Annotated in this window: 53 protein-coding genes and 1 riboswitch (2 of these 54 running past the window's edge); of the genes, 33 read left to right on the plus strand and 20 right to left on the minus strand. The window is 72.0% G+C overall.

The window, feature by feature from the left end:
• Positions 1-359 carry the start of a FadR/GntR family transcriptional regulator gene (locus ACZ6YG_RS18685; RefSeq protein WP_466018689.1) on the minus strand. Its footprint begins 364 nt before the window's first position, so the window shows 359 of its 723 coding nt (coding positions 1-359); it begins with the start codon at positions 357-359; its stop codon lies off the left edge, out of view.
• 136 nt (positions 360-495) lie between these two features.
• Here ACZ6YG_RS18685 and ACZ6YG_RS18690 point away from each other — a divergent pair, with 136 nt between their 5' ends.
• The 10 genes from ACZ6YG_RS18690 (at position 496) to ACZ6YG_RS18735 (ending at position 10,323) form a co-directional block, all read left to right on the plus strand.
• Entirely contained in the window at positions 496-2,085 is a 1,590-nt protein-coding gene (locus tag ACZ6YG_RS18690; protein WP_466018690.1) for an ABC transporter substrate-binding protein, read from the plus strand.
• Positions 2,086-2,106: 21 nt separating this feature from the next.
• Positions 2,107-3,057 carry an ABC transporter permease gene (locus ACZ6YG_RS18695; RefSeq protein WP_148029732.1) on the plus strand — a complete coding sequence of 317 codons (951 nt, stop codon included), beginning with the start codon at positions 2,107-2,109 and terminating at the stop codon, positions 3,055-3,057.
• Position 3,058: 1 nt separating this feature from the next.
• Entirely contained in the window at positions 3,059-4,999 is a 1,941-nt protein-coding gene (locus ACZ6YG_RS18700; protein ID WP_364231410.1) for a dipeptide/oligopeptide/nickel ABC transporter permease/ATP-binding protein, read from the plus strand.
• Positions 4,996-5,976, plus strand: coding sequence for an oligopeptide/dipeptide ABC transporter ATP-binding protein (locus ACZ6YG_RS18705; protein WP_466018691.1), 981 nt, complete (start codon positions 4,996-4,998; stop codon positions 5,974-5,976). Before ACZ6YG_RS18700 ends, ACZ6YG_RS18705 begins: the two co-directional genes overlap by 4 nt.
• On the plus strand, positions 5,973-6,902 hold the full coding sequence (locus tag ACZ6YG_RS18710) for a dihydrodipicolinate synthase family protein (RefSeq protein WP_466018692.1): 930 nt from the start codon (positions 5,973-5,975) through the stop codon (positions 6,900-6,902). Before ACZ6YG_RS18705 ends, ACZ6YG_RS18710 begins: the two co-directional genes overlap by 4 nt.
• A complete protein-coding gene (locus ACZ6YG_RS18715; RefSeq protein WP_466018693.1) occupies positions 6,899-8,179 on the plus strand; it encodes an ROK family protein in 1,281 nt (426 codons plus the stop codon). Before ACZ6YG_RS18710 ends, ACZ6YG_RS18715 begins: the two co-directional genes overlap by 4 nt.
• Positions 8,176-8,475, plus strand: a complete 300-nt coding sequence (locus ACZ6YG_RS18720) for a hypothetical protein (protein ID WP_466018694.1) — start codon at positions 8,176-8,178, stop codon at positions 8,473-8,475. The genes ACZ6YG_RS18715 and ACZ6YG_RS18720 overlap by 4 nt, the downstream gene beginning before the upstream one ends.
• A complete protein-coding gene (locus ACZ6YG_RS18725) occupies positions 8,472-9,164 on the plus strand; it encodes an N-acetylmannosamine-6-phosphate 2-epimerase (RefSeq protein ID WP_397198687.1) in 693 nt (230 codons plus the stop codon). Before ACZ6YG_RS18720 ends, ACZ6YG_RS18725 begins: the two co-directional genes overlap by 4 nt.
• 175 nt (positions 9,165-9,339) lie before the next feature.
• Complete coding sequence (locus ACZ6YG_RS18730) at positions 9,340-10,044, plus strand: FadR/GntR family transcriptional regulator (RefSeq protein WP_466018695.1); 705 nt, start codon at positions 9,340-9,342, stop codon at positions 10,042-10,044.
• A gap of 132 nt (positions 10,045-10,176) precedes the next feature.
• Positions 10,177-10,323 carry a hypothetical protein gene (locus ACZ6YG_RS18735; RefSeq protein ID WP_271277741.1) on the plus strand — a complete coding sequence of 49 codons (147 nt, stop codon included), beginning with the start codon at positions 10,177-10,179 and terminating at the stop codon, positions 10,321-10,323.
• A 104-nt stretch (positions 10,324-10,427) separates the two neighbouring features.
• On the opposite strand, the gene ACZ6YG_RS18740 is transcribed toward ACZ6YG_RS18735, so the two are convergent.
• The 4 genes from ACZ6YG_RS18740 to ACZ6YG_RS18755 form a co-directional block, all read right to left on the minus strand.
• Entirely contained in the window at positions 10,428-11,459 is a 1,032-nt protein-coding gene (locus ACZ6YG_RS18740; RefSeq protein WP_466018696.1) for a hemolysin family protein, read from the minus strand.
• A complete protein-coding gene (locus ACZ6YG_RS18745; RefSeq protein WP_148029740.1) occupies positions 11,456-12,802 on the minus strand; it encodes a hemolysin family protein in 1,347 nt (448 codons plus the stop codon). Before ACZ6YG_RS18745 ends, ACZ6YG_RS18740 begins: the two co-directional genes overlap by 4 nt.
• Positions 12,803-13,030: 228 nt before the next feature.
• Positions 13,031-13,924 carry a D-alanyl-D-alanine carboxypeptidase family protein gene (locus tag ACZ6YG_RS18750; RefSeq protein ID WP_466018697.1) on the minus strand — a complete coding sequence of 298 codons (894 nt, stop codon included), beginning with the start codon at positions 13,922-13,924 and terminating at the stop codon, positions 13,031-13,033.
• An 11-nt stretch (positions 13,925-13,935) separates the two neighbouring features.
• Positions 13,936-14,078: riboswitch (cyclic di-AMP (ydaO/yuaA leader) on the minus strand.
• A 104-nt stretch (positions 14,079-14,182) separates the two neighbouring features.
• The gene (locus tag ACZ6YG_RS18755) at positions 14,183-14,857 is read right to left on the minus strand and encodes an SDR family NAD(P)-dependent oxidoreductase (protein ID WP_466018698.1); all 675 of its coding nucleotides are present in this window, start codon (positions 14,855-14,857) and stop codon (positions 14,183-14,185) included.
• Between the two features lie 134 nt (positions 14,858-14,991).
• On the opposite strand from ACZ6YG_RS18755, the gene ACZ6YG_RS18760 reads away from it, so the two are divergent.
• The 4 genes from ACZ6YG_RS18760 to ACZ6YG_RS18775 all read left to right on the plus strand — a co-directional run bounded on the left by ACZ6YG_RS18760 (position 14,992) and on the right by ACZ6YG_RS18775 (position 18,689).
• The gene (locus ACZ6YG_RS18760) at positions 14,992-15,768 is read left to right on the plus strand and encodes an IclR family transcriptional regulator (RefSeq protein WP_148029743.1); all 777 of its coding nucleotides are present in this window, start codon (positions 14,992-14,994) and stop codon (positions 15,766-15,768) included.
• Positions 15,769-15,780: 12 nt separating this feature from the next.
• Positions 15,781-16,629 carry a fumarylacetoacetate hydrolase family protein gene (locus ACZ6YG_RS18765; RefSeq protein ID WP_466018699.1) on the plus strand — a complete coding sequence of 283 codons (849 nt, stop codon included), beginning with the start codon at positions 15,781-15,783 and terminating at the stop codon, positions 16,627-16,629.
• A complete protein-coding gene (locus ACZ6YG_RS18770) occupies positions 16,626-17,636 on the plus strand; it encodes a zinc-dependent alcohol dehydrogenase (protein ID WP_466018700.1) in 1,011 nt (336 codons plus the stop codon). The genes ACZ6YG_RS18765 and ACZ6YG_RS18770 overlap by 4 nt, the downstream gene beginning before the upstream one ends.
• A 138-nt stretch (positions 17,637-17,774) precedes the next feature.
• Entirely contained in the window at positions 17,775-18,689 is a 915-nt protein-coding gene (locus ACZ6YG_RS18775) for a DUF1838 family protein (protein WP_271277748.1), read from the plus strand.
• Between the two features lie 47 nt (positions 18,690-18,736).
• Here ACZ6YG_RS18775 and ACZ6YG_RS18780 read toward each other — a convergent pair whose 3' ends face one another.
• From ACZ6YG_RS18780 to ACZ6YG_RS18800, 5 genes are all read right to left on the minus strand, one after another.
• Positions 18,737-19,336, minus strand: coding sequence for a GTP-binding protein (locus tag ACZ6YG_RS18780; RefSeq protein ID WP_148029747.1), 600 nt, complete (start codon positions 19,334-19,336; stop codon positions 18,737-18,739).
• Entirely contained in the window at positions 19,317-19,715 is a 399-nt protein-coding gene (locus tag ACZ6YG_RS18785) for a DUF742 domain-containing protein (RefSeq protein WP_148029748.1), read from the minus strand. Before ACZ6YG_RS18785 ends, ACZ6YG_RS18780 begins: the two co-directional genes overlap by 20 nt.
• Positions 19,712-20,137 (minus strand): roadblock/LC7 domain-containing protein, encoded by a 426-nt coding sequence (locus tag ACZ6YG_RS18790; protein ID WP_148034344.1) that lies wholly within the window; start codon positions 20,135-20,137, stop codon positions 19,712-19,714. Before ACZ6YG_RS18790 ends, ACZ6YG_RS18785 begins: the two co-directional genes overlap by 4 nt.
• Positions 20,137-22,488, minus strand: a complete 2,352-nt coding sequence (locus tag ACZ6YG_RS18795) for a sensor histidine kinase (protein WP_466018701.1) — start codon at positions 22,486-22,488, stop codon at positions 20,137-20,139. Before ACZ6YG_RS18795 ends, ACZ6YG_RS18790 begins: the two co-directional genes overlap by 1 nt.
• A gap of 217 nt (positions 22,489-22,705) precedes the next feature.
• Complete coding sequence (locus ACZ6YG_RS18800; RefSeq protein ID WP_271277750.1) at positions 22,706-24,100, minus strand: aminotransferase-like domain-containing protein; 1,395 nt, start codon at positions 24,098-24,100, stop codon at positions 22,706-22,708.
• On the opposite strand from ACZ6YG_RS18800, the gene ACZ6YG_RS18805 reads away from it, so the two are divergent.
• Entirely contained in the window at positions 24,099-25,337 is a 1,239-nt protein-coding gene (locus tag ACZ6YG_RS18805; RefSeq protein WP_466018702.1) for an aminotransferase class V-fold PLP-dependent enzyme, read from the plus strand. The genes ACZ6YG_RS18800 and ACZ6YG_RS18805 overlap by 2 nt on opposite strands.
• Positions 25,338-25,384: 47 nt before the next feature.
• On the opposite strand, the gene ACZ6YG_RS18810 is transcribed toward ACZ6YG_RS18805, so the two are convergent.
• Positions 25,385-26,989 carry a YncE family protein gene (locus tag ACZ6YG_RS18810; protein WP_466018703.1) on the minus strand — a complete coding sequence of 535 codons (1,605 nt, stop codon included), beginning with the start codon at positions 26,987-26,989 and terminating at the stop codon, positions 25,385-25,387.
• 198 nt (positions 26,990-27,187) lie between these two features.
• Positions 27,188-29,476, minus strand: a complete 2,289-nt coding sequence (locus ACZ6YG_RS18815) for a polysaccharide lyase 8 family protein (protein ID WP_466018704.1) — start codon at positions 29,474-29,476, stop codon at positions 27,188-27,190.
• 225 nt (positions 29,477-29,701) lie between these two features.
• Here ACZ6YG_RS18815 and ACZ6YG_RS18820 point away from each other — a divergent pair, with 225 nt between their 5' ends.
• A complete protein-coding gene (locus tag ACZ6YG_RS18820; protein WP_466018705.1) occupies positions 29,702-30,664 on the plus strand; it encodes a golvesin C-terminal-like domain-containing protein in 963 nt (320 codons plus the stop codon).
• 48 nt (positions 30,665-30,712) lie between these two features.
• Here ACZ6YG_RS18820 and ACZ6YG_RS18825 read toward each other — a convergent pair whose 3' ends face one another.
• Genes ACZ6YG_RS18825 through ACZ6YG_RS18840 form a run of 4 tightly spaced genes read right to left on the minus strand, consistent with a single transcriptional unit; the run spans position 30,713 to position 35,779 of the window.
• Positions 30,713-32,767 (minus strand): FAD-dependent monooxygenase, encoded by a 2,055-nt coding sequence (locus ACZ6YG_RS18825; RefSeq protein ID WP_466018706.1) that lies wholly within the window; start codon positions 32,765-32,767, stop codon positions 30,713-30,715.
• Positions 32,764-33,711: a polyprenyl synthetase family protein gene (locus ACZ6YG_RS18830; protein ID WP_466018707.1), complete on the minus strand. Its 948-nt coding sequence runs from the start codon at positions 33,709-33,711 to the stop codon at positions 32,764-32,766. The genes ACZ6YG_RS18825 and ACZ6YG_RS18830 overlap by 4 nt, the downstream gene beginning before the upstream one ends.
• A complete protein-coding gene (locus tag ACZ6YG_RS18835; protein WP_466018708.1) occupies positions 33,708-35,249 on the minus strand; it encodes a hypothetical protein in 1,542 nt (513 codons plus the stop codon). The genes ACZ6YG_RS18830 and ACZ6YG_RS18835 overlap by 4 nt, the downstream gene beginning before the upstream one ends.
• Entirely contained in the window at positions 35,246-35,779 is a 534-nt protein-coding gene (locus ACZ6YG_RS18840; protein WP_466018709.1) for a hypothetical protein, read from the minus strand. The genes ACZ6YG_RS18835 and ACZ6YG_RS18840 overlap by 4 nt, the downstream gene beginning before the upstream one ends.
• Before the next feature lie 312 nt (positions 35,780-36,091).
• Between ACZ6YG_RS18840 and ACZ6YG_RS18845 the strand changes: the two genes are divergently transcribed.
• Positions 36,092-36,865, plus strand: a complete 774-nt coding sequence (locus ACZ6YG_RS18845) for an enoyl-CoA hydratase-related protein (RefSeq protein WP_364237408.1) — start codon at positions 36,092-36,094, stop codon at positions 36,863-36,865.
• A gap of 48 nt (positions 36,866-36,913) precedes the next feature.
• Here the strand turns inward: ACZ6YG_RS18845 and ACZ6YG_RS18850 are convergent, their stop codons facing one another.
• The 4 genes from ACZ6YG_RS18850 to ACZ6YG_RS18865 form a co-directional block, all read right to left on the minus strand.
• On the minus strand, positions 36,914-37,828 hold the full coding sequence (locus tag ACZ6YG_RS18850; RefSeq protein WP_364237405.1) for a hydroxymethylglutaryl-CoA lyase: 915 nt from the start codon (positions 37,826-37,828) through the stop codon (positions 36,914-36,916).
• A 4-nt stretch (positions 37,829-37,832) separates the two neighbouring features.
• Entirely contained in the window at positions 37,833-38,498 is a 666-nt protein-coding gene (locus ACZ6YG_RS18855) for a GntR family transcriptional regulator (protein WP_219543913.1), read from the minus strand.
• Positions 38,499-38,575: 77 nt separating this feature from the next.
• On the minus strand, positions 38,576-38,983 hold the full coding sequence (locus ACZ6YG_RS18860) for a metal-sulfur cluster assembly factor (protein ID WP_148029757.1): 408 nt from the start codon (positions 38,981-38,983) through the stop codon (positions 38,576-38,578).
• A gap of 26 nt (positions 38,984-39,009) precedes the next feature.
• The gene (locus tag ACZ6YG_RS18865; RefSeq protein WP_148029758.1) at positions 39,010-40,107 is read right to left on the minus strand and encodes an amidohydrolase family protein; all 1,098 of its coding nucleotides are present in this window, start codon (positions 40,105-40,107) and stop codon (positions 39,010-39,012) included.
• 317 nt (positions 40,108-40,424) lie between these two features.
• On the opposite strand from ACZ6YG_RS18865, the gene ACZ6YG_RS18870 reads away from it, so the two are divergent.
• From ACZ6YG_RS18870 to ACZ6YG_RS18945, 16 genes are all read left to right on the plus strand, one after another.
• Complete coding sequence (locus ACZ6YG_RS18870; RefSeq protein ID WP_466018710.1) at positions 40,425-41,249, plus strand: ATP-binding cassette domain-containing protein; 825 nt, start codon at positions 40,425-40,427, stop codon at positions 41,247-41,249.
• 64 nt (positions 41,250-41,313) lie between these two features.
• The gene (locus ACZ6YG_RS18875) at positions 41,314-42,435 is read left to right on the plus strand and encodes a sugar ABC transporter substrate-binding protein (protein WP_148029760.1); all 1,122 of its coding nucleotides are present in this window, start codon (positions 41,314-41,316) and stop codon (positions 42,433-42,435) included.
• Positions 42,436-42,443: 8 nt separating this feature from the next.
• A complete protein-coding gene (locus ACZ6YG_RS18880; RefSeq protein WP_466018711.1) occupies positions 42,444-43,430 on the plus strand; it encodes an ABC transporter permease in 987 nt (328 codons plus the stop codon).
• A gap of 50 nt (positions 43,431-43,480) precedes the next feature.
• A complete protein-coding gene (locus ACZ6YG_RS18885; protein WP_466018712.1) occupies positions 43,481-44,422 on the plus strand; it encodes an ABC transporter permease in 942 nt (313 codons plus the stop codon).
• 26 nt (positions 44,423-44,448) lie between these two features.
• Positions 44,449-45,663 carry a CaiB/BaiF CoA transferase family protein gene (locus ACZ6YG_RS18890; protein ID WP_466018713.1) on the plus strand — a complete coding sequence of 405 codons (1,215 nt, stop codon included), beginning with the start codon at positions 44,449-44,451 and terminating at the stop codon, positions 45,661-45,663.
• A gap of 27 nt (positions 45,664-45,690) precedes the next feature.
• Positions 45,691-46,110, plus strand: a complete 420-nt coding sequence (locus ACZ6YG_RS18895; protein WP_148029763.1) for a GlcG/HbpS family heme-binding protein — start codon at positions 45,691-45,693, stop codon at positions 46,108-46,110.
• Between the two features lie 88 nt (positions 46,111-46,198).
• Entirely contained in the window at positions 46,199-47,362 is a 1,164-nt protein-coding gene (locus tag ACZ6YG_RS18900) for an acyl-CoA dehydrogenase family protein (protein WP_466018714.1), read from the plus strand.
• On the plus strand, positions 47,359-48,177 hold the full coding sequence (locus ACZ6YG_RS18905; protein WP_466018715.1) for a cyclase family protein: 819 nt from the start codon (positions 47,359-47,361) through the stop codon (positions 48,175-48,177). The genes ACZ6YG_RS18900 and ACZ6YG_RS18905 overlap by 4 nt, the downstream gene beginning before the upstream one ends.
• Before the next feature lie 14 nt (positions 48,178-48,191).
• Positions 48,192-48,836, plus strand: coding sequence for a TetR/AcrR family transcriptional regulator (locus tag ACZ6YG_RS18910; protein ID WP_187280994.1), 645 nt, complete (start codon positions 48,192-48,194; stop codon positions 48,834-48,836).
• 2 nt (positions 48,837-48,838) lie between these two features.
• Positions 48,839-50,164, plus strand: coding sequence for a phenylacetate--CoA ligase family protein (locus ACZ6YG_RS18915; protein ID WP_271279616.1), 1,326 nt, complete (start codon positions 48,839-48,841; stop codon positions 50,162-50,164).
• Positions 50,165-50,180: 16 nt separating this feature from the next.
• Positions 50,181-51,359, plus strand: coding sequence for a thiolase family protein (locus tag ACZ6YG_RS18920; protein ID WP_466018716.1), 1,179 nt, complete (start codon positions 50,181-50,183; stop codon positions 51,357-51,359).
• Positions 51,356-52,864, plus strand: a complete 1,509-nt coding sequence (locus tag ACZ6YG_RS18925; RefSeq protein WP_271279618.1) for a 3-hydroxyacyl-CoA dehydrogenase — start codon at positions 51,356-51,358, stop codon at positions 52,862-52,864. The genes ACZ6YG_RS18920 and ACZ6YG_RS18925 overlap by 4 nt, the downstream gene beginning before the upstream one ends.
• Positions 52,861-53,664, plus strand: a complete 804-nt coding sequence (locus ACZ6YG_RS18930; RefSeq protein WP_466018717.1) for an SDR family oxidoreductase — start codon at positions 52,861-52,863, stop codon at positions 53,662-53,664. Before ACZ6YG_RS18925 ends, ACZ6YG_RS18930 begins: the two co-directional genes overlap by 4 nt.
• A complete protein-coding gene (locus ACZ6YG_RS18935; protein WP_466018718.1) occupies positions 53,661-54,482 on the plus strand; it encodes a CoA-transferase in 822 nt (273 codons plus the stop codon). The genes ACZ6YG_RS18930 and ACZ6YG_RS18935 overlap by 4 nt, the downstream gene beginning before the upstream one ends.
• The gene (locus tag ACZ6YG_RS18940) at positions 54,475-55,227 is read left to right on the plus strand and encodes a hypothetical protein (protein WP_466018719.1); all 753 of its coding nucleotides are present in this window, start codon (positions 54,475-54,477) and stop codon (positions 55,225-55,227) included. The genes ACZ6YG_RS18935 and ACZ6YG_RS18940 overlap by 8 nt, the downstream gene beginning before the upstream one ends.
• A gap of 10 nt (positions 55,228-55,237) precedes the next feature.
• Positions 55,238-55,525, plus strand: the 5' end (the start) of a protein-coding gene (locus tag ACZ6YG_RS18945) for an acyl-CoA dehydrogenase family protein (RefSeq protein WP_466018720.1). Its footprint extends 1,857 nt past the window's final position; 288 of the gene's 2,145 nt are visible here — the first part of the coding sequence; it begins with the start codon at positions 55,238-55,240; its stop codon lies off the right edge, out of view.

Here is a 55,525-nt window from a genome sequence, read left to right on the forward strand (position 1 = left end):
GCGAGCCCCTGCTCCAGGGTCTGGCGCACCTGGACCAGCTCGGAGAGCACCTGGTAGTCGTCGGACCGGCTGAGCAGGCCCCGGAAGCTCAGGCTCTCGACCAGGGCGGCGAGTGACAGCTTGCCGACGTAGGTGCCGTATCCGTGGCGCACCTCGACGATGTCGAGGGCGGTGAGGGTCTTGATCGCCTCCCGCACGCTGGAGCGGCTCGCGCCGATGGCCGCGCACAGCTCCGCCTCGGTGGGGAGCGCGTCGCCGGGCCGCAGGCGGTGGTGCAGGATGTACTGCTTGATGCGCTCGGCCACCTCTCGCTGTCGCAGCTGCGTACCGCGGGACGGTCGCGAGATGGGCTCGATCACGGCCAACATCTTGCCCTTTCGTCCAAAGGTCGTCTACATTCCCCGCATCGGCATCAGACATCAGACGTCATGTGTCCTGTGCCGCACCCGTGACGATACCCCCCAAAACGGTCACCATTAAAGGAGAGGGGTAGCCATGCCCGATCCCGCCCCGTCCGTCAACCGCCGCGGCTTCCTGCGGCTCGTAGGGGCCATGAGCGCCGCCACCGCTTTCACCGGCTCGCTCGCCGCGTGCTCGGGCCCCGCCTCCACCGGCAGCGCGGCGCCCGCCGCCGCCGCCGACAGCATCGAGGCCGGCATCTCGTACGCCCTGTCGACCGGCTTCGACCCGATGACCTCGTCCGGCGCCACGCCCGTCGCGGCCAACATGCACACCCTGGAGGCGCTGTTCGACCTCGACCCGGTGACCCGCGAGCCGTACGCCGCGCTCGCCGCCGGAGAGCTGGAGAAGGTCGACGACACCACGTACAAGGTCGCCCTGCGCCAGGGCGCCACCTTCCACGACGGCTCCCCGGTGACGGCCGGAGATGTCGCCTTCAGCTTCGAGCGCGTCATGGACCCCGCCAACGCCTCGCTCATGGTGCAGTTCATCCCGTTCGTGGAGAGCGTCACCGCGGTCGGCGACACGGCGGCGGAGATCAAGCTCAAGCACGCCTTCCCCCTGCTCAAGGAGCGGCTCGCGGTCGTCAAGATCGTGCCGAGGGCGATCGTGGAGAAGGACAAGGCCGCCTTCGACGCCAAGCCCGTGGGCTCGGGCCCGTACCGCCTGATCGAGGCGACCAAGGAAGACAAGATCGTCTTCGAGCGGTGGGACGAGTACAACGGCCCGCGCCCCGCGAAGGTCAAGAACATGACCTGGCGGCTGCTGTCCGACCCGTCCGCCCGCGTGACCGCGCTGGAGTCCGGCCGCGTCGCGGCGATCGAGGACGTGCCGTACCTCGACGCCGAGAAGGTCGGCCAGAAGCACAAGCTGGAGGCGGTGCAGTCCTTCGGCCTGCTCTTCCTCATGTTCAACTGCGCCGAGAAGCCCTTCGACGACAAGCGGGTGCGCCAGGCGCTGCACTGGGCGATCGACAAGGACAAGGTCATCCGGACGGGCATGCTGGGCAACGCCGCCGCGGCGACCGGTTACGTCCAGGAGTCGCACCCGGCGTACGCCGAGGCGGCCACCGTCTACGGCTACGACCCGGACAAGGCCAAGGAGCTGCTCAAGGCGGCCGGGGTCGAGAACCTCCAGGTCACCATGGTCACCACCGACACCGGCTGGGTGAAGGACGTCGTCCCGATCATCAAGGAGTCCTGGGACGCCGTCGGCGTGACCACCACGCTCGACATCGGCCAGTCGGGCGGGCAGTACACCAACAAGATCGACCCCGGCGCGTTCCAGGTCCTGGTGGCGCCGGGCGACCCCTCGGTCTTCGGCAACGACATGGACCTGCTGCTGCGCTGGTTCTACGACGGCATCTGGCCGGAGAACCGCTACCGCTGGAGCGAGACCGCCGAGGCGAAGAAGATGCTGGAGCTGCTCGACGCCGCGGTGCGGACCGACGACGCCACGGAGCAGAAGAAGCTGTGGGGCCAGGCCGTCGACCTCGTCGCCGAGGAGGTGCCGCTCTACCCGATCCTGCACCGCAAGCTGCCCACCGCCTGGGACGAGAAGGCGCTCACCGGCTTCCAGCCCATCCCGACCACGGGCCTGTCCTTCCTCGACGTCGCCCGCGTCTGACCGCCCCGACGAGAAAGCGCCATGTTCGCACTCCTACGGCTGACCGTGAGACGGCTGGTGATCCTGCCGCCCATGCTGCTGGGCGTCACGCTGCTGGTCTTCGTGGTCCTCCAGTTCTCGCCCAACGATCCCGCGTACAACGCACTCGGCGACGGCGCGAGCCCGGAGGCGCGCGCCGCCTACAGGGCGGAGCACGGGCTGGACGACCCCCTCCCGCTGCGTTACGTCCGGTTCCTGGGGCAGCTGGCGCAGGGCGACCTGGGCTACACCGCCCCGCCGGCGACCCCGGTGATCGACCGGGTCGTCACGGCCTTCCCGCTCACGATCCAGCTCACCGTGCTGGGCCTGGTGCTCGCCGTGGCCGGCGCCCTGGCCTTCGGGGTCACCGGCGCGCTCCACCGCGACCGGTGGCCCGACCAGGTGACCCGCGTGCTGTCCATCGCGGGGGTGGCGATGCCCTCCTTCTGGCTGGGCATCCTGCTCATCCAGGAGTTCGCGCTCGGCGTTCCGATCTTCCCGACCGGCGGTTACGTCAACCCGGCCGACTCCGTCACCGGCTGGCTCCTGTCGCTGGCCCTGCCCTCGATCGCGATCGCCGTCCCGGCCGCGGCCTCGCTGTCGCGCCTGGTGCGCACCTCGATGGTGGAGGAACTGGACAAGGACTACGTCCGCACCGCCACCGGCAACGGCCTGCCCCGCGCGATCGTCGTACGCGGCGCGCTGCGCAACGCGCTCATCACCCCGCTCACCGTGCTCGGCCTGCGGGTCGGCTACCTGCTGAGCGGCGCCGTGGTCATCGAGACGATCTTCGACCTGCCCGGCATGGGCAAGCTCATCCTCGAAGGCGTCACGAACGGCGACGTGGCCCTGGTGCAGGGCGCGGTGCTGACGATCGCGGTGGCGTTCCTCCTCGTGAACCTCGTCGTCGATCTGCTCTACCTGCTCGTCAACCCGCGGATCAGGGCGGTGTGAGATGCTCAGATCAGGCCTGACCGCCCGGCTCTCCGACCCCGGCATCCGCTTCGCGCGCCTCTCCCCGGTCGCCGTCGTCTCCCTCGCCGTGCTCGTGGCGATCGCGCTCTTCGCCGTGCTGGCGCCGCTCTTCGCCGGAGATCCGCTCGCGACCGGCACGCCCGCCGTCCCGCCCGGCGCCGACCACTGGCTCGGCACCGACAGGGCCGGGCGTGACGTCTTCGCCAGGATCGCGCACGGCGCGCAGTCCTCCCTCCTCATCGGCCTGGGCGCCACCGCGCTCGCCGTCGCCGCCGGCGCGGTGCTGGGCAGCCTCGCGGCCACCTCGCGCAAGGCCGTCAGCGAGGGCATCATGCGCGTCCTCGACGTGGTCATGGCCTTCCCCGGCATCGCGCTCGCCGCGGTGCTGGTGGCGGTCTTCGGCCGCCACCTCCCGGTCCTGATCGGCACGATCGCCTTCCTGTACGTGCCGCAGCTGACGCGGGTGGTGCGGGCCAACGTCCTGGCGCAGTACGGCGAGGACTACGTCGCCGCCGAGAAGGTCATCGGCGCCACCAGGCCGCACATCCTGGTCAGGCACGTCGCCGTCAACTGCGCCGCGCCCATCATGGTGTTCGCCACCGTGCTGGTGGCCGACGCGATCATCTTCGAGGCCAGCCTGTCGTTCATCGGCGCGGGCATCCAGGACCCGGCGCCGAGCTGGGGCAACGTGCTGGCCTACGGCCGGCAGCTCGTCCTGGCCGGCGGCTGGTGGGCCACGTTCTTCCCCGGCCTGGCGATCCTGGTCACGGTGCTCGCGCTCAACCTGCTCGCCGAAGGGCTCACCGACGCGTGGGCCGCGCCCCGCTCCGCCCGGCGCGCCGCCGCACCGGCCGACGACGTCTCCTCGGCGGCCGTACCCGCCGAGGAGAGCACCGAGACCGGGGACGCGCTCGCCAGGCTCGCCGTCGTGGCGGGCGAGCGCCCGCCACGCGTCCCTCCGCTGCCGCCCGGGGCCGCGCCGCTGCTGTCGGTCGAGGACCTGACCATCCGCTTCCCGCAGCGATACGGGGACGTCCCGGTCGTCCAGTCGCTCTCCTTCGACGTACGGGTGGGCGAGACGCTCGGGCTGGTGGGCGAGTCCGGCTGCGGCAAGAGCCTGACCAGCCTGGCCATCATGGGTCTGCTGCCCCGCGCCGCGCAGGTGAGCGGCCGGATCGTCTACGACGGCCGCGACATCCTGCACCTGCCGCCAGGCGAACGGCGGGCGATCTCCGGCCCGGAGATCGCCATGGTCTACCAGGACGCCATGTCGTCGCTGAACCCGTCGGTCCTCGTGGGCACCCAGCTGCGCCAGCTCACCAAGAGAGGCGGCACCCGTACGCCGGAGCAGCTCCTCGAACTCGTGGGCCTGGACCCGGCGCGCACCCGGCGCAGCTACCCGCACGAGCTGTCCGGCGGCCAGCGCCAGCGCGTGCTGATCGCGATGGCCCTGTCCCGCGGCCCGCGGCTGCTGGTCGCCGACGAGCCCACCACGGCGCTCGACGTGACCGTGCAGGCGCAGGTGGTGGAGCTGCTGGTCGAGCTGCGGGACGAGCTCGGCTTCGCGATGCTGCTCGTCTCGCACGACCTCGGCCTGGTCGGTCAGCTCGTGCACCGGATCGCCGTGATGTACGCCGGCCAGCTCGCCGAGATCGGCACGACCGGCTCGCTCCTGTCCGGCGCCGAGCACCGCTACGCCCGGGGCCTGCTCGGCTCGGTGCTCTCCCTGGAGAGCGGGGCCAAACGGCTGCACCAGGTACCGGGCGTGGTGCCCGCGCCCCGGGACTTCGGGCCTGGCTGCCGCTTCGCGGGCCGGTGCGCGGCCGCGGACGCGACCTGCCGCACCGCTCCGCCGCCGCTGGCCGGCGACCCGCACGACCACGCGCGGGCCTGCTTCCATCCCGGAGGGGGACAACGGTGAACGAACCAGTCGTCAGCCTCGAACACGTGCACGTGGTGCACACCGCGCGCAGCGGCGGCCTGGTGCGCCGCGACAAGGTGCACGCACTCACCGACGCCACCGTCTCCGTCGGCCGGGGCGAGATCCTCGGCGTGGTCGGCGAGTCGGGATGCGGCAAGTCCACTCTCGCCAAGGTGGTGGTCGGCCTCCAGGTGCCCACCTCGGGCACGGTGCGCTTCCGCGGCGAGGACCTGTGGACGCTGCCGGTACGGCGCCGCCGGCGGGACTTCGGGGCCGCCGTGGCCATGGTGTTCCAGGACGCCTCCACCGCGCTGAACCCCCGCCTGTCCGTGCGCCGCATCCTGCGCGACCCCCTCGACGTGCACCGGCGCGGCACGCCGAAGCAGCGCGAGGAACGCGTGCGCGACCTGCTCGACCTGGTCGGGCTGCCCGGCCACGTCGCCGAGGCGCTGCCCGGCCAGCTCTCCGGCGGCCAGCGCCAGCGGGTCGCCGTGGCGCGCGCCCTGACCCTCGAACCCGACGTGATCGTCGCCGACGAGCCCACCAGCGCGCTGGACGTCTCCGTCCGCGCCCAGGTGCTCAACCTCCTGCTCGACCTGCGCACGAGCCTGGGGCTCGGCCTGGTGTTCATCTCCCACGACATCCAGACGGTCCGCTACCTCGCCGACCGGATCGCGGTCATGTACCTCGGCCGCGTGGTCGAGGAGGGGCCGGTCGCCGACGTGGCCGGCCGGGCGCGCCACCCGTACACGCGGGCCCTGTTCTCGGCCACGCCCAGCCTGCTCGACGACACCGAACGGATCGTGCTCACCGGCCCGGTCCCGTCCGCCACTCACCCGCCGTCCGGTTGCCCGTTCCGCACCCGCTGCTGGAAGGCCACCGAGGCGTGCGCGCAGGAGTTCCCGCCCGCCACTCAGGCGGAGGCGCACTTCTGGCACTGCGTCCACCCCGAATCGCCCGTAAGGAGCCTTCTTTGAGCCCCCGCAAGCCCCGCTTCAGCGGCGTCATCCCGCCGGTCGTCACCCCTCTGACGCCGGACGGCGAGATCGACGCCGCGTCACTGGAGCGGCTGGTCGAGTTCCTGATCGAGGCGGGCGTCAGCGGCCTGTTCGCCCTCGGCAGCTCCGGTGAGGCGGTCTTCCTCACCGACGCCCGCCGGGACAAGGCGCTGGAGGTCGTGGTGCGGGCGGCCGCCGGCCGGGTGCCCGTGCTCGCCGGCTGCATCGAGACGACGACCGGCCGCGTGATCGAGCGGGCGGAGATCGCCAGGAAGCTCGGCGCGGACGCCGTCGTGGTGACCGCGCCGTTCTACGCCCGCATCCATCCCGTCGAGGTCGACCGGCACTTCCGCGCCGTCAGGGCCGCCGTGGACCTGCCGCTCCTGGCCTACGACGTGCCGGTGTCGGTGCACACCAAGCTCACCGCCGACCTGGTGCTCTCCCTGGCCACGGACGGCGTCGTCGACGGGCTCAAGGACTCCAGCGGCGACGACGTGGGATTCCGCCAGGTGGTCCTGCGGGCCGCCGGGCTCGCCGGGTTCTCGGCGCTGACCGGGCACGAGGTCGTGGTCGACGCGATGATGCTCGCCGGGGCCGACGGCGCCGTGCCCGGCCTGGCCAACGTCGACCCGCACGGTTACGTACGGCTGCTGCGGGCCTGCGCCGACGGGCGCTGGGCCGACGCCAAGGCCGAGCAGGACCGCCTGACCCGGCTGTTCCGCATCGTCGAGGCGGCATCCCCTGCCACCGCCGGTGGCAGCACGCGGGGCGTCGGGGCGTTCAAGACCGCGCTGGCCCTGCGCGGGGTCATCGGCCACGCGGCCGTCGCCGCGCCGATGCGCGAGCTGACGGCCGACGAGGGCCGCGCCGTCGCCGCCCATCTGGAGGAGGCCGGGCTGCTGTGAGCCTCGTCGTCGGCGTGGACATCGGCGGCACGAAGATCGCCGCCGGCCTGGTCGACCACTCCGGCACCCTCCTGGCCACGGCCACCCGCCCCACCCCCGCCACCGAAGGCCCCGACGCCATCCTCACCACCGCCACCGCCCTCATCCACACCCTCACCGAGAGCCGGGGGGTTGTGATCGCGGCCGGTAGTGCGGAGTTCGGTCGGGATCTCCGTGAGGGGCGGGGGGCCGTGAGGGCGGCTGGTAGTGCGGAGTTCGGTCGTGACCTTCGCGATGGGCGGAGATCGGTGGGGCCGCCTGCGGAGGCCGGTCGTGACCTCCGTGAGGGGCGGGGGGCCGTGGAGTCGGGTAGTGCGGAGGTCGGTCGTGACCTCCATGACCGGCAGGGGGCCGTGGAAGCCGCCGGTGGTGCGGAGTTCGGTCGCGGCGTCCGTGACGGGCGGGGGTCCGTGGGGGCGGGTGGTAGTGCGGAGGTCGGGCGTGACCTCTGCGATGGGACCGTGGATCCGGCTGGTGTCGGGGGTCTCGGTGGCCGGGGGGTTGTGAGCGCGGTCGGTGTCGGTAGTGCTGGGGTGGTCGATCCGGGGCGTGGTGTGGTGGTCTCGGCGACCGGGGCACTGGCTGGATGGGCGGGGACCGATCTGCGTGGCGAGCTGTCGCGCAGGCTCGGGGTGCCGGTGGTGGTCGGCAACGACGTGCACGCGCACGCGCTCGGCGAGCAGTGGCGCGGTGCCGCCGCCGGCCGGGAGGACGTCCTGCTGGTCGCGGTCGGTACCGGCGTCGGCGCCTCGGTCATGCTCGGTGGGCGGGTCCGGCACGGGGCGCACGCTGTGGCCGGTCACGCGGGCCATGTGCCGGTGGCGGCGGCGGCCGGGAGGCCGTGCCCGTGCGGCGGGCAGGGGCATGTGGAGGCGGTCGCGTCCGGCCCCGCCCTGTTTGGTGAGTACCGTCGCCGGGGCGGTACGGACGCCGCGGACCTCGCCGGGGTGGCTCGGTTGGCTGCGGCCGGAGATCCGCTCGCCGCGGACGTCCTGGCCGAGGGCGGGGCCGCGCTCGGCTCGCTCATCGGCGGGCTGATGAACGTCATCGACCCTGAGATCGTGGTCATCGGGGGAGGCGTCGCCGGATGCGGCGAACCGTGGTGGCGACCGCTACGCGCCGCCATCGCCGCCGAGGTACTGCCCGCACTGCGAGACGTCCCGGTCGAACCCGCCGCCCTCGCCGGCGCCGCCGCCCTGCTCGGCGCCGCCCGCATGGCCCTGGAAGCGTCCCCATGACCGACACCATTTTCCGCCCCGCCTCGCGTGGCCCGTTTCGCGCGGGCCCGTTTCGCGCCGCCCCGTTTCGCGCGGGCCCGTTTCGCGTCGGGCCGCTTCGCGCGGGCCCGTTTCGCGTCGGGCCGCTTCGCGCGGGCCCGTTTCGCGTCGGGCCGCTTCGCGTGGGCCGTTTCGCGTGGGCCCGCCTCGCGCTGGCCCGCTGGGCGGTTGGAACCGTACTGGACGCGCGAGTGATCGGCCCCCTTCGCGCGATCACCATCGAGGATTCGCGCGAGCACCATCGAGGAGGATCATGACGTCGGCCGCTGAGCACCCTGCGCTGGCCGCTATTCGGGGCCGTCTGGTGGTGTCCTGTCAGGCGTACCCCGGCGAGCCGATGCGTGACCCGGACACGATGTGCCGGGTGGCGCGGGCGGTGGCCGCCGGCGGGGCGGCGGGGATCCGGGCGCAGGGGCTGGAGGACCTGCGGCGGATCCGCGCGGCGCTGGACCTGCCGCTCATCGGTCTGTGGAAGGACGGCGACGGGGACGTCTTCATCACGCCGACCCTCGACCACGCCCTCGCCGTCGCCGCGACCGGCGCGGACATCGTGGCCGTGGACGGCACCCGCAGACCGCGCCCCGACGGCCGCACGCTCGCCGAAACCGTCAAGGCCGTGCACGACCGTACCGGCCGGCTGGTGATGGCGGACGTCTCCACGTACGAGGAAGGGATCGCCGCCGCCGAGGCAGGCGCGGACGTGGTCGGGACGACCCTGTCCGGGTACACGGCGTACTCCCGCCCCGGACCCGGCCCTGACCTCGAACTGGTCGCCGGGCTCGCCCGCGACCTGCCCGTCCCGGTGATCGCCGAGGGGCGCGTCCACACGGCGGAGCAGGCCGCCGCAGCCGTCGAGGCGGGCGCGTACGCCGTGGTCGTCGGCACCGCCATCACCCACCCGACGACCATCACCCGCTGGTTCGCCGAAAGGATGACGAGGGCGTGACGGCCATGGTTCCGGCAGAATCGTCCCCGGGCACCCGGTGAAGCCGGGAGGCGTACGACGTCTGACGTCCTATGCTTAGGGTGCACGCCAGAGACCGGCATCGCGGGAAAGGCAGAAGATGGCGCTGGACTTCCCTGGACCCGCCACGGGGCGGCATCCGTTGCGGCGGCAGGAGGTGACGGAGCAGATCAAGGCGTTCATCCTGCGGAACCATCTGAAGCCCGGCGATCCGCTGCCCACCGAGTCCGTGCTCTGCGAGAGCTTGGGGGCGAGCCGCTCCAGCGTGCGTGAGGCGATCAAGACGCTGAGCGCCCTCGACATCGTGGAGGTGCGGCACGGCCACGGCATGTACGTCGGCCGCCTGTCCCTGGTGGCCCTGGTGGAGAGCCTCGCCTTCCGCGTCCAGCTCAGCAGCCGCGACGACTTCACCGTGCTCGGCGAGGTGATCGGCGTCCGTCAGCTGCTCGAACAGGGCCTGGCGGCCTCCCTCGTGGCGGCTCTGGAGGAGCCCCACTTCGACGCCCTGGCCGCGCTGGTGTCCGAGATGCGCGAGCTGGCCGACAAGGGGGAGACGTTCGTCGAGCAGGACCGCGCCTTCCACCTGCTGCTCATGGAGCCGCTGAAGATCGACCTCGTCCAGCAGCTCACCGGGGCGTTCTGGGACGTCCACAGCATGGTCGCCCCGTTGCTGGCCCCGTCCACCGCCGACGGACGGGAGACGGCCGACGCGCACGCGGAGATCGTGGCGGCCGCCCGGCGGCGCGACGTGGCCGCCTTCCAGGCGGCGATCGAGGCCCACTACGGCCCTGTGCGCAAACAGCTCGCCACCCACCTGCGGGATTCCGGGAACGCCGTGGACGGACGGTCCGACGGCCGATGAGCCCGCCGCCGCCGATGCTCACGCCCGGCGAGCGGAGTCTCGCCGTCAGACGTACGAGGGTCAGCAGGTAGATCAGGGTTCCCAGGGCGATCAGCGCGCCGCTGACGAGCACCGGCCAGGGTGCGCCCAGGCGTGCAGGGAACGTCCACGGCGTCGCCGAGCACGACCGCCATCGCGATGATCGCCCACGGGAGCAGGGCCGGTGAGCCGCCGACTGCCAGGCCCGCACAGGTCAGGGTGAGCGCGACGGGCGCCGTGGTCAGCAGCCACGCCGTCTGACGTGCCCGTACGTCGGCGCGCTCGGTGCCCGGGCGCATCACCGTGAGCCAGAGCGCCATTCCTCCCGCCATGGCCTCGGAATGGCCGGATCGCCACGTGACTCGTCAGCGCGCCGTCGGCTCCCCGTTCCCTGGCACCAGCAGGGTGGTCAGCAGGTCGTCGAGGCTGACGATGCCGATCGTGGCGTCGTCGTCGCGGACGAGCGCGAGCTGGCTGTGGCCGGCCCGGAGCGCCGACACCGCGTCCGACACCGAGGCGCCCGCGTGCAGGGCCGGGACGCGGTAGGCGAGCTGCTCGGCGGTGACGTCGCGGGAGCGGCGGCGCGCCAGGTAGGCGTCGCGGATGTGGACGACGCCCAGCGGGGCCGCGGCGGGGCCGACGATCAGGCGCGAGCGTCCGGCGTTCAGGCAGGCGTCGACCACGTCCTGGGCCGAGGCGGCGGCGGGCACGCCGACGATCCGGTCGATCGGGGTGATCAGCCCGGCGATGCCGGTGTTCGGGGCGTGCAGGGCCTGGGTGAGCACGGCGTGGTCGTCGGCCTCGATGAGCCCGAGCCTGCGTGACTCCTCCACCAGGTGCTGGAGCTGCTCGGGGGTGCGCGGGTTGGCGTCGCCCTCCCGGGGCCGGACCTTGAACAGGCGGAGCAGCGCGTCGCTGACGGCGTTCAGCACGCTGATCACGGGACGGACGACCAGCGTGAAGCCGCGGAACGGCAGCGCCAGGACGGTGGCCGAGCGCTCCGGATGGGCGATCGCCCAGGACTTGGGCGCCATCTCGCCGAGGACCATGTGCAGGAAGGTCACGATGGCCAGCGCGATGACGAAGGCGACCGCGTGCGCGGCGGCCTCGGGCAGCCCGGCGGCGTGGAACAGCGGGGTGAGCGTGCCGGCGATGAGCGGCTCGGAGACCACGCCGAGGCCGAGCGAGCAGAGCGTGATGCCGAGCTGGGCGCCGGCCAGCATGAGCGACAGCTCCTTGATCCCTGCCAGCGCCGCCGCGGCGGACCGGCTGCCCTGCGCGGCGGCCTTCTCCAGGCGGTGGCGCTTGGCGGCGACCAGGGCGAACTCGGCGGCGACGAAGAAGCCGTTGCCGGCGAGCAGGAACAGGGTGAGGGCCAGGCCCAGGGTCAGGTTCACGACTGCTGCTCGCCTTCGTGCCGGTACGGGGTGAGGCGGACGCGCTCGGGGACGTGGCGGTTCAGGGTCAGCACCTCGATGCGGGCGTGGGTGGGCGCGCCGGGGTCGAGGGTGGCGGGCAGGTCCGCGGTGATCACGTCGCCGGGCACGGCGAAGCGGCCCAGCCGGTGCAGGATGAGCCCGGCCAGCGTGTCGTAGTCGTCCTCGTCCGGCAGGCTCAGGTCCGTGGCCAGGGCGATCTCGTCTATCCGCAGGCCCGCGTCCAGCTCCCAGCCGTCGCCACGGCGCACCGCGGCGGGCGTGTCGGCGTCGTTCTCGTCGGCGATCTCCCCGACCAGCTCTTCGGCGACGTCCTCCCAGGTGACCAGGCCGGCCAGGCCGCCGTGCTCGTCGACCACGCAGGCCACCTCCTCGCCGCGCGCGTGGAGCTGGCCGGCCAGGTCCGGCAGCGGCTGCGAGAAGGGCACGACGAGCACCTCGCGGGCCAGGTCGCCGACCCGGGTGGTGGCCGCCGCGCCGGTCGGCACGGCGGCGACGTCCCGCAGGCTGACCAGCCCGGCGACGTCGTCCAGCGTGGCGCCGAGCACCGGATAGTGCGTGTGGCCGTGGGCGGCGATGAGCTCGTCCAGCTCGGCGACGGTCGCCGACGCGGCGACGGCCACCACGTCGGCCCTGGGCACCATGACCTCTTCGGCGGTGTGGTCGGAGAAGGCGAGCGCCCGCTCCAGCACGTCGGCCTGGCTGCCGGGCAGGTGGCCGTGCGCCTCGGACTCGCCGATGATGTGGCCGAGCTCCTCCAGGGTGGCGCCGTGGTGCAGCTCCTCGACCGGCTCGATCCCGACCGCGCGCAGCAGCCTGTTGGCGGTGGCGTCGAACAGCTTGATGATCGGCCCGGCCACGGCCAGGTAGATCAGGGTCGAGGAGGCCAGCGCGCGGGCCAGCGGCTCCGGCCTGGCCAGCGCCAGGTTCTTCGGGGCGAGCTCGCCGATCACCATCTGGATGATCGTGGCGAGCGCGAACCCGATTGCCAGCGCCACCGCGTCCACCAGCCCCGCGGGCATGCCGAGCGCGGTCAGCGCGGGTGAGATCAGCTCGGCCAGCGCCGGGCGGGCGATGAAGCCGACCACGAGCGCGGTGACGGTGATGCCGAGCTGCGCGCCGGACAGCATGAACGACAGCCGCTCCAGCACCTTGACGGCCTTGGCCGCCTTCTTGTCGCCCGCGGCCGCCTGCTGCGTCAGCGCGAGCCGGTCGGCGGTGACGTAGGCGAACTCCTGGGCGACGAAGTAGCCGGTGGCCAGGGTGAGGACGAAGATGGCCACCAGGCCCAGCGCGACGCTCATCGCGCGCACCCCCGTCCCGGCACCGCGCCTCGGCGCTCAATCGTGTTCAGGTCAGCCGGCACCGGCTCCACCATCTCTTTCCTTTCGAAGCCGGGGCCTGGACCTGCGACCGGCGAGTAGGCGCGTGCCGGACAAACCGTCCGCACGCGCCGTTTTCGACGCTAGCCGATCGTGCGGCCCCGGCTGCCACCAGGCCACATCTTCCCAGGCAACAAGCAGGAAAGGGACCTATCGGTGGCCCGCGTGCCCCCAGTCCAGCAGAGCCTGCGCGGTCTGGAAGCGGCGGCCGGAGTCGGTCTCGCCGAGGATCACGCCGACCAGGCGGTTGCCGTCGCGCTCGCCGGCGAAGGCGAGCGTGTAGCCCGCGTCCCTGGTGTAGCCGGTCTTCACGCCGAGGGCGCCCGGCGCGGCGAGGAGGCGGTTGGTGTTCTTCCACGCGTACGAGCCGTGCTCGGACGTCGACTCCACGGCGTGGTACCGGGTCGAGGTGATCTTCTTGAGGGTCGGGTCATCCAGCGTCGCCTTGGCGAGCGTCGCCTGGTCGCGGGCGGTGGAGTGGCCGCCGCCCCGGTAGGGCATGCCGTCGGCGTTCACGTACACGGTGTCGGTCATGCCGAGCTTGCGGGCGGTGTCGTTCATCTCGGCGACGAACCCGGGCACGCCGGGGCCGTAGGCACGGGCGAGCGCGTGCGCGGCGTCGGCGCCGGACGGGAGCATCAGCCCGTACAGCAGGTTCTCGACGGTGAGGGTGTCGCCGGCGCGCAGGTGGGCCACCGAAGCGCCGCCCTGGCTGCCGTACTCGACGTCCTCGGCGGTGATCGTGACCTTGTCCGTCGGCTTGGCCTGCTTGAGCACGGTGTAGGCGGTCATCGCCTTGGTGAGGCTGGCGACCGGCCTGCGCAGGTCGGCCTCCTTGCTGAAGTGCACCTCGCCGCTCTTCGCGTCCATCAGGTACGCGGCGCTGCCGGCCACGGAGGGGGCGTTGGCGAGGGGCCGCTCGACGGCCGCGGCCGGAGTGGCGGCCTGGGCGGCGCCGGCGGCGGTGGTCATGGCGCCCGTGGCTACGGCGAGGCCGAGCAGGGCACTGCTGATCCGATGGCTGATCCGATGGGTGAGACGCATGAAGGGATTGCTCCTAGCTTCCATGCCGCCTACCGGGTTAGCTGACGGGTTCGGGCGTGGAAGTGCCCTACGGCGCGAGATCGGGCGCCGATTCACCCCGGAATGAGAGTGGGTCCCCGGCTCCGCCGGATGGCGGATTAGGCGGCCGCGCGAAGGCGCGGTCCGGGCAGAACACAGCGGTCGCATGGCGGACCCCGCTGCTGCAAGCCTCAAACGTAGCAAAAAGGCATAAAACGGTCAAATGTTCGCCTATGAAGCTCAGTACGTGGCGCGTCCCCCGCTGATGTCGTACACGGCGCCGGTGGAGAAGCTGACCTTGTCGGAGGCCAGCCAGGCGATCAGCTCGGCGACCTCCTCGGGGCGGCCGACGCGGCGCATCGGGATGAGCCCGGTGATGTGCGCCAGCGCCTCCGGGCCGGTGTCGGCGTTCATCGGGGTCTCGATGACGGCCGGGGCGATCACGTTGGCCAGCACGCCGCTGGTGGCGAGTTCCTTGCCGAGCGACTTGGTCAGCGCGATGACGGCGGCCTTCGAGGCGGAGTACGGCGACATGTTGGGGTTGCCGTCCTTGCCGGCCATGCTGGCGATGTTGACGACGCGGCCCCACCCGCGCTCGCGCATGCCGGGCACGAAGGCGCGGCAGGTGTGGAAGGTGCCGTCGACGTTGACCTCGAAGGTGCGCCGCCAGCCGTCGAGCGGGAGCTGCCAGAGCGGGGCGTTGGGGCCGACGATCCCGGCGGAGTTGACCAGGATGTCGACCGGGCCGATCTCGTCGGCGGCGGCCTGGACGGCGGCGGCGTCGGTGACGTCCACGACCAGGTCCGCGCCGTCGGCGACGTCGAGGGTGACGACCCGGACGCCGTCGGCTTCCAGGCGGACGGCGGCGGCTCTGCCCAGGCCGCTGACCCCGCCGGTGATGAGAGCGGTGCGCATGTCTCTTTCCAATAGTTGGAATCGATAACACATGGGTGGAACTGTCTGCGAGGCTAACCGGCTCCCGCCGCCCGGGGGAAGGCTTCGCCGGGAGCAACTTCCGTTTCCTGGAACGACGGTCTAACGTACGGAATATGCCCGAATGGACGGAGGAGCAGCGGCTCGTAGGCTCCGATCGCGTGCTGGCGGTGCTCGCGGAGCTGGCCCGTCACCCCGACGGGGTGGGGCTGGAGGAGATGGCGCGGGCGGTGGACAGCTCGAAGCCGACGGTGCATCGGGCGCTGGCCTCGCTGCGCCGGGCCGGGTTCGCCAGCCGGCACGGACACGGCCGCTACGTGCTCGGCGACGAGTTCCTGCGCATGGCCTTCGCCCACCACGAGGCCCGCCCCGACCACGTCCGGGTGACCCCGATCCTTGAGGCGCTGTGCGACCGGTACGGCGAGACGGTGCACTACGCGGTGCTCGACGGCCCCTGGGTCGTCTACCGCTCCAAGCTCGACCCGCCGTCCGGGGCGGTGCGGCTGAGCTCCGTGGTGGGCGGCCGCAACCCGGCCCACTGCACCGGCGTGGGCAAGATGCTGCTGGCCGCCGCCCTGCCCGACGAGGACGCGGTGCGCGCCTGGGTGGGCGACAGGACGCTGGAGCGGCCCACCGGCCGCTCCATCGGCACGGCCGGGGAGTTGCACGCCGAGCTGGTACGGGTCCGCAGGCAGGGCTATGCCGTCGACGACCAGGAGAACGAGCCGGGCGTCAACTGCCTGGCGGTCCCGGCCTACCTGACCTCGCCCACCGTGCCCAGCGGCGCGATCAGCATCAGCGGCCTCGCCTACCGCACCCCCGTGCGGGCGCTCGTGGACGACCTGCCCGCCATCCTCGCCATCGTCTCCGGCGATCGGCCCCCTTCCAGCTAACGGAGAAGACACGTGCAGCTCATGCGCATCGGCGCGCCAGGCGCCGAGAAGCCCGTCGTCCGCGTGGACGAGACCCACTACATCGACGTCTCCGACGTCACCCCCGACTTCGACGAGCGGTTCTTCGCCCGGGGCGGCGCCGCCCTGCTCGCCGACCGGGTCGCCGCGGGCCGGCCCCGCGCGTTCGCCGGCGAGCGCGTCGGCGCCCCGATCGCCAGGCCGCACCAGATCCTCTGCATCGGCCTCAACTACAGCGACCACGCCGCCGAGACCGGCCAGGCCGTCCCCGACGAGCCGATCCTGTTCACCAAGTCACCCAACACCCTCGTCGGGCCGTACGACGACGTGCGGATCCCGCGCGGCTCCACCAAGACCGACTGGGAGGTCGAGCTCGGCATCGTCATCGGCAGGCGCACCTCCTATCTCGACTCGGTGGAGGAGGCCCGCGACGCCATCGCCGGCTACTGCGCGGTCAACGACGTCAGCGAGCGCGCCTTCCAGATGGAGCGCGGCGGCCAGTGGAGCAAGGGCAAGTCCGCCGAGACCTTCAACCCGGCCGGTCCCTGGCTCGTCACCCCTGACGAGATCGCCGACGTCACGAACCTCGGCATGTGGCTGACGGTCAACGGCGTGCGCCGCCAGACCGGCACCACCAAGACGATGATCTTCGACCCGTACGTCATCGTGCACCACCTGAGCCAGTTCATGGTGCTGGAGCCGGGGGACCTGATCAACACCGGCACCCCGCCCGGCGTCGGCATGGGCCAGAACCCGCCCGTCTGGCTCCGGCCCGGCGACGTGATGGAGCTCGGCATCGACGGCCTGGGCAGCCAGCGCCAGAAGGTGATCGGCCCCCGGTGACGCGGGCGCTGGTGCTGACCGGCCCGGGGGAGGCGGAGGTCCAGGAGGTCGAGCCGCCGGTCGCCGCGCCCGGGGAGGTGGTGGTGGACGTCGAACGGGCCGGCGTGTGCGGCACGGACGTCGAGCTGTTCACCGGCCACATGAGCTACCTGAGCACCGGCCGGTCCCGTTACCCGTTACGGCCTGGCCACGAGTGGTGCGGGCGCGTCACCGCCGCCGGCGAGGGCGTGGACCCCGCCTGGCTCGGCCGCCGCGTCACCGGCGACACCATGCTCGGCTGCGGCCACTGCGCCCGCTGCCGCGCCGGCCGCCACCACGTGTGCGCCGAACTGGCCGAGATCGGCATCAGCCGGGGCCGCCCCGGCGCGCTGGCCGAACAAGTCGCCGTGCCCGTCACCGCCCTGCACCGGCTGCCGGACACCGTGGACCCCGCGCTCGGCGCCCTCGTCGAACCCGGCGGCAACGCGCTGCGGGCCGTCCGCGGCGCCGCCCTGGATCCGGGCGATCGGCTGCTGGTCCTGGGGACTGGCACGATCGGCCTGCTCGCGGCGCTGTTCGCCCGTGCCCAAGGCATCGAGGTCCACCTGATGGGCCGCGACGACGGGGGCCTGCGCCTGGCCGCGGACCTCGGCTTCACCGGCGCCTGGACCAGGGCGTCGCTGCCCGCGCTGCCCTGGCACGCCGTCATCGACGCCTCCAACGCGCCCGGGCTGCCCGCACTCGCGCTCGACCTCGTCGAACCCGCCGGTCGCCTCGTCTACATCGGCCTGGCCCGGACCCCGTCCACCCTCGACACCCGCGACGTCGTACTCAAGGACGTCACCGCCGTCGGCATCCTGGGCGGCTCGGCCGGTCTGGCCGGCGCGATCGCCGCCTACGCCGACGGCTCGGTGGACGCCCGCCCGCTGGTCGCGGCCACGGTCGGCCTCGCCGAGACGGCCGGCGTCCTCGCCGGCCGCCGTCCCGGAGGCGCCGGTCCGAAGATCCACATCGACCCCCGGCGCTGACGCCGCCTGGACAACCCTTCGCTCGGCATGATCACATATGGCGCTGTTCGCTTGCGTCTCCAAGTGAAAGGCGTTCACGTGTTAAAACGAAGCGTTACGGGGCTCTTAGCCCTTGTCGTCCTGGTCCTCGGTACCGGCATGCCGGGCGCGGCGGCGGACGGCGGCGCCCCCACAGACCCCGGGCCCGTCTACAAGACGGTCACCGACAAGAGCGCGAAGCTCTCCCTCCAGACGTTCGGACGCCCGGACGGGAAGGACATGGTCTTCCGGATCTCCGGCTCGGTGTACGCGAACATCGAGGGCAACAGCCTGGACCCGGAGCTGCGCCACGGCCAGAAGCTCTTCAACATCGAGGGCTACAACATCCGGCGGCTGTACCGGGTCCCCGGGACGACCCAGCTCTACCAGCTCTCCCGCGAGATCGTCTTCTACACCGACCCGGCCGACCCGAAGCACGTCGTGCGCACGTGGAAGAACCCGGTCGACGGCAAGACGTATCCCGTCGTCCCCATCAACAACGACACGGTCAACTTCGGCCCGTTCCCGATCACTTCCTCCTACGTCGGCCCGCCGCTGCAGCGCCTGCACGACGAGACCGTGTGGACCAGCGACATCCCCGTGCGGACGGACTTCGGCGCCACCCTCGGCGAGCGGTTCGGCCTGGTCGGCGGCGTGTACGCGGCGCAGGAGATGTTCGACTTCTCCGTGGACGACCGCGAGGCGGCGGCCCGCACCAAGCCCGGCGTCCCGTCCGGCGCGATGAAGACGAAGATCAGCTGGTCGCGGACCAGCCCGTGGGCGCCGTTCATGTGCCTGGCGGAGACCGACGTGCGCGGCCAGCTCACCTACCACGCCCGCAGCTGGTCGCTGAGCTCGTACGCCGACATCGAGCCGTGGCTGCGGGCCGAGGTCGAGAAGAGCCATCCGCTGTACAAGGCCGCACCCGGCGCGCCTGGGCCGAGCGAGAACTCGTGGACGTCCTTCTACAACAAGCAGCTTGGCAAGGGCGCCACCACCTGGGCGAGCTGGTGCGCCGCCAACGGCCGCGCCTGAACCGCCCGCCAAGGCGGAGCCACGACGGCTCCGCCTGGTAGGACGCGTCAGGCCACGGGATGCGGCGCGGTGCGGGACCGGGTGGCCATCAGGTGGTCGATGAGCGCCAGCAGCACGTCGCGCCCCGCCGCCCGGTCGCGGGCGTCACCGAGCACCAGCGGCACCTGCGGGTCGAGGTCGAGCGCCTTGCGGATCTCCTCCCGCGTCCGGTCACGGACACCGTGGAAGCAGTTGACGCCGACGACGAAGGGGATGCCGCGGCTCTCGAAGAAGTCGATCGACGCGAAGCTCACCTCCAGCCGGCGGGTGTCCACCAGGACGACCGCGCCCATCGCCCCGTTGACGAGGTCGTTCCACATGAACCAGAAGCGCTCCTGGCCGGGCGTGCCGAACAGGTAGAGCACGAGCTGCCTGTTGATGGTGATGCGGCCGAAGTCCAGCGCGACCGTGGTGGTGGACTTGCCGCCCACGCCCTCCAGGTCGTCGACGCCGACACTGGCGTGGGTCAGGTACTCCTCCGTGCGCAGGGGGGCGACCTCGCTCACCGCGCCGACCAGGGTCGTCTTCCCGACGCCGAAACCGCCGGCGACCAGGATCTTCACTGCCAGGGGAGCGGCGTCCGCATGGTCAGAGTTCGCGTAGCCCATCCCTCACCGCCTCAAGGATTGCCATGTCGGGGAAACCGCCTGCCTGTGCGAAGGAGAGCGGCGGCCGGGCCAGCACCTGACCCGACTCGATCAGGTCGCCGATGAGGATCTTGGTCACCGACACCGGCAGGTTCAGCGCGGCGGCGACCTCGGCCACCGCCAGCGGCCGCTTGCAGAGCGTGAAGATGGTGCGGTGCTCCGGCTGCATCCTTCTCCGGCCGCGCGCGGCTTCCGGAAAGGCCTCGGAGACCGTCGTCACCAGGGTGATCAGCGCCAGGTCGTCCCGCTCGGGTGCGGTCCGTCCGCCGGTGATCGTGTAGGGACGGACGAGGGACTCGTCGGCGTCTTCGTCCTCGAAGCCCTCCGTCCAGTGCCTCATCCGTGTCTCCCCCCGTCATGCGGGGGGCGCGCCTCGGTGCCCAGCGCCTGGCCCACCTGCTGGATCAGGGTGTGCATCGCGACGCTCATCAGCTCGGCGTCGACCTCCTGGGACGCGACCACGGCCAGATGGGTCCCCCGGCCCGCGGCCGTGACGAACAGCCACAGGTCGGCCATCTCGATGATCACCTGGTGGACCGGGCCGCCGCTGAACAGCTGCCCCACGCCGCGGGCCAGGCTCTGCTGGCCGGTGGCGATCGCCGCCAGGCGTTCGGCGTCCGCGCGTTCGATGGTCCTGGACCGGCTGATCACCAGGCCGTCGTCGGACAGCACGATGGCGTGCCGGGTGCCCGCGACCCGGTCGACCAGGCCGTCCAGGAGCCAGTCCACATCTATGTTCGTGGCGGTGGTGCGCTGCGTCATCATCGATCTTCCGTCGTAGGGGAACTGGACTCGGCGGATCCGCCCTGCCCGGGCCGGGAGGCGTCGTCACCGGTCCGGCGCTTGCGGGACTGCCTCTGGAAGGCGCCGATCGCGGCGCTGGACCGGCCGGGCTGGTCGCGCACGGCGAACTCCTGGCCGGTCCGTTCGTCTCTGGCCGCCGGGACCTTGAGCTCCGCGGCGAGGCTGGCCTGGCGCACCCGCTGGGGGAGCGGCCGGAGGCCGGACGACGCCGGCGCGTCGTCCCGTTCCGGTGACGCCGAGGCGGTCACGTGCGCCATCGCGCGTCCTCTGGAACGGGCCGGCAGATCGCCGTCCTCGTGAGCCGGGCGGGCGTCTTCCCGGGGACTGGAGACCTCCTCGGGAACCGGCACCGCGCGGGGCCGGTCCACCACCAGCGACTCGGGGATCAGCACGATGACCCGGGTGCCGCCGAAGGCCGACGACCGCAGCTCCACCTTGAGTCCCAGGCCCGCGGAGAGCCGGGAGACCACGTACAGGCCGAGACGCACGTCGTCGGCGTGGGTCATCACGTCGAGCCGCGGCGGCGACCGCAGCAGGTCGTTGGCGGCGTCGTACTGCTCGGGCTCCATGCCCAGGCCCCGGTCCTCGATCTCCACGGCGACGCCCCGGCTGACCGGCGCGGCGCGCACCTCCACGGGGGTCAGCGGCCTGGAGAAGGCGGTGGCGTTCTCCATGAGCTCGGCCAGGACGTGGACCAGCGGTCCGACCGCGCGCTCCGCGATCCAGGACTCGCCCTCGACGTCGATCGCGATCCGGCGGTAGTCCTGGACCTCGCCCTGCGCGGCGCGCAGGACGTCGAGCAGGTGGACGGGCTTGCGCCAGCGGCGCTGCGGCTGCCCGCCGCCCAGGATCACCAGGTTCTCCTCGTAGCGGCGCAGCCGGGCGGTGAGGTGGTCCAGGTCGAACAGGCCCTCCAGCACCTCGGGGTCCTCGTGCCTGCGCTCCAGCTCGTCCAGCTTCTTCAGCTGCAGGCCGATGAGGATCTGGGTGCGGCGGGCGATGCGCTGGAGCATGCGCTGGAAGCCGCGGTGCTGCTCGGCCTGCCGCACGGCGGTGAGCACGGCGCTGCGGCTGGCCAGGTTGAGCGCCTGCCCGAGCTCGCCGAGCTCGTCGGGGGTGGGCTGGAGCGTGCGCACCTCCGCGTCCACGTCGACGTCCTCGCCGCGTTCGAGCCGGGCGACCACGTCGGGCAGCCGCTCCTGGAGCTCGTGGGCCTCGTGGCGCAGGTGCAGGATGCGGCGGCGGAGAATGGCGGTGAGCCGCCAGCTGGTGAAGATCACCAGAGCCAGGGCGAGCAGGCCGACGCTGGAGATGCTGACGAAGACGGTGAAGACCATGCGGGCGTGGTCGTAACCGATCTTGCTGACGTTCTCGAACCGGAGGTCGATCAGCTGCCGCAGCTGCCCGGTGACCGCCTCCACCGAGGAGCGCCAGGCGACGCTGTCGCCGCGGAGCGTCACCTGGTCACCCTCGGGGGCGCTGGTGATCAGCCGCTCCTCCATGGCGGTCATGGTCGCCCACGCCTTGCCGTCCGTCAGCTTCGCGTACGGGGTCTCGTCGCCCTTGAGAGCGGGGATCACCCGGGAGCGCATGAGGTGGTTCCTGGCGCCGATGGCGTCGGAGACGAGGACGTACTCGTTCCTCGTCAGGCGCCCCGTCCCCCAGCCGCGGGCCAGCACGGCGTCTTCGCGGCCGAGCAGGTTGACGACCCAGTAAAGGTCGCTCAGCGCCTGCGCCTCCCTGTTGACCTGGCCCTCGTCGGTCCTGCCGAGCGTGGTCAGCACGCCGAGGCCCGACTCCAGCACGCCGCTGTAGTAGTCGAACGCGCGCTGCGCGCCGGACCGGCCGGCGTCCACCGCCCGGCGCTGCTCGGCGAGGAGGCCGAGGCCGCGATCGGTCCTGGCGATGGCGTCGGCGAGCCCTTCCTGCGCGTCGGGGACGTCCAGGGCGGTCAGCGGACGGAACGCCGCCACGGCCTGGTCGGTCACCCGGCGCTGCTCGGTGAGCTCGGCGCGGGCGCTCGCCGAGCCGGCCAGCACCTCCGCGGTGAGCCGCCGCTCCCGGTCGAGGCCGAAGAACAGGGCGGACGCGGGTACGCCCACCGTGGTGGTGGCCAGGTCCATCTGGGCCTTCTCCGCCTGCCACTGCGTGAACAACTGGTTCATGCCCGAAGCGAGCAGCGGGGCGAAGGTCAGGCTCGGCACGAACACGACGATGAGCAGCACGGTGCGCAACGGCAGCCGCCGGACACCGCCCCGTCGCCGCGGGCCGTCGCCGGACGGCCCCGCTAACCCGTTCCCGTCGTCCATCGTCCCCGTCCGTTGTCGCCCGGTCCTGCCTGACTCAGCCACGTGCGGGACACTCTCCTCGGCGATCGGTGCGTTCTTGGAGAAGATCGCCACATCGGCGACCGATGCCCGATCGTAGCCATGAGGCAGTTGAGTCGAAAGCCCCCGATTTGCCAGTACGGGTCGGGCTTCCCGGAGTGCTCTGACCGGTGGGCGCCCTGAGATGTGGGATCGCGCGTCAGGGACCGGAGGACGCGAGCCGGCGTACGGCTTCGATCAGCTCGGCCCGGTCGGCGGCGCCGGCGAAACTGAGGCGCAGGTAGGCGGCGGGGAGCTCGGTGGCGAAGAAGCGGTCGCCGGCGCTGACGGCGACGCCGTGCTGACGGGCCGTGCCGGCGACCGCGGTCTCGTCGGCGCCGTGCGGCAGGCGGACCCAGAGGTGGAGCCCGCCCGCGGGGACGCGGTCGAGTGTCCAGCCGGGGAGCTCGCGCGTGACGGCGGCCGCCAGTGTCCCGCACCGCTCCCGCAGCGCCACCGCCAGGGCGCGGACATGCCGTTCCCAGGCCGGAGAGCTGAGGAGTTCGAGCGCGGTCTCCTGGAGCGGGCGGCTGATGAAGAAGTCGTCGACCAGCCGGACGGCGCGCAGGCGTGCCATCACGGGGCCCCGGGCCACCAGGGCGCCGATGCGCAGGCTTGGCGCCGCCGGCTTGGTGAGCGAGGTCAGGTAGATCACGGTGCCGTCGCGGTCGTCGGCCAGCAGGGGCGGCGGCACCGGCGTGCCGTGGCCGAGGTGCCGCGCGAAGTCGTCCTCGATCACGAACGCGCCCGCCGCCCTGGCCGCGTCGATGATCTCCCTGCGGCGTGGCGGCGCCAGCACGGCGCCGGTGGGGTTGTGATGGGTCGGCTGGCAGTAGAGCAGGCGGGCGCGGGTCATGCCGAAGGCGTCGGCCAGGAGGCCGGGCCGCAGGCCGTCGGCGTCCATGGGCACCGGGACCGGGCGCAGGCCGGCCGCTCTGGCCGCCGCGATCGCCCCCGGGTAGGTGGGCGACTCCACCAGGACGGGGTCGCCGGGCCCGGCGATGGCGCGGAACGCCATGGACAGGGCGCTCTGCCCGCCGGCGGTGACCAGGATGTCGTCCGCGTGCACGCCGTCGCCGGCCATGGTGGCGAACACGCTGCGCAGGGCCGCCAGGCCGCCGGCGGGGGCGCGGTCCCAGGCGTCGGGGCGGCGCGCCGCGCGGGCCAGCGCCGCGGTCAGGATCTTGCCGGGCTGGAGCGACCGATGCAGGTAGCCGCCGTCCAGCATGATCGTCCCCGCGGGCGGCGGGCCGCCGGCGTCGGTGAGGAGGCGGGTGTCCACGCTCCGGTCGGCGAGGGTGACGGTCTGCCAGGAGGTGTCGGCCACCTCGGCGCGCCGCCGGGCGCGGGCGGCGACGTAGGTGCCGCTGCCCGGACGGGTGACCACCACGCCCTCGGCGGCCAGCGTGGCGATCGCCTGCGACACGGTGGCGGGGCCCACCCGGTGGCGCCGGATCAGCTCCCGGCTGCTCGGCAGCCGGTCACCCGGCGCCAGCCGCTCGATCTCCGCGCGAAGCCTGGCCGCCAGCTCGACCGAACTGCTACCGTCTGACATGAGGATCGATAATAGCGCTTCCAGCATCTCCCCAGAACCGCTTCTGGACGTCGCCGCCCTGCGCGCCGACACTCCCGGGGCCGCGGGCGTCGTGCACTTCAACAATGCCGGTTGCGGCCTCATGGCCGCGCCCGTGCTGGCCGCGATGGTCGACCACCTGCGGCTGGAGGCGGACCTCGGCGGGTACGAGGCCGCGGCCGCCCGCGCCGAGCAGGTCCGCGGCTTCTACGCCGAGACCGCCGCGCTGATCAACTGCGCTCCCGAGAACATCGCCTTCGCCGGTAGCGCCACCCACGCGTTCTCCACCGCCCTGTCGGCGATCCCGTTCGAGGCCGGCGACGTCATCCTCACCACCCGCAACGACTTCATCTCCAACCAGATCGCCTTCCTGTCGCTGCGCAAGAGGTTCGGCGTACGGATCGTGCACGCGCCCGACGTGCCCGAGGGCGGGGTGGACGTGGCGGCGATGGCCGCGCTGATGCGCCTGCACCGCCCGCGCCTGGTGACCGTCACCCACATCCCCACCAACTCCGGCCTGGTCCAGCCGGTCGCCGAGATCGGCCGGCTCTGCCGCGAACTGGACCTGCTCTACCTGGTCGACGCCTGCCAGTCCGTCGGCCAGTACCCGATCGACGTCGAGGAGATCGGCTGCGACCTGCTCACCGCCACCTGCCGCAAGTTCCTGCGCGGCCCCCGCGGCTCCGGCTTCCTGTACGTGTCCGACCGGGTGCTGCGCGCGGGCTACGAACCGCTGTTCATCGACATGTACGGGGCGCGCTGGGTCGAGCCCGGCCGCTACGAGCCGGTCGAGACGGCGGCCAGGTTCGAGGACTGGGAGTTCCCGTACGCCCTCGTCCTCGGCTGCGCGGCCGCCGCGCGCTACGCCCGCGAGGTCGGCATGCACGCCATCGGCCGCCGCACCCCCGCCCTGGCCGCCCGCCTGCGCGACGCGCTCGCCGGCCTGCCCGGGATCCGCGTCCTCGACCACGGCCGGCGCCTGGGCGCCCTGGTCACCTTCGCCGTGGACGGCTGGGAGCCGGAGCCGTTCAAGGCGGCCATGGACGCCCGCCGGATCAACTCGGCGCTCAGCTTCCGCCACTTCGCGCAGTTCGACTTCGGCGACAAGGACGTCGACTGGTGCCTGCGCCTGTCGCCGCACTACTACAACACCGAACAGGAGGTGGACGAGGCCGTCGCGGCGGTCGCCGGCCTCACCGCCGCGGGCCACGGGCGGTAGCCGATCGCCGTCGCCGACGACCGGCTCACCCGCCTTCGAGACCGGCTTCAGCCGTTTCCGGGCCTCACCGTGACGTGCCGGGCGGCACCCGCGTGTTCGGTGGCATCGTCACCATCCCACCAGACCCCGTAGATGTACCTGCCCTCCTGATCGGGTCGGTCGTCGAAGCGGAACGACCCGTTCCTGGCGACCCGCACCGTGCCGAGGTCCTCGACGACGCCATCGGCGCTTTCACGCATCACCGTCAACGACGGGCGTGTGGTGGGCGCCTGGTCGCCGAACTTCAACTCGCCTTTGAAGCGGAGCCGCTTTCCGACGACTCCGTCCACGGGCCCGGTCAACGTCACGAACGCCGACTGCAGGGACACCATCACCGCCACCGATGCCGTGCTCCCTCGGACGCCGGCGGCACCGGGCCAGTTCACGTCATAGCCGACCGTCCCGGCGACCGGCGGGGTGACGGTGATGGTGAACGTACCGTCTGCCGCTGTCCGTGCACGGCGGAGGGCCGTGCTGGTCCCGTCGGGCAGCCGGTGGGACACCTCCAGCCGTTGCCTTCCCGGAGCCGCGCCGTCAGCCCGGGTGAGACGGCCGGTCAGGGTGAGCGGCTCCAGCGCCGTGGCCTCTTCCGGAGCCGTCAAGGTCATGGTCGTCTGCACCAGAGTGGCGTCTTCCAGCCGCCACAGGCGGAGCCTTTCGGAGCCGGGGACCCACAGCACGGCGAAGACGTCATCACCGGCGACGGTCACCCCTCCGCTGATGATCACGGGGTTGGGCCACCCGGTAGGACTCTTCTGCGAGTAGGTCGTGGCCCCCGTCGCCACGTCGTACAGTTCGACGCCTCGAGTGGTCCACCCGCCCACGATATGACTGCCATCCGGGCTGACCGCCACGGCTGCCGCATAGCCCTGGGCCGACATGTCCTCGCCGTAGACCCGGACCCTGGTCAGACTCGTGGTGTCCCAGGTCTCGTACCGGTCCGAGAAGGTCAGCACGGCCTTCGAGCCATCCGGTGTGACGGCGAGATCTCTCAGGTTGGTCATGGCATGGGCGCCCTCGTCGATCTCGCCGCGCAACTCGACGGAACCTGCGCTCACGTCGTACACCTGGAGATCGACTGGTTCGACGCGGGAGTCACCGAGCACCAGCGTGTTCCCCGCGGCGGCGATCAAAGGTGGCGTGTACCTCCCCGTCACGACCGCGACAGGTTGCGGCGCCGGGGCCGACACATCGAGACCGGCGACACCACCGACGCCACGGTCGCACCCGTACGCGGTCCACAGCACATCGCCGGACAGCGACAGACTGACCGGGCACGGGTGCGCCGCGAAGTCGATCCGCCGCGTGACTGCGAGGGTCGCGGTGTCGATCTCGATGACCTCGTGCGACTCATACAGCGCCGCATACACGCGGGTGCCGTCAGGTGCCGCCGCGAGTCCTGCCGGCCCTGCCAGATCGGTGATCGCGCCGACCAGTTCCCCACTGGTGTCCGCGACCACGATCCGGTCATTTCCGGAAACGAAGACCTTGCCTCCTCCAGCGGCCACGTCGCTGTTGCCCCGCCGGTTGTTGATGAAGCCGAGCTCTGTCATCGAGTCGGCGGCCGAGGCCACGGGTGCCACGGCGGTGACGAGGCCGGTCGTCATGGTCATGGCACACAGGAGAGCGACCAGCCGACGTACGGTCCGGGCGATGCCTGACCGTTCCGATGGGGAGAAGCGCACGTGGGTACTCCGTTCCTGGCAAGGACGCGAACGAAAACGATCAAGCCAGAAAACTGATGCCGGGTCAAGATCGACTACGCGTCGCCATCCGACGACGTCGATCAGTCGAACAGTCCAGGCGAGGGATCAGACCCGCAGCACCGCGGTGCGGGTGCGCCCGCGGGTGCCGTCCAGTTCGATCTTGATCGCCCGTTTGGCTCTGCGGACGCCGCGGTCGCGTTCCCCGAGCGACTTCACCGCCCAGGGCAGCGTGATCCTCACCTCGCCGGCGGTCCTGGACGGGTCGGAGACCGCGAGCCTGGCCCGCCCGCCGTCGCGGTGGACCAGCAGCGCGCACGGGCCGTCGGCGGCGAGCGGCCCGTCCGGCGTCTTCACGGTCCCCGCGCGCCAGAAGACGGCGGCGAGCAGGCCGTCGCGGGAGATCGCCTGCGCCGTTCCGTTGTTGGCGAGGATCTCGACCTCCTCGCGGTAGGTCGAGGTCCGGGCGAAGGAGGCGCCGGGCAGCACGGCGTAGGCGTAGCGCGCCTTGCGCGGGTCGATGCCGTGGTCGACGAGGATCGTCGTGTAGTGCCTGGTGACGCGGGTGGTGTCGCCTCCGGTGGTGGCGCCCTTGTCGATGTCGCGCCAGCGGCCGGTGCGCTTCTCGCGGACCAGCTTCGGGGCGGTGCCGTCGAGCAGCGCGTAGCCGCCCACGCCGGACAGATGGATCCAGTCGTCGCCCCGGGTCAGCGCGGGGTGGCAGTCGTGGGTGTTGCGGTTCTCCACCACGGTCTCGACGCGGCGGCCGTCGGAGGCCGTGATGCCGGCGCCGAGCGCGATCACCGCGTCGTCGAGCAGGAACCACGCCTTCTTGGCCCGCAGCGAGGAGCCGCCGGCGACCAGCCTCATGGCCGCCGCGCCGTACCCGCCGTCGAGCGCCACGCCACCGGCCCACGGGGTGGGCGGCAGGCGGCGCTCGCCGTGCCGGAGGTCGGCGCGCCTGCGGCGGTCGACCGTGGTGCCCGGCAGCCGGTACGGGTCGATCGTGGGCCACAGGTCGTCGTTCCAGTGGGTGAGGTCGTCGGTGTAGAGGTACGTCATGCCGTCGCCGGTGTACCAGCCGCGCAGGTTCTCCCGGTTCATGGCCTCGGCCGCGCCGATCCGCTCCGAGCTCATCGCGATCGCGAAGGCCCAGGTGGGGCGGCGGTGCACGACCCGGTCCATGTCGGGGAAGACGTACGTGCCCGTCGTGCGCGGGCCGACCGGCACGGACGGGTCCTCCAGCAGGGCCCTGGCCTTCGCGATGCTCGCCGGCGGCGCGAGCGTCTCGTACGGGACGGCCTGGTTGCGGGTGAGCCAGCCCTTCACCATGGGCCGCCAGCGCCTGGCATGGCGCTCGGGCGCCGCCTCCAGCAGGGTGAGGATGGCCTCGACCGTCCTCTGCCCCGCGTGGTAGTCGCGGTGGCCCTGGCGTGAGATGGCCCGGCCGCGTACGCAGTCCATCATCAGCCCGTCGAAGACGAACGGGACGAAGGAGCGGTCCACGATGTCGTGGACCTTCTCGCTGTCGGGGATCGCCCAGGGCGAGCCGGCGAGCATGGCGATCAGTTTGGCCACGCTCTCCAGGTAGTCGACGCCGTAGCTGCCGGTGTAGGGGTACACGTCGTGCTGGATGAACGAGCCGTCGCGGTGGAAGCCGTCGCCCGGGCCCCTGGTCGTCCGCAGCAGGTCGGAGACCGCGTCCTTGGCCCGCTTGACGAGGCGGGCGTCGTGGGTCAGCAGTCCCCGCATCGCCACGGCCATGGCCTTGCTCGCCCGGTTGGCGCCGGTCTCGACCACCCCGGGGTGACTGACGCGCCGCTCCGGGTCGGGGCACCAGCGGCGTAACGGGCGCAGCCAGCGTCTGAGGCGATCCTGGGGCAGGCCGTCGTACATCAGCGCGCAGGTGTCGGTCAGCGAGCGGGGCACGCCGATCTCCCACCAGTACCAGTTGCTGCCCCTCGGGTCGAGCTTCTCGTGGTAGGCGTGCTCGTACAGGAAGTCCAGCGCCCTGGCCGCCGTCTCGGCGACCTGCTCGTCCCGGTGCATGGCGGTGCCCGGCGTGGCCCAGCCCAGCGCCAGGGTGCGCATCCGGTTGTAGGCGCGGTTGAAGTCGCCCGTCCGGGGGTCGTCCAGCGGCAGGTCCGGCCACAGGCTCGGCCGATCGTGGTCGGGCCTCAGCTTGCGCAGCACCGCGTGGGCCGAGCCCTCGACCGCCCGCGTCTTGTCGGCGTGGGCGGCGTGGTACGTCCCGCCGGCCAGCAGGTCCACCCAGCGCTCACGCGCGGCGTCGAACGCGGCCCTCCCGACCGCCTCGGCCGGTCTGTCCCCGAGGGCGAGACCGGTCACGGCCGCGGCGCCCAGCAGGGCGGACCGCCGGCTGAGGGGGTGAATCATGAAGGCCTTTCCGACAATCTGGCGGATATCACATGAAAAGATCATAGGTTGACGGGCGAGTGGCTATCTCGACTCTGCCACGGTGAGCCGCGCCCGAACCTCCCGTAACTCCGGCCGCTGACCTCGGGCTGAGCAACCGGTTGATGGAGATATCTTTCATTGACGATTCCATGTTGGTTGAATACTTTCACCTGTCATTCCCTCTACCCCCCAAGGGAACAGCCCATGAGAATCATCACCCGCTGGTTATCCACCGTCGTGGCGGCCTCTCTGGTCCTGCTCGGCCCGGCGGACCCCGCGGCGGCCGCGACCACCACGGTCGACAACGCCACCGCCGGACGGTTCACCGCAGGCCCCGACTGGGGCACGTCGGCATGGTCCGCCCAGCGGCACGGCGCGGACTACCGGTTCGCGGCACCGAACACCGTCACGAGCGACGCCGCCTGGTTCAAGGCGTCGATCGCCGAGGCCGGGGCCCACCTGGTCGAGGTCTGGTATCCGGCGGACGCCGGCTACAACAGCGCCACCCCGTTCATGGTGGCGACCACAGGCGGCACCCGCAGCGTGGTCGTCGACCAGCGCGCCAACGGCGGCCGCTGGGTCAGCCTCGGCATCTTCACCCTGGCCGCCGGCGACTACAACGTGGTCGGCGTCAGCCGCTGGACCAGCCAGCCCGGCTACGTCGTCGCCGACGCTGTCCGGATCACCTCCTCGACCGGAGCGGTCGCGTTCTCGCTGCCCGTCCCCCGGAGCGCGCTGCCCCGCGGCGAGTACGACGACCCGCACCACGACTATCCCGCGATCGACCTCCCGGTCTGGACCGGCACCCCGGCGTACGCGGTGCGCGCGGGCACGGTGACGGTCATCGACGACAGCTCGTGCGGGCGCGGCATCAACCTGACCGGAACCGACGGGGCCGTCTACACGTACTGCCACTTCTCGTCGTGGTCGGTCTCCAACGGCGCGGCCGTCGCCCCCGGGCAGCAGATCGGGCTGACCGGCAACACCGGCAACTCGACCGGTCCGCACCTGCACTTCGGCATCCGTACCGGCAGCACCAGGCGGTGCCCGCAGAACTTCCTGCTGGCCGTCTACGACGGCGCCACGCCGCCGGCGGTTAGCAGCCTGCCCACCACGGGCTGCTTCTACGCCACCCGTTCGACCGAACCGGTCATCCCGCTCGGCTGACCGACGGTGAGCCCGCCGGCAGCCGGCCGGCGGGCTCCACACGACCCGTCAGCTCACCGGCGCGGACGGGTCGTGCCGGTCCGCCGGAGCCGTTCCTGCTGGGCCGGCGGCTGATAGTGGTGCGCAGGGGGCGCACAAGGTCGCGACGAAGCTCCGCAGGATGCGCGCGGACACCGGATGGGTGACGTTCCGCAGCGCGGCCAGGGCCGCGCGGTGGGCGTCCTCGCAGCCGGTCGCGGCCAGGTCCATGGCCTCGGACCGGGCGCCGGGGTCGCCCGCGAGCAGGCCGCCGGTGATCCCCGGCAGGTCGTCGGGGATGGCGGAGAGCCGTCCCGCGAGCATGGCGGGCAGGGTGACGTCGAGCCGGGTGCGCTCGCCGCGGAGCGCGAGGACCTCCTCGGCGTGCAGGAAGGCGTGCCCGCTGTGGCCGCCGAAGCTCCGCAGCGCGCCGACGGTCTCGGGGGACGCCCCGCCGAGCTGCGCCCCGATGCGGGAGGGGAACTCCAGCAGCGCGGCGAACACCTCTCCCGCCCGCGACCGGCCCGCCGGGTCGATCCTGGCGGCGCGCAGGGCGGCGAGCTCGCCCAGCCAGTCCGCGAACGACCACGACACCTCCGGCGCCGAGGCCGCCACCAGCCGTGACGCCTGGGCCAGCAGGAAGTCGCCCGCGAGCACGGTGCTGGCGACGGCCCAGTCCACCCTCCTGCCCGGGGCCGCACGCGGGGGCATCGGGCCGAGGAAGGCCAGCGCCCCGAGGGTGGCGAGCTCGATCGCGGCGGCGAGGGTGGCCATCGTCGCGTCGGGCGGGTTCCCGCCGGCCAGCAACGCGGCGAAGAACGGCACGGCGGGGCGCAGACGCTGGTGGGGAGCCTGTTCCCCGGCGATCAGCAGGCGGGCGATGAACGGCCATTCCGCACGGACGGCACGCACCGCGACCTCGTCGCAGGCGAGCAGGAACGGCCCGAGAAGCGCCACGTCGGCGGCGGGCAGCGGCATGAGGTCGGCGGCCGTCAGCCCGGAGAATCCTTCCGGGGTCAGCACGGCCCGCCGGACCTTGGCCGAGACGGGCCGCTCGTCGCCGGCCGTGGCCACCAGGACCCGCCAGGCGAGGTGGTAACGCCGGGCGGCGTGTGTCGCCGTCTCGAAGTAGCCGACGAACGTCGCCGACAGCCGCCGCGTGTAGGCCCGCCCGGCCGCGGCCGCGTCGCCGGGATGGCCGGTGATGGCACGGGCCGCCAGAACGGCGCTCTGCACGGCGTAGCTCAGCCCTTCGCCGGTGAACGGGTTGACCAGCCCGGCCGCGTCGCCGACCAGGAGCCGCCCGTCCTGGACGCTGCGCTCGGGGGAGAAGCCGCTGTTGAGCGCCCCGGTGACCGCCGGGCCCGTGGGGACGGCCGCGGCGAAGCGCGGGTCCCCGCCGGCCAGGACGGTCAGGGCGGTCTGAAGGAGTTCGTCCGGGTCGGCGGGGCCGAGCCTGGAGGCGCCGATCGTGCAGGTGCCGGCCGTCCCGCCCGGCACCGCCCACACGCAGGTGGGCCGTTCGCCCGGGTCGATGGTCCGCGGCGCGGGCAGGGCCAGCACGATCGACGTGGTCAGGTCCACTCCGCTGTACGGGCGCGCGCACAGCAGACCTGTGGCGTGCGACGTGCCGGTGGGGGGAGCCCCGGTCGCGAGCACGAGATGGCGTGCCGACACGGTGGTGCCGCCGGTGGAGGCGTGCCAGACGCTTTCCTCCCGTACGGGGTCGGAGACCGTACCGGGGAGCCAGGTGGCGCCCGCGGTGACGGCTGTCCGGCGCAGCCCGTCGAGGAGGCGGCGCCGGCCGCACATGGCGCTCACGGCCTCGGGCAGCACGTGGCCGTCGCCCGGGCCCAGCCGCAGTTCGACGGCGTCGACGACGCGGGCGCCGACCTCCTCCAGCGCGCCGACCGACGCCAGGCCGCGCAGGGCCGCCCCGCTCAGCACGAGGTCGTGGTCCGCCCGCTCGTCGTCCTGACCGGCCAGCACGGCACGCAGGCCGTGCCGGGCCAGCTCGGCGGCGGCGATCGCCCCGGCCGGCCCGGCGCCGACGACGAGCACGTCGGCCGCGAGATGAACGGTCATGAAGGGACGTCCAGGAGGGAGGTGGTGAGCGCGGCCAGGCGGTCGCGGGGGTCGCCCGCGGGCAGCTCGCGCAGGGCGTCGAGCGCCTGACCATGCCAGTCGGCGGCCAGCCGGGCCGCGGCCTCCAGCCCGCCGCGGTCCTTGATGAGAGCGTGCGCCTCGGGCAGGTCCCGGACGCCGAACGACGGCGACAGCAGCAGCCTGGCGAGCTCCCCGCCCCGGTCGGCGCGTAGCGCGTACAGGGTCGGGGCGCCGAACAGGCCCAGCGCGTGGTCGGTGCCGATCGGCTTGCCCGAGCCGGACGGGCTCAGGTCCAGGCAGTCGTCGAGGATCTGGAAGGTGACGCCGAGCGCCGCGCCGAACCGTACCAGCGCGTCCGTCTCACCCGGCCCGCACCGGCCCTCCGCGGCGCCGAGCAGGCAGCACAGCCGGAACAGCTCGGCGGTCTTGCACCGCACGACCTCCAGGTAGGCGGGCAGGGGGAAGGCGGTGTCGAAGGCGCGCTCGACGTCGAGCAGCTCGCCGTAGGCGAGCGTGGCGACGGCCGTGCTGACCGCCCCGGCGACGCCTTCCCCGAGGTCGGCGGCCTCCGTGCCCACCAGCGCGAAGCAGGCCAGCCCGGCGAGCATGGCCTGTTCGGTGCCGACCGCCGTGTGCGCGGCCGGCGCTCCCCGGCGGGTCCGGGCCTCGTCGATGACGTCGTCGTGCAGGAGCGAGGCCAGGTGGGCCAGCTCCACGACGGCGCCGAGGCGTACCAGCCGGCCGGGGTCGGGCGTGCCGAAAGCCGCGCTGGCGGCCAGCAGCCGCGGCCGGGCGAACTTGCCCGGCCCGGCGATCAGCGTCCGCACCGGGCCCCGGACCGGGTCCGGCAGGTCATCGGCCAGGCGAGAGAGCCGGTCGTGCACCCCGGCGACGAAGGATCCAGGCGGTGCGGTGGTCGTCATCGCGGCATTTCCATGGGCCCGTTCGTCTCGATGGTCGGCACCGCGGCGATGGCGTCGTAGACGAGTTTGTACAGGTCCGGCTGGTTCATGTAGGCGAGCACCTGCCGCCGGTTCATGCCGAGGGTGGGCGTCAGCGCCTCCTGGAAGAGCTTGAAGGCGAGCCGGCCCTCCTCCGCGGTCAGCACCGTCTGGTTCAGGCCGTAGATGACCAGGGCGACGTCTTCGAGATGCTCTTCCGTGACGACGGCGGTCGAGCCGGGGTCGGCCAGCACCGTGGCCATGAAGTCGTGATATTTCGTGTAGTACTGCGAGGCGTAGGAGAGCTCCGACCCGGTCGCCTGCTTGCCCGCCAGCCGGTCGACCACCGCCTGCTGGTTGAGGTAGGCGAGGCGGGTAAGGAGCCTGCCGACCAGGCTCTGGGCCAGGAAGTCGTCCCGCAGGTCGTCGGCGAGGTCGTTGTCCTGGGTCAGCGGCAGGCGGTAGTAGTCGCCGACGGTCGACAGGAGCGGGCACGGACGCTGGTTCTCGGGCTCGACGAACGTGGAGCCGTCGCCTCCCGCGAACACCGCCGAGCCGGAGTCCCCGGGTGAGCCGAAGCTCTCGGTGAGGATGAGATCGGTGAACCGGATCGAGTCGAGGTACGACTCGACGCCGATGGCGGTGATGGTGCTGGAGCTGTAGCCCGAGGTTCTGCCGACCTTCTCGATCTTCATGTACGGCTCGGGGGCCACCACCGCATCGGGGGCGGCCACCACCTTGCCGCTCGCGTCCCTGACGGCCACTGACACGTCGAGGGCGGCGAGGGCCTTGTCCATCCTGACGAGCGCGTTGGTGCCGTACCCGTCGCCCGCGGTGTGGATGCCGACGACGGGGTGATCGGCCGACGGGCCGGGCATGCGGTCGAGCGCGGGCTCCAGGACGAAGCCCTTCTGGTCGGTCAGCTCGGCGATGGCGGCGTCGACGCTGGTGCCGTCGTCGATGGGCGCCCAGCGTTTCACGTAGGCGATGATGTCGTCCGGCCGCGTGCCGCCGTCGTGGGCGCCCGGCTGGATGATGTCCTCCGCCGGGGTGGCCCGTCCCATGCGGGCGATTACGTGGTTGTTGGAGAGCAGGCACACCTTGCCGTCCTTGTTGTCCAGCACGAACAGCCCGAGCGTGCCCGCGGTGTCGCCGTCCATGGTGTTGGAGATGCTGCAGCCCGGCCGCGGCGGGCGCATGCGCCCGGTGACCTTGCCAGCGGCCGCGGTCGCCGTCACCGTCACCGTGCCCATGGTGAACGGTCCGGCCTGGATCACGTCCACTTCGCAGGTGACCCCGTCCACCTCGACGGTCGCGGGCAGCAGCCGGCGGTTGGACACGAGCGCCGCGGGGCGCTTCTTGGCGACCAGGACGACGACGGCGGGCTCCTCGGTCCACTGCCCGCCGCGGCGGCGGAACCCGATGCCGGCGCCGGTGACGTTGGGGTCGGCGCCGAAGTAGTCCAGGATCTTCCGCTTGCCCCGGTGCAGCCGGTCCTCTGTCTCCCGGCTGAGCTTCATCGCGTCTCCAGGTGTCGCAGGGCGTCGGGCCGCATGCCCTGCTCGTGCAGGTGAGCCAGGCCGCCGATCCACACGGTCGCGAGGCTGTCGGAGGCGGGGTCGAAGTGGCGGGAGACGGTGGCCGCGCCGAGCGCGGCGAGCGCGATCAGGCCCTGCCGCTCGGCGGGCGCCGCGGTGGCGGCGGCCCGGCCGATGCCCGCGAGCAGCGCCGGCCGTGGCGCGGCCAGCAGGCCTTGGGAGATCAGGAGGTCGGCCCCGGTACGGACCGCCGCCAGCCGACCCGGCCGCAGCCTGGCCTCGGTGGCACGCAGCCGGGAGGCGGTGGCCCGGCTGCTCGCCGTGCCCCCTTCGCCGAAGCCGGGGACCTCGATGGGGTAGATCGCTCCGGCCTTGGCCACCCGCAGCGCCATCGTGCGCTGCTCGGGCGACAACGCCTCGGCGGTGGCCGAGGCGGGGGTGGCCGCGGCGGCGCCGACGAGCAGGGTGGATCCTGCCACGCCGGACACGCGCAGCATGGTCCTGCGGGTCACGAAGGCCGATCGAGGTGGGTGGTCGCGCATCAGCCGATGTCTCTTTTCCTGCGGTACGTGAAGATGACGATCTGTCATGTTCGGCGGAAAAGTATCGCGATCATGAACCTGTGATCAAGAGCTCCGGCGAAACCGGGCCGTGCCGGCGGCGCCCCGTGACCGCCTGGCGGAGGGGCGCGACTCGCGCGGTACGACCCGACCGGCCGCGACGGCACGCGCCTCCCGGGAAATCGGCGTGAAATGCCGCGAAGCCGCTCGGACAATGGGCAACCTACTGGGTAGTATGTCTAAAGCCTAGTCCTGGAGGAATTCATGGCGGACGAGCCCATTCTGATCGAACAGCGGAAACACGTGGCGATTGTCACGCTGAACCGCCCACGGCAACGCAACGCGCTGAGTTCGGAAATGCTGAAAGGCGTGGTGGAGGCGCTCGACTGGGCGGAGGGCGAGTCCTCGGTCCGCGCCGTCGTGCTGACCGGCGGCACCAAGCTGTTCGCCTCCGGGGCGGACCTGCGTGAGCTCCGGGACACCACCCCCGCCGACTACCTGCGTGCGGAGCGGCAGAAGGCCTGGCCCAGGATCGCCGCCTTCAAGAAGCCGCTGGTCGCCGCCGTCGCCGGATACGTCCTCGGCGGCGGCTGTGAGGTGGCCTTGAGCTGCGACTTCGTCGTGGCCGCCGACTCGGCCGTGTTCGGCCAGCCCGAGATCCGCCTGGGGCTCATCCCGGGCGCCGGGGGGACGCAGCGGTGGGCCCGGGTGGCCGGCCGGTTCGAGGCCGCCGAGCTCGTGCTTCTCGGTAAGACCGTCGACGCGTGGACCGCCAAGCGGATGGGCCTGGTCAACAGGGTCGTGCCGGCGGAGTGCGTGGTGGAGGCCGGTGTGGCGATGGCGGAGGAGGCCGCCCGGCACAGCCCCGTGGCCGGTCTGCTCGCCAAGTCGGCGCTGCGCGCCTCCGAGGAGATCGGCGTCTCCGCCGGGCTGGATCTCGAGCGGTCCCAGCTCATGGTGGCCCTGTCGTCGGCCGACCGGACGGAGGGCATCGACGCGTTCCTGGAGAAGCGGCCCCCTCAGTTCCAGGGACGCTGATCCGGGGCGCCGGCTCGTTCTCCGCGAGGAGAGCGGGCCGGCGCGGTGCTAACGCGCCCCGGCCGGGAAGTCGCCGGCTCGCCCCAGCATCGCGGGCGGCTGCGTCTTCCCCAGCCGCTCGCAGATCCAGGTGCCCGTCGCGGCGGTCGCTTCGAGGTCGAGGCCGGTCCGCATGCCGCTGCGGTGCAGCGTGTACAGCAGGTCCTCGGTGGCGATGTTGCCGGTGGCGGCGGGGGCGAAGGGGCAGCCGCCGATCCCGCCCGCACTCGCGTCGAGGGTGCGCACCCCGCTCTCCACCGCTGCCAGGGCGTTGGCGTACCCGGTGTTGCGGGTGTTGTGGAAATGCATGCGCAGCGGCACGCCGGGAGCGGCCTCCGCGACCCGGGCCGCCAGGTCCCGGACCTGGTGCGGCACCCCGACGCCGATCGTGTCCGCGACCGCGATCTCGTCGGCGGGCGTGGCGAGCGCCGACCGGACGATCTCCAGGACCCGGTCGGCGGGGACCTCGCCCTCGAAGGGGCAGCCGAAGGCGGCCGACACCGTGAGGCTGACCCGGATCCCGGCGGCCCTGGCGGCCGCGGCGATGTCGTGCCAGGCGTCGAGCGACGCCTCGACGCCCATGCCCTGGTTGCGCAGGCTGAACGTCTCGGTGGCGATGACGACGTAGTTGACCTCGTCGACCCCGGCGGCGAAGGCCCTGTCCAGGCCACGCCGGTTGAGCACCAGTCCGATGTAGGAGACGCCGGCCGGCCTGGGCACGGCGGCCATCACCGCCTCGGCGTCGGCCATCTGGGGCACGCGCTTCGGATGGACGAAACTCACCGCCTCGATCCGGCGCGCGCCGGCGCGGATCAGGCGGTCGATGTATTCGACCTTCGTGCTCGTGTCGAGCAATTCCGGCTCGTTCTGCAGGCCGTCCCTCGGGCCGACCTCGACGATGTCGACAGAATGGGTGTTCCCCAAGAGTTCAATCGCTTTCCGTGTCGGGATTCTTCGCGCGGCCCATGTTCGTCAATGTCGAACGGGCGCTGTAGATATGCGACTGCATAATGGATTGGGCCCATTCCCCGTCGCGGTTGGCGAAGGCCACCAGGACTTCCCGATGGTGCGCCATGCTGCGCGACAGCGCGTCCCTGTCGTACTGCCGGAAGGTCCGATAGACGAGGGGGACCTGCACCAGGGCCGAGAGCAGGCTGCTCAACCGCTGGTTGCGGCTGGCGTTCATGACGATCTGATGGAACCGGCCGTTCAGCTCGGCGATCTGGTCGAGGTGTCCGGGCTCGGCCTGCTCCGCCATCGCCTCCATGCGCCTGCTGAGATCCCGGAGCTGTTCGAGCTCCTCGGCGGTGATGCGGTGCGCGGCCCGCTGGGCGACGGCTCCTTCCAGCTGGGCCCGCACCGTGAACAGGTCCCACAGATCCTCCGGGCTCCACTCGGGGATCCGGGCTCCTATGTTGTGCTCCCACTCGATGAAGCCCTCGGTGTGCAGCCGGCGCAGCGCTTCGCGGACCGGGGTGCGGCTCGCCCCCACCGCTCTGGCCAGGCTCGCCTCCGTGAGCTTGTCCCCGGGCTTGTAGGCGGAGCCCAGCAGGAGATCGCGGATGAGTTCGTAGGTACGTTCAGCCTTGGCCACGCCGGCACCTCAACCTTCACGTTCGGACAGTGGAAGCGGGGGACAGGCGACCGCCACGGGGGCCAAGACCGGACGGCTCATCGGACGGCGGCGTGCCGTGTTCGTACGACTTCGACCGGCAACAGGACGGATTTCCGGTTGGCCACCAGCCTTTCTCTGCCGGCCGGTGTCATACGGCTCTCGTCCCACTCCGTGCTGTCGCCCCAGGTGATGGCGACATCCTCCAGCTGGGGCAGCTCGCTGGCCAGCTCGCGGCGGACACTCTGTTCGAAATAAGGACTGTACATGCACATCGGAGCGGTCGTGATGAGCTTCAGGGCGACCCCCACGGCACGGCCGTCGGCCGCGTTCCGCACCTCCACGGACTCGACCAGGCCCATGTCGACGATCCCCATCGGCTGCCCGACCCCGAGGCTGCACGGGTCCTGGACCGCGTTGCACGCGTCGAGGACCCGGGCCACCAGATCCTGCTGTTCGGCTTCCATCTCCACCTCCTTGAGAGAACCGGGCGTCAGGCGGCCAGCCGTTCCCGGTGCAGCTTCCACGGGCGCTCGCCTTCGGCGAGGTAGGCGGCGCGCCGCTCGGCGATCCCGTCCGTGCTGATCCTCCGCTTGACCTCCGCCGGGTCCAGGCCGTGCAGGCGGGCGGCGTTGCCGCCGAGGAGCTTGGCCTTGATCTCGTCGGTGAGTTCGGGGAAGCCCCAGCCCTCGACCAGGTCCTCCGGCATGGTGAAGTCGCGCAGCGCCTCGACGATGGGCTGCGGGTGCGCCGACGGGACCCCGGTGGCGAACAGGATCCGGTCGGTTCCGCCGTGCGCCATGAGGGTGCCGATGATCTCGGCGAACTTCCGGGGCTTGCGCACGATCATGTTGGAGACCGACTCGATGGTCGCGTAGATGTTGCCGTGCGAGCGCAGCTGCAGGGCGCAGTCCTCCAGGAAGGCCCAGCCGCTGTGCACGACCTCGAAGGTCATGTCGGGGAACGCGATGGCCGCCGTGGTCACGTCGTCCACGTGGTTGAGCACCCGCGGACCCGCCCCGGCCGGCACGGCCTTGTGGATCGCGATGCGCCGCATGCCGAGTTCGCGCGCCTTCTCCAGGTACGGGAACACCAGCTCGCGGTCGTTGAGCAGGGTGAGCTTCGAGGAGCTGATCTCCGGATCGATGACGCCGTTCGTCGGATAGAACTTCAGTCCGTCGATGTCGTCCTCGCGGATGCGCTGCTCCATCAGCTCCAGCTCCGCCGGCCCGCGCAGCGGGTCCACGGGGGCGTAGAGCTGGACCCGGCCGGGGTAGGCGCGCTTGAGCGCCTTGCCCAGCTCGTAGGGCGAGGCGCCGCCGGAGAAGAATCCGTCGATCTCGACGCCGTGGTAGTACAGGACGTCCACGTCGCTCTCCACGAAGACGATCTCGGCGAGCTCCTCGGCCGTCCATCCGGCGGTGAACTCGTCCCGGGACATCAGGTAGCCGGGCTTGCCCGACTCCACGGACGTGTGCCCGACGCGGTAGAGGAAGTCGACCATGCCGTCGTACGAAGCCTGCGGGCAGTTCGGGTTCCGGTTCTCCGGCCGGAAGTCGTATCCGTGGACAACGGCATCGATGACGAGCATGTCGCCGATCATGGAACCTCCAGCGTTGGCTACGGGTGTGGCGCCTGTAACGGTCCACCTCGTGAAGTGTGTGCAATCTAGGCTCGACCCTCCGGAGGCGTCAAGACGTCCCGACGGCCGGGTCCGACCCTGACAACCCTTCTTGTTGCCGTCATCAAGGGCGGCCAACGCCTGTGACCTGGAATGATGTCTCGGATCAATGATCAGAGATTGACGTCCGAAGCCATGGACTAGACCTTTCCGTATCTTGCTCCAGGGAGTAATGTTCCGGTTGCCCCTTGACAGATTGCATACGATTCGGCCGATACTCAGGCCCTATGAACGGCGACACAGCAGCATCCCCCGCAACGCTGCAGGACGATGCCCGGTCCGGCGGCAGGCCCGACAGCACGTCCGTGCTCGTCGCGACGGATCTCAGGAAGAACTTCGGGGCCGTGGCGGCGCTGGCGGGAGCGTCCCTGCACCTGCGTCGTGGTGAGGTGATGGCCCTGATGGGCGACAACGGGGCCGGCAAGTCGACCCTGGTGAAGTCCATCGCCGGCGTGGTCGTCCCCGACTCCGGGGAGATCCTGATCAACGGCGAGCCCAGACGCTTCGCGGGCCCCGGCGACGCGCTCAGGGCCGGCATCGAGACCGTCTACCAGGATCTCGCCCTCGTCGACTCCATGTCGGCCAGCGAGAACGTCTTCCTGGGACGGGAGCCCGTCAAGGCCGGGCCGCTCGGCCGGCTCTTCAAGCTCGTGGACCGCCGCCGCATGGCGGACGACGCCGGTCAGGCGCTGGCCGGGATCGGCGCGAAGATCCCGTCGCTCGCGGACTCCGTGTCCGCGATGTCGGGAGGTCAGCGCCAGGCGCTCGCCGTGGCGCGCGCGATGCTCTGGGGCAAGAACATCGTCATGCTCGACGAGCCCACCGCGGCCCTGGGGGTCCAGGAGTCGGAGGGCGTCCTGGAGATCATCACGGCCCTGAAGTCACAGGACGTGTCCGTGCTCATGATCTCCCACAACCTGGAGCACGTGTTCAAGGTGGCGGATCGGGTGACCGTGATGCGCCAGGGCCGGACGGTGGGCGAACGGCACATCCGCGATGTCGTGGCCAACGACATCGTCGGACTCATCACCGGGGGATCAGAGGTGTCCTGAGCGGCACCGAGATCGGGGAAACCTCGTCGAATCCCACCTGGTGTGGGCGAGATCGGAGTACGAAATGTCAACGTCCAGACTACGACGCTGGCCGCTGAAGGCCGTGGCCATCATGTCGCTCACCGCCGCGGTCGCGGCCTGTGGCGGCTCCACGGACACCGCCGAGCCGGCCGCGGGGGAGTCCGCCGCGGACAAGAAGGTGTTCATCGGCTTCGCCAACTTCGCCGAGCCGGAGAGCCCGGTGCTGAAGGCGCTCGACACCGGCATGCGCAAGGAAGCCGAGAAGCGGAGCTGGGACCTGGTGGTCCTCAACAACGACCGGGACGGGCCCACCGCCGTCTCCAACGCGGAGACGATGGTCGCCCAGGGCGTGACGCACGCGGTGGAGTTCCAGGGTGACGGCAAGGTCGCCCCCCAGCTCATGGACACGTTCAACGCCGCGAACATCCCGGTCATCGCGATCGACATCGCCCACCCCGGCGCGCACTTCTTCGGCATCAACAACGTCGAGGCCGGGCGGCTCAGCGGGCTCGCGGGCGGCAACCACGCCAAGGAGAACTGGGACTGCAAGCCCGACCTGGTGACCCTGCTGGAGAACGAAGCCTCCGGTGACGTGGCGCTGCTGCGAACCGAGGGCATTCTCAAGGGCCTCAAGGAGGCGTGCCCCGACCTTCCCGACGACGTGATCCAGCGGCGCAACTCGCCGACCACGCCGGACGGCGCCCAGGGCGTCGCCCGCGACATCCTGGTCTCCAAGCCGGACGCCAAGAACATCCTCGCCCTGGGCGGCAACGACAACATGGTGATCGGCACCATCAACGCCGCCGAGCAGCTGGGCCGGGCCGGCAACGTGTTCGGCTACGGGCTGGGCGCCGACCTCATGCTGTTCGGGGTGGACACTCCCGGCCTGGGTGGTTCGACCGCCTTCTGGTACGAGGGATACGCGAAGGAGATCTTCAAGCTCCTCGACAAGATCGTCGCAGGTGAGGCTCCCGCGGTCGTCGACTCCCCGACCGACCCGAAGGCGCACTTCAACCCGGCGTGCCAGTTCCCCAACGACCAGGTGAAGAGCATTCCCAGCCTGGACCAGAGGATCGAGGAGCTGTACGCGGGCGACGCCGGCTCGGCCTCGGCCGCCGAGAAGTACTGCCCCGAGGGCGTGGAGACGTACGGGCTCAAGGGTTAGCCGGACCAATGTCGACTTCAGGCATCGCACTGACGAACCGGTGGGCGAGGGTCTCGGCCCTCGCCCCCCGGGGGCATGGCGCCACCACGCTGGTGCTGCTGCTCACCTGGCTGGCGCTCGTCGTGGCGACCGGCCTGCGGGCCCCCGGCTTCCTGTCCGGCCAGACGGTCGTGGCCGTGGCGTTCAACATGGCCTTTGTCGGGATCATGGTGACCGGCGTCGGCATCGTCATGATGTCCGGTGCCGAGTTCGACCTCTCCGTCGGGGTCACCGCCGTCACCTCCGCGCTGATCGTGGCGCAGCTTCTCGTCGAGGGCTGGTCGTTCTTGCCCGCGATGCTGGTCGCGGTGCTGTTCGGGGTGCTGATCGGAGCCGCCAACGCCTGGCTCGTGCTGTGGCTGGGCATCCATCCGATCGTGGCGACCCTGGGCATGATGTTCCTGGTCAGCGGGGTCACCCGGATCTTCGTGGACTTCGTCGCCATCCCGCGCGACTCCTTCCTGCGCCAGCAGGCCGCCGGAGCGTGGCTCGGCGTCCCCAGGGTCTTCTGGGTGATGCTGGTGGTCTTCACGATCGTCGGCCTGGTGATCAGGAGCACGCGTCCCGGCCGGCATCTCGTCGCGGTGGGCGGCAACGCCCAGGCCGCGCGGGCCCGTGGCATCAGCCCGCGGCGCGTCCAGGGCGTCGCGTTCGTCCTGTGCGGGCTCTGCGCGGGCATCGCCGGGCTGGTGCTCGCCTCCCAGGGCGACATCGTGCAATCCAGCCTCACCGCTGGCACCGAGTTCAGGGTCATCTCGATCCTGCTGCTCGGCGGCATGGCCCTGACCGGCGGGCGCGGGCGGTTCAGCGGCGTGTTCGCGTCGCTGCTCCTGCTGAGCACGCTGCCGACGGCCATCGTCACCTGGGGCGTGTCGTCGAGCTGGCAGCCCGTCATCGAAGGCCTCGTCCTGGCCGTCGCCCTGGCCGTCAACTCATTGCGCGAGAAGAAGAGGTGAGAACCTTGACCAGCCGCCCGAAACCTTCGGCGACCGCGTTGCTGAGCCCCATGGCCACGAGTCTCGCCTTCCTCGTGATCGTGATCGTGTGCGGGATCGTGTTCGCCCCCAGCTTCCTGTCGGTCGCCAACCTGGCCAGCGTGTCGAGCGGGATCATGGCTCCGGCCATCATCCTTCTCGCGGCCTGCCTGGCCATGACGGGAGGGGTCGCGGACCTGAGTCTCGGGTCCGTGCTCGGGCTGGGGGGCGTCGTGTACGCCACGGTGCTCCAGCTCTCGGAGTCACCGCTCGCCGGGGTCGCCGCCGCCGCGGCGGCGGGGGTCGCCGTCGGCCTCTTCAACAGCGTGCTCTCGGTGCGGTTCCACATCTGGCCCCTGATCGCGACCCTCGGCATGCTGGTGGCGGCCCGCGGCCTGGTCAGCGTGATCAGCGGCGGCAGCTCGGTGGCCGCCTACACGCCGGAGCTGAGCGCGGCGCTGAAGACCGCCATCGGCCCCGTCCCCGTCGTCCTGGTCGGCGTGGTCGTCCTGGCCGTGCTCGTCGGCTGGATCATCAGGTACACCCGCTGGGGCAACCACCTGCGGGCGGTCGGCGGCGACGACGTCGCGGCCCGGCGTGCCGGGATCCCGGCCGACCGCGTGCGGATGTGGCTGTTCGTGGTCGTCGCCCTGGTGGCCGCGCTGGCCGGTTCGCTCCAGGTCATGCGGACCGGCGCGTCCGCGGTCAACCTCGGGGAGGGCGTCGAGCTGCTCGTGTACGGCGCCCTGCTCATCTCGGGTTACCGGCTCGCCGGAGGAGGGCGGGGCAGCGCCCTGTCCGGCCTGGTGTGCCTGTTCGCGCTGGAGCTGATCAGGAACATCTTCCGGCTGCGCGGGCTGCCCCTGCCGCTGACCGACGTGCTGCTCGGGCTCACCCTCATCGGAGCGGTCTCTCTCGACCTGGTCCGCGGACGCGTGCGACGGCCGCTGATCGCCCAGCCCGCGACCGGATGAGGGCCGGACCGCATGGAGAAAGGTGCATGAATCACATGGAAGCGTTCTCGCAGGGGCCGTTGACCGGGGTACGCGTCATCGAGACGGGTGTCCTGGTCGCCGGTCCGTACTGCGGTCAGCTCCTCGGTGATCTCGGAGCGGAGGTCATCAAGGTGGAGGACCCCGCCAAAGGCGACCCGATGCGGCAGTGGGGGCGCGAGCGTCCGCACGGCAAGTCGCTCTGGTTTCCCATCCTGGGCAGGAACAAGCAGTCCGTGACCTGCAACCTGCGGGTGGAGAAGGGCCAGGCGGTCTTCCGTAAGCTGATCGCCGACGCGGACGTCCTGATCGAGAACTTCCGCCCGGGAACCCTGGAGAAGTGGGGGCTCAGCCCTGAGACGCTCTGGGAGATCAACCCCCGCCTGGTGATCGTCAGGGTGTCGGCGTACGGCCAGGACGGTCCCTATGCCGGCCGGGCCGGATACGGCTCCATCGGTGAGGCCATGGGCGGCATCCGCCACGTCACCGGCGATCCGAAGGCCCTGCCCAGCCGGGTCGGGATCAGCCTGGGCGACGCGCTGGCCGGCACCTTCGCGGCGCTCGGGTGCATGGGTGCGCTGCGCGTGGCCGAGACGACCGGGCGGGGACAGATCGTCGACAGCGCCATCTACGAGGCGGTCCTGGCCCTGATGGAGTCGACCGTGCCCGAGTACGCGATCGGCGGCTACACCCGCGAGCGGACCGGGTCGATCCTGCCCAACGTCGCGCCGAGCAACGCGTACCGCACCAAGGACGACGACATGGTCCTGATCGCCGCCAACCAGGACACCGTCTTCGGCAGGCTCGCCCAGGCCATGGGCCGTCCCGAGCTCGCCGTCGATCCGGACTTCGCCACGCACGGCGGCCGGGGCCTGAACCAGGAGCGGCTCGACGAGATCATCGCGGACTGGTGCTCGACCATGCCGGCCGACGCGCTGCTCGACCACCTGCACGAGCACGGGGTGCCGGCGGGCCGCATCTACACGGCCCGCGACATGTTCGCCGACGAGCACTTCGCCGCGCGCGAGGCCATCGTCCGCCTCCCGCACCCGGAATTCGGCGAGTTCCCCATGCAGAACGTCTTCCCCCGGCTTTCCGCCACCCCCGGCGGGATCCGCTCGCTCGGCCCCGAAATGGGCGAGCACAATGAGGCGGTGCTGTCCCGGTTCGCCGGAATTGATCCAGAAGAGCTGGCCGGCCTGCGCGCAGACGGCGTCATCTGACGACTATTCAGAAAAGGAGACCCGACGATGCAACCCATCAACAAGCCGTCGATCAGTTACGAGGACGCGCAGCGAGCCGTCGCGGCCGCCGTGGAGAAGGCCCGTGAGCAGGGTCTCGCCATGGTGGTGGCGGTGGTGGACGAGAGCGGCGTGCTCAAGGCCTTCGCCCGCATGGACGGCGCCGCCCTGCTCTCCGTCCAGGTGGCGAAGGACAAGGCGTACACGGCCGCGGGCTTCGGGATGCCCACGGACGGCTGGTACGACTTCATCAAGGACGACGGTCCGCTGGCGATCGGCGCCCCCGCCGGCATCGACCGCCTCGTCGTCTTCGGCGGCGGCTTCCCGATCACGGCCGACGGCCAGGTCATCGGCGCCATCGGCGTCAGCGGCGGCCACTACAGCCAGGACATGACGGTCGCCCAGGCCGGGCTCGACGCGCTGGCCTAGCCCCCCTGCCCGCCGGACGGAACCTCCCGCCCGGCGGGCACAGGTCTATCCTCGAACCAACCTACTCAGTAGTATGTTAGGAGTGTCCGTGGCGGTCATCTGGCAACCGGAGCTCGACGGGGAACGGCGGAGATGGGTCGATCTCGCCGCCCGGCTCACCGAGGACCACTTCGCCCCCCTGGCCGAAGAGCTCGACCGCGACCAGCGCTACCCGTGGGAGAGCGTGGAGAGACTGGTCGAGTCCGGTCTCGCGGGCCTGTTCGTGCCCCGGGAGTACGGCGGGCAGGGCGCCGACCTGGAGACCACCTGTGCCGTCATCGAGACGGTCTCGCGTGGTTGCACCTCCACCGGGTCGATCCTGGCGGCGTACGCCCTGGGCGGCACGCCGCTCCTGCTCGCCGGCACCGACCGGCAGAAGGCCGAACACCTCGGCGGCCTGGCGGCGGGCAAGGCGGTCAGCTTCGCGCTCAGTGAGGAGGGCGCGGGGAGCGACGCCGCGGGCATCAGGACGACCGCGGTCCGCGAGGGCGACCGCTGGCGCCTGCGCGGAGAGAAGATCTTCATCGGGAACGGCGGGGCCTCCCAGTCTTACATCGTGTTCGCGCTGACGGACCCGGAAGCGGGCACGCGCGGGATCACCGCCTTCCTGGTCGACAAGGACGCCGACGGCGTGGTGATCGACCGTTACGAGGACAAGATGGGCATCCGCGGCACCCTGACCAGCAACCTCAAGCTGGACACGGTCGTCGGCGACGACGCCGTCCTCGGCGAGCCGAACCGCGGGATGCGTCTCGCCATGCGGACGCTGGACGCGGGACGGATCTCCGTGGCCGCCCAGTCGGTCGGTGTCGGCCTGGCCGGATACGACGCCGGCAGCAGGGAGGCCTGCCGCAGGCAGACCTTCGGCAAGCCCATCATCGACAACCAGGGCATCTCCTTCCCGCTCGCCGACGTCGCCACCGAGCTCACCGCGGCACGCATGATCACCGTCGAGGCCGCGCGCGCGTACGACAGAGGAGAGAACGTCAGCGTGCTCGGCGCGATGGCCAAGCTCTACGCGAGCGAGGCGGCGCACCGCAGCGTCGACCTGGCGGTGCAGATCTACGGCGGCGCCGGCTACTGCAGGCCGTGCCCCGCCGAACGGCTGTACCGGGACCAGCGCATCCTGGAGATCTACGAAGGCACCTCGGAGATCCAGCGGCTCGTGCTCGGGCGGTTCATCAAGGCCGAGGCCGAGGAGGCGAGCCGGTGAGCTTCACCGACCACTGGACGCTCGACGTCCCATGGCCGGAGCCGGGCCCGTCGACCGTGTACGACCTGGCGCACCGGCTCCACACCGGCATCCCGCACCACCCCAACCACCCGCCCTACTCCTTCACCCTCACCAAGCGGCATGGAGAGGTGATGTATCCCGACGGCGTCTCCGCCGCCGCCGAGATGATCACCACGGGCGGTCACGTGGGCACGCACATGGACGGCTTCGCGCACGTCTCCAGGTTCGGCAGGATCTACGGCGGCCTCGACGTGACCGAGAACCAGTCGTACGCCGAGGGCGTCGCCGTGCACTCCGTCCACGAGATGCCCCCGGTCCTGGCGCCGGGCCACCTCGTGGACGCCACCGTCGCGCTGGGGCGGGACCTCACCCCCGATGACGGGGTGGACGCCGACCTGCTCGACGCCTGGTTCAGGACCCGCCCGCTGCCGGCGCCCGGCTCGGTCGTCCTGATCAGGACGGGCTGGGACCGGCACTGGGACGACAACGCCACCTTCCTCGGCACGTCGACCGGAGCCCCAGGGGTCACGCTCACCGGGGCGGAATGGCTGACCAGCCATGGGATCATCGCCTCCGGAACCGACACCGTCGCCTACGAGAAGATGCCGGCGGCGACGTTGCCGGTCCACTGTCATCTGCTGGTGGACCACGGTGTGCCGATCATGGAGGCGATGAACCTCGCACCTCTCAGCGAGCGCGAGGCCTGGGAGTTCTTCTTCATCGCCGCGCCGCTTCCCATCCTCGGCGGCACCGGCTCACCGATACGTCCACTGGCCCTGGTACCTCGGACGTAAGGGCGGTACACCCGTTGAGCAGCAGTGAGATCGGCCGGCCCGCACTGGGCCGGCCGGGCCCCGGCGAGGACGGCCGCAAGGCGATCCTGGACGCGGCGGCGCGGGCCTTCGCCCGCAAGGGCTACTTCGCGACCAGCATCGACGCGATCGCCGACGAGCTCGGCGCCACCAAGGGCCGCGTCTACCACTACTACCGGGGCAAGGCGGAGATCTTCCTCGACGTGGTGGTCACCGGGATGCGCGATCTCATCGCCGCGGTGGAACCGATCAGCGCCCGCCAGGACGCCGGACCCGGCGAGCGCATGTATCAGATGGCGCACCTGCACGCGTCCATGATGATGCTGCGCAACCACGCGCAGCGCGTCTCCGTACAGGCGATCGAGATGCGCTCGGTCGCCGAGATCGCGATCCACCAGGACGTGCTCGCCGACGTGTTCGCGCTGCGCCGCCGGTACGAGCAGATCTTCATCGACGTGGTCGAGGAGGGCGTCCGGCTGGGCGACTTCGCCGCCACCGACAGCGGCCTGGTCGTCAAGTCGGCGCTCGGCGCCCTGAACTGGATCCCCATCTGGTACGCCCCCGACCGCACGCCGCTCGACGTGGAGAAAGTCGCCGACACCTTCGCCCGATTCATCGTGAACGGTTTGAAAGGAAGCTGAAGATGGACAGCCCGAGCTCGGCCGAATACTGGAGCGAGGTGGAGACCTGGCCCAGGGACCGCATCGCGGAGTTCCAGCTCGCCGCACTGCGGCGGCAACTCGCCTACGTCGGGGCGAACAGCGCCTACTACAAGGCGGCCTGGGCCGGGATCGGCTTCGAGCCGGGTGACCTGCGCTCGCTCGACGACCTGCGCTCCCTGCCCGTCGTGCGCAAGGCGGACTACGTGGCGGACCTGGCCGAGCGGGGGCCGTGGGGCTCGATGCTGGCCGTGCACCCGGAGGACGTGGCCCGGGTGCACTTCTCCTCGGGCACCACCTCCTCTCCGGCGCCGGTCTGCTGGACCCGGCAGGACCTCGACCGCTGGGCCGACCTGTACGCCAGGTTCGCGTACAGCCAGGGCGTGCGCCGCACCGACGTGTACCAGGCGCTGTTCGGTTTCGCCTGGTTCGTCGGCGGGCTCGGCGTCACCGCCGCCTACACCAAGATCGGCTGTACGGTCATCCCCGGCGGGTCGGGCGACACCGAGCGCCAGATCGACGTCATGGCCAGATACGGCACCACCGCCGTCAGCGGCACGCCGTCGTTCATGCTGCACCTGGCCGAGACCGCCGAACGGCTCGGCCGCCCCGTGACGGGCAACCGGGTACGCCGGATCCAGGTCGGCGGCGAGCCGGGCGGCGGCATCCCCGAGACCCGCGCCCTCATCGAGGAACGCTGGGACGCCAAGGTGTTCGACGGCTACGGCTCACTCGAGTTCCAGCCCATCGCCTGGGAGTGCGAGCGGCAGGCGGGCGGCCACTTCGCCGAGGACTTCGTGTACGCCGAGGTCGTGGACGCCGGGACCGGCGCCCCGGTCCCGGACGGCAGCCCGGGCGTGCTCGTCCTCACCCACCTCGACAAGCAGGCGTCTCCGTTCGTGCGCTGGTGGACGGGCGACGTGGTGGTGCGCGACCCGGACCCGTGCGCGTGCGGCCGCACCCACGGCCGCCTGCGCGGGGGAGTGCTGGGCCGCGCCGACGACATGCTCGTGGTACGAGGGGTCAACTTCTTCCCGAGCTCGGTGGAGAGCCTGGTGCGCAGCACCCCGGGCGCCACCGGCGAGTACCTCATCGTGATCGACGAGGACGTCGTCGACCGGGCCACCGGCTACCTGACCGGCGTCAAGGTGCGGCTGGAGACCGAGGACGGCGCCGCCGAGTCCGCCGTGGACCGGCTCGCCCACGCCATCCGCGCCGAGCTCACCGTCCGCGCGGTGGTCGAGCCGGTCCCGTCCGGCTCGCTCGCCCGCAGCACCCACAAGGCCAAGCGCCTGGTCCGCGAGATCTGAACAGCGAGGAGTGAACGTGGCTGACGACGTCTACATCGTGAGCGCCGTACGGACACCGCACGGGAGGTACGGGGGATCCCTCAAGGACGTCCGGCTCGTCGAGCTCGGCGGACTGGCCGGGCGGGCGGCGCTCGACCGTGCCAGGGTGTCGCCCGACGACATCGGCGAGATGGTGCTGTCCAACTGCAGGCAGGCCGGCAACGGCCCCAACCCGGGACGCCAGGTCGCCTTCAAGGCGGGCCTGCCGGAGCCCGTTCCCGCGCAGACCGTCAACATGGCGTGCGCCTCCGGCCTCAAGGCGCTCCAGCTCGCGGCGCACCCCATCCTCCTGGGGGAGAGCGAGCTCACCCTGGCCGTGGCGGCGGAAAGCATGTCGACCATGCCGTACATCGCCCCGTACACCCTGCGCTGGGGCGGGATGCGGCGCGGGGACATCCTGCTGGCGGACGGCTGGCGGGACGGCGGCACCGACCCGATCTGCGGCATGAACATGGGACAGACGGCCGAGAAGGTGGCGCGCGAGTACGGCGTCAGCCGGGCCGACCAGGACGCCTGGTCGGCCCGCAGCCACCAGCGCCTGGCCGCCGCGTGGGACGAGGGCATCCTGGACGGCCAGATCGTCGAGGTGGCGCACGAGGAGGGGTCGCTCTCCAGGGACGAGACGTTCCGCCAGGGATCGACCGCGGAGAAGCTCTCGACACTGCGCCCCGCCTTCGAGGACGGCGGCACGGTCACGGCGGGCAACGCCAGCCAGATGGCCGACGGCGCCGCCGCGGTCGTGCTGGCCGGTGGCCGGGCCGCCGCCGAGCGAGGTCTCACCCCGCGTGCCCGGCTGGTGTCCGTGGCCGCCGTCGGCGTCGATCCCACCATGATGGGCATCGGCCCCACCGCGGCGATCCCCGCGGCCCTGAAGAAGGCCGGCCTGTCCGTGGGCGACGTCGACCTGTTCGAGATCAACGAGGCGTTCGCCGCGCAGATCGTGCAGAACGTGCGCGCCCTGGACCTCGACGAGGACCGGGTCAACGTGAACGGCGGCGGCATCGCGCTGGGACACCCGACGGGCCAGAGCGGCCTGCGCGTCGTGGTCAGCCTCCTGCACGAGCTGGAGCGGCGCGACGCCCGCTTCGGCGTCGCGAGTCTGTGCGTCGGCGGCGGGCAGGGCATCGCCGCCGTCATCGAGCGGGTGGCGGCATGACCCGGGTGGCGGGCATGACCGTCGCCGTCGCGGGACTCGGGCCGATGGGGCGCGGCATCGCCCGGGTGTTCGACCGGGCCGGAGCGCGGGTCGTCGTCTGCGACGTGTCGCCGGAGGCGACCGAGGCGGGGCTGGCGCTGATCCGGCGGGAGGCCGAGGCCGACGGCGAGAAGGCCACCGTCGAAGCGGGCACCCTGCGATCCGCCCTGCGCGAGGCGACCCTGTTCGTCGAGGCCGTCGTCGAGAACATGGAGGCCAAGGCCGCGCTGCTGGCCGAGGTGCGCGCACACGGACGGGACGACCTCGTCGTCGCCTCCAACACCTCCTCGCTGAGCGTCGGCGAGATGGGCAAGGCCTTCGGCGACCCGTCGAGGGTCATCGGGCTGCACTTCTTCAACCCGCCGACGAAGATGCGGCTGGTCGAGGTGATCAAGGCGGCGGCCACCGCCGACGAGGTCCACGAGAACGCCCTCGGCATCGTCCGTGAGCTCGGCAAGACGCCCGTCACCTGCGCGGACTCGCCGAACTTCGTGGTCAACCGGGTATGCCGGCCGCTGTACTACGAAGCGCAGCTCCTGGTCATGCAAGGGCTGGAACCGGCCGTGGTCGACGCCGTGGCGCGCGGCGCGCTCGGCCACCGCATGGGCCCGCTGGAACTGCTCGACTTCACCGGGCTGCACACCCACCTGGCGTCATCGGAGACGGCGCATCGGGAGTTCGGCGACCCCCGATACCGCCCCATCCCCCTGGTCCGCGGGCTGGTGCGCAACGGGATGACAGGCCGGGCCGCCGGCCGGGGCTTCTACGACTACGCGGTGGAGCCGCCACGCGACGGGCGCGGCCGGGTCACCAGGGCGGCCGGGCCCGCGCCGGAGGGCGTCAGCCTGAACGTGACCGGCCCGCACGCCGCCGCGCTGCGCGGGCATCCCGCCGTCGCCCGGCATCTCGCCGGCGACGCCCCGCTCGTGGTCTTCAGCTGCCACCGCGCCCCCACGCCCGAGGACGTGGAACAGGTCCGCGAGCTCGGCCGCCGCGCGCGGGTGGTGGTGGACGGCTCCGACGCGGCCTGGCGCGACCTGCTGCCCGCGGACACGGGCTGGGTGCGGCTGCACGCGTGGCGGGAGGAGGTCTTCGCCGAGGTGGTGGAGGACCCGGAGGCCGGCGTCGCGGTCCCGGACGACACGTACGCGCTGCTGGACCTGCTGGGAGCGGCCGGTGTCCGGGTGCTCGCGCTGCCCGGCCTGGTCGCCGACAGGCTGGCCGACTGCCTGGCCAACGAGGCGTACGCCGTCGTGGAGGAGGGCACCGCCCGGCCCGAGGACGTCGATCTCGCGCTGCGCCTGGCGATGAACCACCCCGAGGGCCCGTTCGCGTACGTCCGCCGGGCCGGGCCGGTCACCGTGGCGTCCAGGCTGCGCTCGCTGCTCGCCGAGATCGGCGACTCCCGTTACCGGCCCACCCAGCTCATGCGCCGCCAGGTCAGCGCGGAGACGAGGCGGGCATGACGGCCCGGCCCTCCGTGCTCGCCGACACGGCGTGCGCCGGCCTGTCCGCACTGGTCACCGGGGCCGGCAGCGGCATCGGGCGGGCGATCACGCTGCGCCTCGTCGAGCTCGGCGCCCGGGTCACGGGTCTCGGCCGGCGCGCGGAGACGCTGGCCGAGACCGGGTCGCTCGCCGCCGACCGGGAACGCTACGACTACGAGGTGTGCGACGTCCGCGACACCGAGGCGGTGGTCGCCGCCGTCGGCAGGACCGGCGCCCGCCACGGCCTCGGCCTGCTGGTGAACAACGCCGGCGGCCAGTTCTTCGCCCCGGCCACCGGCATCTCCGCGGGCGGCTGGCGGGCGGTGATCGACCTCAATCTCACGGCCGCCTTCACCGTGACCATGGCCGCGTACCCCTTCCTGGCCGAGGCGGGCGGCAGCGTCGTCAACATCTCCCTGTCCGGCGTGGAGCGGGGCGGCATGGGCATGGCGCACTCCGTGGCCGCGCGCTCCGGCATCCTCGGGCTGACCAGGACACTCGCGCTGGAATGGGCCAAGGACGGCGTCCGGCTCAACTGCGTCGGTCCCGGCACCGTGCTGACCAGCGCGCTGAGCGACGAGGCCGGCCGTCACGTGCACGACAACCTGGTCGCCAGGGGCACGCCGATGCGGCGCGCCACCGCCCCCGAGGAGGTGGCGGAGCTCGTCGCCTTCCTGGCGGGACCGGCGGGTGCGATGATGACGGGCCAGCTGATCCAGATCGACGGCGGCGCGCACCTCGGCCCTGGGCTGCACATGCTTCCGGAGGCGTACGCATGACCGGTGACAAGCTGATCGGGCTGCCCGAGGCCGTGACCGCCCACGTTCAGCCGGGCCGCACCGTGTACCTGGGCAATTTCGGCGCCCAGCTCTTCGCCGTCGGCCACGAGATCATCCGGCAGGGCCGCGCCGGCCTGCACGTGGTCGTCGGCTCCGGCGGGATCCTGCTGGACCAGCTGCTCGGGGCGGGAGCGCTGGCCTCGGCCACCTTCGGTCACTGCTGGAGTCCCGTCGGTCCCGGCCCCACGTGGAACTTCCGGCGCGCCGCCGAGAGCGGCGACAGAGCGGTGACGCTGTACGAGCTGAGCCTCGGGCTGATGACCGCGGCGCTGACGGCGGGCGCCTGGGGCGTGCCGTTCATGCCGGTGCCCGGTCTCCCCGGCACCGGCTACACGGACGAGAACTGGCCCAACGGCCGGATGTCCCGGGTGGACACCGCCTTCGGCGCCGCCGACATCGTCGCGGCGATCACTCCCGACGTCGCGTTCGTCCACGTCGACCAGGCCGACGCCGACGGCAACGGCGTCATCCGCGGCCCGCTCGGAGAGGCGCTGGTCGCCGCGCAGGCGGCCCGCGCCCTCGTCCTGGTCGCCGAGGAGGTCGTCGGCACGGAGGCGGCCCGCCGGGCGGGCATCGTCATCCCCGGGGTGCTGACCACCGCCGTCGTGCACCACCCCGGCGCGGTCGCCCCCGACGGCACGATCGGGCGTTATGAGCGCGACGTCGCCGCCTACGAGCGCTACGTCGCCGGCACCTCGACTCCGGAGGGGTTCGCGGCGTGGTTGTCGGAGCATGTGACAGGAGGACGCGATGCCTGACGGCCCCGGCGTGATCGGTTTCCTGGTCCGCGCCGCCCGCGAGTTCCGGCGCGGCGGGTGGGTGTTCACCGGCTTCCACTGGCCGGTGCTCGCCGGTCAGCTCGCGTACGAACTGGAGGGTGAACCGTTCACCCAGGTCTTCGAGGCGGGCGCCGGCGTGCACGGCGCCGCCGCGTCGGTGCCCACGAGCACCACGGACTACCCGGCGTACGCGGACGCGCTCGGCTTCACCGGCACCACGGCCGACGTCCTGCTGGCGATGGCCCGGCGCTTCGACCGGGTCGTCCTCGACGCGGGCAACGTCGACGTGCGCGGCCGGGTGAACTCCTCCCTGATCGGGCCGGGTGACACCCCGCGGGTCCGCCTGCCCGGCGGGGGCGGGGCGCCCGACATCGCGGCGCGGGCCCGGGAGCTCGTCTGGCTGTCCGGCGGCGACGACCTGCGGCGCGTCCAGCGGCAGGTGGAGCACGTGACCGCCGCGCCGGGGCCCGGCGCGCTCGTCCGGCTGCACACCCGGTGGGGCGTGGCGCGACTCGGTGGCACACCCGTCCTGGAGGAACTGGCCGACGTCCCGGGAGCCGACGCCTTCGTCCGCCACCTGGCGGCGCTGGGCGTACGGACCGACGCGCCCGTCACGCCCAGGCCGGCCGCCTCGGCGGCCGAGAACGCCGCCGCGCGGCTGGTGCTGCGCGCGGCGGCGGAACGCGGCTACCAGGTGGCCAGACGAGCGCTCGCAGAAACGTAGAGGAATCAGTATGGACACCACAAAACTCGACGAAGTACGGCACATCACCCGAGAGCTCGTCGGCGAATGGCTCCGGGCCGGCAAGTTCTCGCCGGTCTGCGACGCCTGGCTGCGCAGCTACGACCTGGACTTCACCAAGGCCATGGCCGAACGCGGCCTGATCGGGATCTCCTGGCCGGTCGAGTACGGCGGCGGTGGCGGATCGGCGCTCACCCGGCTCGTCGTGACCGAGGAACTCCTGAGGGCCGGCGCGCCGGTCGCCGCCCACTGGATCGCGGACCGCCAGATCGGGCCGTCC

The sequence above is a fragment of the Nonomuraea sp. NPDC054003 genome (genome assembly GCF_055585125.1).

What these genes read in the sequence shown, in the direction of transcription:
- ACZ6YG_RS18690 (WP_466018690.1), top strand. Translation starts at nt 496, where the DNA reads ATGCCCGATCCCGCCCCGTCCGTCAACCGCCGCGGCTTCCTGCGGCTC.
- ACZ6YG_RS18695 (WP_148029732.1), top strand. Translation starts at nt 2,107, where the DNA reads ATGTTCGCACTCCTACGGCTGACCGTGAGACGGCTGGTGATCCTGCCG.
- ACZ6YG_RS18700 (WP_364231410.1), top strand. Translation starts at nt 3,059, where the DNA reads ATGCTCAGATCAGGCCTGACCGCCCGGCTCTCCGACCCCGGCATCCGC.
- ACZ6YG_RS18720 (WP_466018694.1), top strand. Translation starts at nt 8,176, where the DNA reads ATGACCGACACCATTTTCCGCCCCGCCTCGCGTGGCCCGTTTCGCGCG.
- ACZ6YG_RS18725 (WP_397198687.1), top strand. Translation starts at nt 8,472, where the DNA reads ATGACGTCGGCCGCTGAGCACCCTGCGCTGGCCGCTATTCGGGGCCGT.
- ACZ6YG_RS18745 (WP_148029740.1), bottom strand. Translation starts at nt 12,802, where the DNA reads ATGAGCGTCGCGCTGGGCCTGGTGGCCATCTTCGTCCTCACCCTGGCC.
- ACZ6YG_RS18750 (WP_466018697.1), bottom strand. Translation starts at nt 13,924, where the DNA reads ATGCGTCTCACCCATCGGATCAGCCATCGGATCAGCAGTGCCCTGCTC.
- ACZ6YG_RS18755 (WP_466018698.1), bottom strand. Translation starts at nt 14,857, where the DNA reads ATGCGCACCGCTCTCATCACCGGCGGGGTCAGCGGCCTGGGCAGAGCC.
- ACZ6YG_RS18760 (WP_148029743.1), top strand. Translation starts at nt 14,992, where the DNA reads ATGCCCGAATGGACGGAGGAGCAGCGGCTCGTAGGCTCCGATCGCGTG.
- ACZ6YG_RS18775 (WP_271277748.1), top strand. Translation starts at nt 17,775, where the DNA reads ATGCCGGGCGCGGCGGCGGACGGCGGCGCCCCCACAGACCCCGGGCCC.
- ACZ6YG_RS18780 (WP_148029747.1), bottom strand. Translation starts at nt 19,336, where the DNA reads ATGGGCTACGCGAACTCTGACCATGCGGACGCCGCTCCCCTGGCAGTG.
- ACZ6YG_RS18785 (WP_148029748.1), bottom strand. Translation starts at nt 19,715, where the DNA reads ATGAGGCACTGGACGGAGGGCTTCGAGGACGAAGACGCCGACGAGTCC.
- ACZ6YG_RS18790 (WP_148034344.1), bottom strand. Translation starts at nt 20,137, where the DNA reads ATGACGCAGCGCACCACCGCCACGAACATAGATGTGGACTGGCTCCTG.
- ACZ6YG_RS18795 (WP_466018701.1), bottom strand. Translation starts at nt 22,488, where the DNA reads ATGGACGACGGGAACGGGTTAGCGGGGCCGTCCGGCGACGGCCCGCGG.
- ACZ6YG_RS18805 (WP_466018702.1), top strand. Translation starts at nt 24,099, where the DNA reads ATGAGGATCGATAATAGCGCTTCCAGCATCTCCCCAGAACCGCTTCTG.
- ACZ6YG_RS18800 (WP_271277750.1), bottom strand. Translation starts at nt 24,100, where the DNA reads ATGTCAGACGGTAGCAGTTCGGTCGAGCTGGCGGCCAGGCTTCGCGCG.
- ACZ6YG_RS18810 (WP_466018703.1), bottom strand. Translation starts at nt 26,989, where the DNA reads ATGACCATGACGACCGGCCTCGTCACCGCCGTGGCACCCGTGGCCTCG.
- ACZ6YG_RS18815 (WP_466018704.1), bottom strand. Translation starts at nt 29,476, where the DNA reads ATGATTCACCCCCTCAGCCGGCGGTCCGCCCTGCTGGGCGCCGCGGCC.
- ACZ6YG_RS18820 (WP_466018705.1), top strand. Translation starts at nt 29,702, where the DNA reads ATGAGAATCATCACCCGCTGGTTATCCACCGTCGTGGCGGCCTCTCTG.
- ACZ6YG_RS18825 (WP_466018706.1), bottom strand. Translation starts at nt 32,767, where the DNA reads ATGACCGTTCATCTCGCGGCCGACGTGCTCGTCGTCGGCGCCGGGCCG.
- ACZ6YG_RS18830 (WP_466018707.1), bottom strand. Translation starts at nt 33,711, where the DNA reads ATGACGACCACCGCACCGCCTGGATCCTTCGTCGCCGGGGTGCACGAC.
- ACZ6YG_RS18835 (WP_466018708.1), bottom strand. Translation starts at nt 35,249, where the DNA reads ATGAAGCTCAGCCGGGAGACAGAGGACCGGCTGCACCGGGGCAAGCGG.
- ACZ6YG_RS18845 (WP_364237408.1), top strand. Translation starts at nt 36,092, where the DNA reads ATGGCGGACGAGCCCATTCTGATCGAACAGCGGAAACACGTGGCGATT.
- ACZ6YG_RS18860 (WP_148029757.1), bottom strand. Translation starts at nt 38,983, where the DNA reads ATGGAAGCCGAACAGCAGGATCTGGTGGCCCGGGTCCTCGACGCGTGC.
- ACZ6YG_RS18865 (WP_148029758.1), bottom strand. Translation starts at nt 40,107, where the DNA reads ATGCTCGTCATCGATGCCGTTGTCCACGGATACGACTTCCGGCCGGAG.
- ACZ6YG_RS18870 (WP_466018710.1), top strand. Translation starts at nt 40,425, where the DNA reads ATGAACGGCGACACAGCAGCATCCCCCGCAACGCTGCAGGACGATGCC.
- ACZ6YG_RS18875 (WP_148029760.1), top strand. Translation starts at nt 41,314, where the DNA reads ATGTCAACGTCCAGACTACGACGCTGGCCGCTGAAGGCCGTGGCCATC.
- ACZ6YG_RS18880 (WP_466018711.1), top strand. Translation starts at nt 42,444, where the DNA reads ATGTCGACTTCAGGCATCGCACTGACGAACCGGTGGGCGAGGGTCTCG.
- ACZ6YG_RS18885 (WP_466018712.1), top strand. Translation starts at nt 43,481, where the DNA reads ATGGCCACGAGTCTCGCCTTCCTCGTGATCGTGATCGTGTGCGGGATC.
- ACZ6YG_RS18890 (WP_466018713.1), top strand. Translation starts at nt 44,449, where the DNA reads ATGAATCACATGGAAGCGTTCTCGCAGGGGCCGTTGACCGGGGTACGC.
- ACZ6YG_RS18895 (WP_148029763.1), top strand. Translation starts at nt 45,691, where the DNA reads ATGCAACCCATCAACAAGCCGTCGATCAGTTACGAGGACGCGCAGCGA.
- ACZ6YG_RS18915 (WP_271279616.1), top strand. Translation starts at nt 48,839, where the DNA reads ATGGACAGCCCGAGCTCGGCCGAATACTGGAGCGAGGTGGAGACCTGG.
- ACZ6YG_RS18925 (WP_271279618.1), top strand. Translation starts at nt 51,356, where the DNA reads ATGACCCGGGTGGCGGGCATGACCGTCGCCGTCGCGGGACTCGGGCCG.
- ACZ6YG_RS18930 (WP_466018717.1), top strand. Translation starts at nt 52,861, where the DNA reads ATGACGGCCCGGCCCTCCGTGCTCGCCGACACGGCGTGCGCCGGCCTG.
- ACZ6YG_RS18935 (WP_466018718.1), top strand. Translation starts at nt 53,661, where the DNA reads ATGACCGGTGACAAGCTGATCGGGCTGCCCGAGGCCGTGACCGCCCAC.
- ACZ6YG_RS18940 (WP_466018719.1), top strand. Translation starts at nt 54,475, where the DNA reads ATGCCTGACGGCCCCGGCGTGATCGGTTTCCTGGTCCGCGCCGCCCGC.